Origin of the sequence: Hymenobacter sp. (genome assembly GCF_031398885.1) — a bacterium.
Taxonomy (GTDB): Bacteria; Bacteroidota; Bacteroidia; order Cytophagales; family Hymenobacteraceae; genus Hymenobacter.
Genome location: NZ_JANNOD010000074.1, coordinates 1 through 54,935, shown reverse-complemented (window position 1 = coordinate 54,935; position 54,935 = coordinate 1). Strand labels below are relative to the sequence as shown.

General features: G+C 63.5%; 49 protein-coding genes and 1 pseudogene. 19 read left to right on the top strand and 31 right to left on the bottom strand.

From position 1 onward, the window contains the following. From RMO51_RS15160 to nuoK, 5 genes and pseudogenes are all read right to left on the bottom strand, one after another. Nucleotides 1-462: pseudogene (locus tag RMO51_RS15160) on the bottom strand (hypothetical protein); the annotation flags it as partial. 251 nt (nt 463-713) lie between these two features. Continuing rightward, nucleotides 714-1,094, bottom strand: a complete 381-nt coding sequence (locus RMO51_RS15155; protein ID WP_310395973.1) for a pirin family protein — start codon at nt 1,092-1,094, stop codon at nt 714-716. A 93-nt stretch (nt 1,095-1,187) separates the two neighbouring features. Beyond that, the gene (locus tag RMO51_RS15150) at nt 1,188-1,544 is read right to left on the bottom strand and encodes a superinfection immunity protein (protein ID WP_310395972.1); all 357 of its coding nucleotides are present in this window, start codon (nt 1,542-1,544) and stop codon (nt 1,188-1,190) included. A gap of 33 nt (nt 1,545-1,577) precedes the next feature. Further along, nucleotides 1,578-3,527, bottom strand: coding sequence for an NADH-quinone oxidoreductase subunit L (nuoL, locus tag RMO51_RS15145; protein ID WP_310395970.1), 1,950 nt, complete (start codon nt 3,525-3,527; stop codon nt 1,578-1,580). A 135-nt stretch (nt 3,528-3,662) separates the two neighbouring features. After that, nucleotides 3,663-3,995: an NADH-quinone oxidoreductase subunit NuoK gene (gene nuoK, locus RMO51_RS15140; protein ID WP_188562078.1), complete on the bottom strand. Its 333-nt coding sequence runs from the start codon at nt 3,993-3,995 to the stop codon at nt 3,663-3,665. Between the two features lie 244 nt (nt 3,996-4,239). On the opposite strand from nuoK, the gene RMO51_RS15135 reads away from it, so the two are divergent. From RMO51_RS15135 to RMO51_RS15110, 6 genes are all read left to right on the top strand, one after another. After that, nucleotides 4,240-4,809, top strand: coding sequence for a sigma-70 family RNA polymerase sigma factor (locus RMO51_RS15135; protein ID WP_310395967.1), 570 nt, complete (start codon nt 4,240-4,242; stop codon nt 4,807-4,809). A gap of 116 nt (nt 4,810-4,925) precedes the next feature. Beyond that, on the top strand, nt 4,926-5,312 hold the full coding sequence (locus RMO51_RS15130; protein WP_310395965.1) for a hypothetical protein: 387 nt from the start codon (nt 4,926-4,928) through the stop codon (nt 5,310-5,312). A gap of 83 nt (nt 5,313-5,395) precedes the next feature. Then, on the top strand, nt 5,396-5,674 hold the full coding sequence (locus tag RMO51_RS15125) for an autorepressor SdpR family transcription factor (RefSeq protein WP_310395963.1): 279 nt from the start codon (nt 5,396-5,398) through the stop codon (nt 5,672-5,674). Nucleotides 5,675-5,703: 29 nt separating this feature from the next. Continuing rightward, on the top strand, nt 5,704-6,369 hold the full coding sequence (locus RMO51_RS15120) for an SdpI family protein (protein ID WP_310395962.1): 666 nt from the start codon (nt 5,704-5,706) through the stop codon (nt 6,367-6,369). Nucleotides 6,370-6,561: 192 nt separating this feature from the next. Then, the gene (locus tag RMO51_RS15115) at nt 6,562-6,987 is read left to right on the top strand and encodes a hypothetical protein (RefSeq protein WP_310395960.1); all 426 of its coding nucleotides are present in this window, start codon (nt 6,562-6,564) and stop codon (nt 6,985-6,987) included. A 278-nt stretch (nt 6,988-7,265) separates the two neighbouring features. Next, a complete protein-coding gene (locus RMO51_RS15110; protein WP_310395959.1) occupies nt 7,266-7,778 on the top strand; it encodes a carboxypeptidase-like regulatory domain-containing protein in 513 nt (170 codons plus the stop codon). Nucleotides 7,779-7,939: 161 nt separating this feature from the next. On the opposite strand, the gene RMO51_RS15105 is transcribed toward RMO51_RS15110, so the two are convergent. After that, the gene (locus RMO51_RS15105) at nt 7,940-11,605 is read right to left on the bottom strand and encodes a M1 family aminopeptidase (RefSeq protein WP_310395956.1); all 3,666 of its coding nucleotides are present in this window, start codon (nt 11,603-11,605) and stop codon (nt 7,940-7,942) included. Nucleotides 11,606-11,670: 65 nt separating this feature from the next. Further along, nucleotides 11,671-12,573 carry an ABC transporter ATP-binding protein gene (locus tag RMO51_RS15100; RefSeq protein ID WP_310395955.1) on the bottom strand — a complete coding sequence of 301 codons (903 nt, stop codon included), beginning with the start codon at nt 12,571-12,573 and terminating at the stop codon, nt 11,671-11,673. A 289-nt stretch (nt 12,574-12,862) separates the two neighbouring features. On the opposite strand from RMO51_RS15100, the gene RMO51_RS15095 reads away from it, so the two are divergent. After that, nucleotides 12,863-13,894, top strand: coding sequence for a histidine kinase (locus RMO51_RS15095; protein ID WP_310395953.1), 1,032 nt, complete (start codon nt 12,863-12,865; stop codon nt 13,892-13,894). A 306-nt stretch (nt 13,895-14,200) separates the two neighbouring features. Next, nucleotides 14,201-14,938, top strand: a complete 738-nt coding sequence (locus RMO51_RS15090) for a LytTR family DNA-binding domain-containing protein (protein ID WP_310395951.1) — start codon at nt 14,201-14,203, stop codon at nt 14,936-14,938. Nucleotides 14,939-15,261: 323 nt separating this feature from the next. On the opposite strand, the gene RMO51_RS15085 is transcribed toward RMO51_RS15090, so the two are convergent. Further along, a complete protein-coding gene (locus RMO51_RS15085) occupies nt 15,262-17,757 on the bottom strand; it encodes a TonB-dependent receptor domain-containing protein (protein ID WP_310395950.1) in 2,496 nt (831 codons plus the stop codon). Nucleotides 17,758-18,478: 721 nt separating this feature from the next. Here RMO51_RS15085 and RMO51_RS15080 point away from each other — a divergent pair. Together RMO51_RS15080 and RMO51_RS15075 are read left to right on the top strand one after the other, a co-directional pair. Further along, a complete protein-coding gene (locus tag RMO51_RS15080) occupies nt 18,479-19,276 on the top strand; it encodes a 3'-5' exonuclease (RefSeq protein WP_310395948.1) in 798 nt (265 codons plus the stop codon). A 185-nt stretch (nt 19,277-19,461) separates the two neighbouring features. Next, nucleotides 19,462-19,839, top strand: a complete 378-nt coding sequence (locus RMO51_RS15075) for a hypothetical protein (protein ID WP_310395946.1) — start codon at nt 19,462-19,464, stop codon at nt 19,837-19,839. A gap of 76 nt (nt 19,840-19,915) precedes the next feature. On the opposite strand, the gene RMO51_RS15070 is transcribed toward RMO51_RS15075, so the two are convergent. The 3 genes from RMO51_RS15070 to RMO51_RS15060 form a co-directional block, all read right to left on the bottom strand. Next, nucleotides 19,916-20,968: an NAD(P)-dependent alcohol dehydrogenase gene (locus RMO51_RS15070; protein WP_310395945.1), complete on the bottom strand. Its 1,053-nt coding sequence runs from the start codon at nt 20,966-20,968 to the stop codon at nt 19,916-19,918. Between the two features lie 263 nt (nt 20,969-21,231). Further along, nucleotides 21,232-21,552 carry a DUF1990 family protein gene (locus RMO51_RS15065; protein WP_310395943.1) on the bottom strand — a complete coding sequence of 107 codons (321 nt, stop codon included), beginning with the start codon at nt 21,550-21,552 and terminating at the stop codon, nt 21,232-21,234. Nucleotides 21,553-21,554: 2 nt separating this feature from the next. Then, nucleotides 21,555-21,716, bottom strand: a complete 162-nt coding sequence (locus RMO51_RS15060; RefSeq protein ID WP_310395942.1) for a hypothetical protein — start codon at nt 21,714-21,716, stop codon at nt 21,555-21,557. 156 nt (nt 21,717-21,872) lie between these two features. Between RMO51_RS15060 and nfi the strand changes: the two genes are divergently transcribed. Next, nucleotides 21,873-22,562 carry a deoxyribonuclease V gene (gene nfi / locus RMO51_RS15055; RefSeq protein ID WP_310395941.1) on the top strand — a complete coding sequence of 230 codons (690 nt, stop codon included), beginning with the start codon at nt 21,873-21,875 and terminating at the stop codon, nt 22,560-22,562. 127 nt (nt 22,563-22,689) lie between these two features. On the opposite strand, the gene RMO51_RS15050 is transcribed toward nfi, so the two are convergent. Next, nucleotides 22,690-23,640 carry a glutamate--tRNA ligase family protein gene (locus RMO51_RS15050; protein ID WP_310395940.1) on the bottom strand — a complete coding sequence of 317 codons (951 nt, stop codon included), beginning with the start codon at nt 23,638-23,640 and terminating at the stop codon, nt 22,690-22,692. A gap of 27 nt (nt 23,641-23,667) precedes the next feature. After that, entirely contained in the window at nt 23,668-24,057 is a 390-nt protein-coding gene (locus RMO51_RS15045) for a VOC family protein (protein WP_310395939.1), read from the bottom strand. Between the two features lie 217 nt (nt 24,058-24,274). Here RMO51_RS15045 and RMO51_RS15040 point away from each other — a divergent pair, with 217 nt between their 5' ends. From RMO51_RS15040 to RMO51_RS15030, 3 genes are all read left to right on the top strand, one after another. Further along, the gene (locus RMO51_RS15040) at nt 24,275-25,741 is read left to right on the top strand and encodes an NADH-quinone oxidoreductase subunit M (protein WP_310395937.1); all 1,467 of its coding nucleotides are present in this window, start codon (nt 24,275-24,277) and stop codon (nt 25,739-25,741) included. A 147-nt stretch (nt 25,742-25,888) separates the two neighbouring features. After that, nucleotides 25,889-27,289, top strand: a complete 1,401-nt coding sequence (locus tag RMO51_RS15035; protein ID WP_310395936.1) for an NADH-quinone oxidoreductase subunit N — start codon at nt 25,889-25,891, stop codon at nt 27,287-27,289. Between the two features lie 361 nt (nt 27,290-27,650). Beyond that, entirely contained in the window at nt 27,651-28,193 is a 543-nt protein-coding gene (locus RMO51_RS15030; protein ID WP_310395977.1) for a M15 family metallopeptidase, read from the top strand. Nucleotides 28,194-28,250: 57 nt separating this feature from the next. On the opposite strand, the gene RMO51_RS15025 is transcribed toward RMO51_RS15030, so the two are convergent. The 9 genes from RMO51_RS15025 to purH form a co-directional block, all read right to left on the bottom strand. Further along, the gene (locus RMO51_RS15025; protein WP_310395934.1) at nt 28,251-28,607 is read right to left on the bottom strand and encodes a DUF86 domain-containing protein; all 357 of its coding nucleotides are present in this window, start codon (nt 28,605-28,607) and stop codon (nt 28,251-28,253) included. 9 nt (nt 28,608-28,616) lie between these two features. After that, nucleotides 28,617-28,910 (bottom strand): nucleotidyltransferase family protein, encoded by a 294-nt coding sequence (locus tag RMO51_RS15020; RefSeq protein ID WP_310395933.1) that lies wholly within the window; start codon nt 28,908-28,910, stop codon nt 28,617-28,619. A gap of 54 nt (nt 28,911-28,964) precedes the next feature. Continuing rightward, a complete protein-coding gene (locus RMO51_RS15015; RefSeq protein WP_310395932.1) occupies nt 28,965-29,681 on the bottom strand; it encodes a 3-ketoacyl-ACP reductase in 717 nt (238 codons plus the stop codon). A 218-nt stretch (nt 29,682-29,899) separates the two neighbouring features. After that, nucleotides 29,900-31,741 (bottom strand): penicillin-binding protein 2, encoded by a 1,842-nt coding sequence (gene mrdA / locus RMO51_RS15010; protein ID WP_310395930.1) that lies wholly within the window; start codon nt 31,739-31,741, stop codon nt 29,900-29,902. A gap of 142 nt (nt 31,742-31,883) precedes the next feature. Then, the gene (locus tag RMO51_RS15005; protein WP_310395975.1) at nt 31,884-32,039 is read right to left on the bottom strand and encodes a four helix bundle protein; all 156 of its coding nucleotides are present in this window, start codon (nt 32,037-32,039) and stop codon (nt 31,884-31,886) included. A gap of 143 nt (nt 32,040-32,182) precedes the next feature. After that, complete coding sequence (locus tag RMO51_RS15000) at nt 32,183-32,710, bottom strand: hypothetical protein (protein ID WP_310395929.1); 528 nt, start codon at nt 32,708-32,710, stop codon at nt 32,183-32,185. Further along, on the bottom strand, nt 32,707-33,645 hold the full coding sequence (gene mreC, locus RMO51_RS14995) for a rod shape-determining protein MreC (protein WP_310395927.1): 939 nt from the start codon (nt 33,643-33,645) through the stop codon (nt 32,707-32,709). Before mreC ends, RMO51_RS15000 begins: the two co-directional genes overlap by 4 nt. 100 nt (nt 33,646-33,745) lie before the next feature. Next, nucleotides 33,746-34,771 carry a rod shape-determining protein gene (locus RMO51_RS14990; protein ID WP_310395926.1) on the bottom strand — a complete coding sequence of 342 codons (1,026 nt, stop codon included), beginning with the start codon at nt 34,769-34,771 and terminating at the stop codon, nt 33,746-33,748. A 449-nt stretch (nt 34,772-35,220) separates the two neighbouring features. Next, the gene (gene purH / locus RMO51_RS14985) at nt 35,221-36,789 is read right to left on the bottom strand and encodes a bifunctional phosphoribosylaminoimidazolecarboxamide formyltransferase/IMP cyclohydrolase (protein ID WP_310395924.1); all 1,569 of its coding nucleotides are present in this window, start codon (nt 36,787-36,789) and stop codon (nt 35,221-35,223) included. 184 nt (nt 36,790-36,973) lie between these two features. On the opposite strand from purH, the gene RMO51_RS14980 reads away from it, so the two are divergent. The 3 genes from RMO51_RS14980 (at nt 36,974) to RMO51_RS14970 (ending at nt 39,793) form a co-directional block, all read left to right on the top strand. Continuing rightward, nucleotides 36,974-38,188, top strand: a complete 1,215-nt coding sequence (locus RMO51_RS14980; RefSeq protein ID WP_310395923.1) for an acyl-CoA dehydrogenase family protein — start codon at nt 36,974-36,976, stop codon at nt 38,186-38,188. A 296-nt stretch (nt 38,189-38,484) separates the two neighbouring features. After that, complete coding sequence (locus tag RMO51_RS14975) at nt 38,485-39,216, top strand: PIG-L family deacetylase (RefSeq protein ID WP_310395921.1); 732 nt, start codon at nt 38,485-38,487, stop codon at nt 39,214-39,216. Continuing rightward, on the top strand, nt 39,197-39,793 hold the full coding sequence (locus tag RMO51_RS14970; protein ID WP_310395919.1) for an SAM-dependent methyltransferase: 597 nt from the start codon (nt 39,197-39,199) through the stop codon (nt 39,791-39,793). Before RMO51_RS14975 ends, RMO51_RS14970 begins: the two co-directional genes overlap by 20 nt. A 122-nt stretch (nt 39,794-39,915) precedes the next feature. Here the strand turns inward: RMO51_RS14970 and RMO51_RS14965 are convergent, their stop codons facing one another. From RMO51_RS14965 to RMO51_RS14945, 5 genes are all read right to left on the bottom strand, one after another. Then, a complete protein-coding gene (locus tag RMO51_RS14965; RefSeq protein ID WP_310395917.1) occupies nt 39,916-41,196 on the bottom strand; it encodes a glycosyltransferase in 1,281 nt (426 codons plus the stop codon). Between the two features lie 155 nt (nt 41,197-41,351). After that, on the bottom strand, nt 41,352-42,482 hold the full coding sequence (locus RMO51_RS14960) for a BamA/TamA family outer membrane protein (protein ID WP_310395915.1): 1,131 nt from the start codon (nt 42,480-42,482) through the stop codon (nt 41,352-41,354). Nucleotides 42,483-42,631: 149 nt separating this feature from the next. Then, nucleotides 42,632-43,858 carry a BamA/TamA family outer membrane protein gene (locus RMO51_RS14955; protein WP_310395914.1) on the bottom strand — a complete coding sequence of 409 codons (1,227 nt, stop codon included), beginning with the start codon at nt 43,856-43,858 and terminating at the stop codon, nt 42,632-42,634. 114 nt (nt 43,859-43,972) lie between these two features. Continuing rightward, nucleotides 43,973-44,293, bottom strand: coding sequence for a (2Fe-2S) ferredoxin domain-containing protein (locus tag RMO51_RS14950; RefSeq protein WP_310395912.1), 321 nt, complete (start codon nt 44,291-44,293; stop codon nt 43,973-43,975). Nucleotides 44,294-44,327: 34 nt separating this feature from the next. Next, nucleotides 44,328-44,717, bottom strand: coding sequence for a metalloregulator ArsR/SmtB family transcription factor (locus tag RMO51_RS14945; protein ID WP_310395911.1), 390 nt, complete (start codon nt 44,715-44,717; stop codon nt 44,328-44,330). Between the two features lie 102 nt (nt 44,718-44,819). Here RMO51_RS14945 and RMO51_RS14940 point away from each other — a divergent pair, with 102 nt between their 5' ends. Together RMO51_RS14940 and RMO51_RS14935 are read left to right on the top strand one after the other, a co-directional pair. Then, complete coding sequence (locus tag RMO51_RS14940; protein WP_310395909.1) at nt 44,820-45,509, top strand: carboxypeptidase-like regulatory domain-containing protein; 690 nt, start codon at nt 44,820-44,822, stop codon at nt 45,507-45,509. Nucleotides 45,510-45,722: 213 nt separating this feature from the next. Next, the gene (locus RMO51_RS14935) at nt 45,723-47,102 is read left to right on the top strand and encodes an NAD(P)/FAD-dependent oxidoreductase (protein ID WP_310395907.1); all 1,380 of its coding nucleotides are present in this window, start codon (nt 45,723-45,725) and stop codon (nt 47,100-47,102) included. 122 nt (nt 47,103-47,224) lie between these two features. Here the strand turns inward: RMO51_RS14935 and RMO51_RS14930 are convergent, their stop codons facing one another. From RMO51_RS14930 to RMO51_RS14915, 4 genes are all read right to left on the bottom strand, one after another. After that, nucleotides 47,225-48,523, bottom strand: a complete 1,299-nt coding sequence (locus RMO51_RS14930; RefSeq protein ID WP_310395905.1) for a pitrilysin family protein — start codon at nt 48,521-48,523, stop codon at nt 47,225-47,227. Between the two features lie 97 nt (nt 48,524-48,620). Beyond that, the gene (gene porV / locus RMO51_RS14925; RefSeq protein ID WP_310395902.1) at nt 48,621-49,844 is read right to left on the bottom strand and encodes a type IX secretion system outer membrane channel protein PorV; all 1,224 of its coding nucleotides are present in this window, start codon (nt 49,842-49,844) and stop codon (nt 48,621-48,623) included. Between the two features lie 49 nt (nt 49,845-49,893). Further along, nucleotides 49,894-53,904 carry a type IX secretion system sortase PorU gene (porU, locus tag RMO51_RS14920; RefSeq protein WP_310395901.1) on the bottom strand — a complete coding sequence of 1,337 codons (4,011 nt, stop codon included), beginning with the start codon at nt 53,902-53,904 and terminating at the stop codon, nt 49,894-49,896. Between the two features lie 141 nt (nt 53,905-54,045). Further along, nucleotides 54,046-54,765: a CDP-alcohol phosphatidyltransferase family protein gene (locus RMO51_RS14915; RefSeq protein WP_310395899.1), complete on the bottom strand. Its 720-nt coding sequence runs from the start codon at nt 54,763-54,765 to the stop codon at nt 54,046-54,048. Between the last annotated feature and the right edge of the window lie 170 nt (nt 54,766-54,935).

Genomic DNA, 54,935 nt, shown 5'->3' with positions numbered 1-54,935 from the left:
AACGTTGGTGTCGTTGCCCTCGATGTTGGCGTCCTGGAACGTGCCTTCCCGGCTCAGGTAGGTCACGCCCGGGGCCACGAGCAGGTAGGGCTGGATGAGGGCGTCTTCCTTCAGCGCCCAGCCGTTGTTGAGCTTGAGCTTGAGGGCCAGGTTGGCAATGGCCAGGTTGGTGCTGAACGTGTTGGCCGGATTGGCGGGCTGGCTGCCTTTCAGCTCCACGTAGGCCAGGTGCAGGCCCAGGTCCAGGCCCGGGGCGAGGTAGCGGTTCACGTTGAAGCCCGGGCCGTAGTTGTTCTCGCTCCAGTCCCAGAAGTTGGAGCCGTAGTTGCCCTTGTACTGGAAAGCGCTGCCGGAAAGGCCAATGGCCGTTTTCTTGTCGGCACTTTGGGCGTGCGAGGGAGAAGTGGCCGTGCCAAGCAAGGTTGCTCCCAACGCGAGGCTAAGCAGGAGTTTAGGTTTCAAGACCATAACATTATTTGGGTGTGAGAATAAAGGCGTTACGCCGCAACGGCCCGGGCGGGTCGCTTCGGATGTGCTGCTATACCCTTTTCCTCTAAAAAAGTTGTTCTTTCCGTCGCCCCTGCGCCTGATAGTATCTGGTAAACAGCTTGATATTTAGCTATTGCAGCCAAAGAATCGTTCTGCATCGCGCTATTGCCACCCGATTAGCGCCTCCATCAGCAGCAGGCGGGCGGCCGCATCGGCTTTCATGCTCAGCATATCCACAACCCGAAGCCGGCGCGCCGGTGCCGGGCCTGCCCGTTGATGGTCACTTCGCCTTCCAGCACAAAGGCATACGTGCCGTTGCCGGCCCGCTTCAGGGCATAGTCGAGGCCCACGCCGCGCTGATTGGGAAACACCCGGGTTTGCAGGAACTTCACTTCCTGCCGGGACTGTGATTTTTCTCGCGGTAGGCCAGGCCGGTGCCGGCGCTCATCACCCGCACGGATGACGGCCTGCCGGCCCGTGGCATCCTGGTGCTCCAGGTCGCCGACCCGCGGAATGGAAATGCTTGCCATGTTGTCGTGCGGGTGCTGGCCGAAGTCCCTGCCCCCGGCCACGGTGCCGACGTTGGTTAACGCTTGGCTTATCATGTTCGACCGCCCTGCAGTGGGTACTGCCCCAGTCGAACAACCCTTTTTGCAGGCTTGAAAGTGGGGCGCCGTCCAGTTTCCTCAAACCCGGGCTTACCCGAGCAGCGTGTTCTTTTGACGCTCAAATTCCTGCGCCGTGAGCACGCCCTGGTCCCGCAGGTTGCGCAGCTTAATCAGCTCATCCGCAACGAAGGAAGCCGGATTGCCCGAAGCCGCCGCAGTTGCGGGCAGGTAAACCAAGGGTCTTCGAAGGGCCAGGTACAAGGCGACCAACCAGCCGATGACGGTCCAGCCCGCAAGGATGTTCACGAGGAAAATGACGAGAAAGTCCGAACGTTTGCGGGCAATGAACGACGGGATGAAGTTGACGATGAACAGCATTGGCAGCAGCATCAGGAGCATCAGCTCACTGCCGCCGATGTCGCCCAAGAATAACAAGCACGTACTCATTGCCAGTCGAATCAGGTGTTCGCCGATTTCAAATTAAAACCGCGCGTAATTCAGCCCCAGAATCAGCACGATGCCGACGACCATCAGAATCAGGTACGTTTCGACGGCGCCGGTTTGCACGTAGCGGAGCAGTTGGCCGCCGCCGTTCACCACCCGGCCAAAACCGCCCACGACGGGGTTGATGAGGCCGTTTTCCACGAATTTAAACAAGCCGTTGGACAGCGCCATGACCGGGCGGGTGAACAGCGCGTCGTACAGCTCGTCGACGTAGTATTTATGGTACACCAGGCTTTCGGGGGCCGAGCGCGGGGCGCCGTCCGCGGCCGGGCGCTGGGCGCGGACCACGTAGAACACGTAAGCCAGAGCTATGCCCAGCACGCCGGCGGCCACCGACAAGCCGATGAGCATCAGTTCCGTGTTGTGGTCGGGCTCGGCGGCGAAGGCGGCCGGCACGAGGCGCTGCGAGTAGGTGAAGATGGGCGCCAGATACTCGGCCAGGTAGTGGCGCCCGCCGGTGAACATGGGCGCGCCCAGAAAGCCGCCCCCCGCCGCCAGCACGGCCAGCACGACGAGCGGCAGCGTCATCGACGCGGGCGACTCGTGCAGGTGGTGCTTTTGCTCGGCCGTGCCGCGGAACTCGCCGAAGAAGGCCAGGAACAGCAGGCGAAACATGTAGAACGCCGTGAGGAAGGCCGTGAGCAAGCTCATGGCCCACAGCACTTTGTTGTGCTCGTAGGCGTGGCTCAGGATTTCATCCTTGGAGAAGAAGCCCGAGAACGGCGGAATGCCCGAGATGGCCAGGCAGCCAACGAGGAAGGTGACGAACGTAATGGGCAGCGCCTTGCGCAGGCCGCCCATGCGGCGCAGGTCCTGCTCGTTGCTCATGGCGTGGATGACCGAGCCGGCCCCGAGGAACATCAGCGCCTTGAAAAACGCGTGGGTCAGCACGTGAAACAGCGAGGTGCTGTAGCCCATCACGCCCAGCGCCAGAAACATATACCCGAGCTGCGACACCGTGGAGTAAGCCAGCACCTTCTTGATGTCGTTCTGGGCCAGGCCGATGGTGGCGGCAAACAACGCCGTGGCCGCGCCCACGATGGCCACCACTTGCAGCGTGTCGGGCGCCAGGGTGAACAGCACGTTGGCCCGCAGCACCATGTAGATGCCCGCCGTGACCATGGTAGCGGCGTGAATCAAGGCCGAAACCGGCGTGGGGCCGGCCATGGCGTCGGGCAGCCAGGTGTAGAGCGGCAGCTGGGCCGACTTGCCCATGGCCCCCACGAACAGCAGCAGCGTAATGGCCGTGCAGATGCCCGCGCCGTAGGTACCGAACTGGCCCAGGCTGGCCATCTGGAACACCTCGGCGTACTGCACCGAGTTGAAGGTGAGGTAAATCAGAAAGATGCCGAGCAGGAAGCCCAGGTCCCCGATGCGGTTGATGATGAAGGCTTTCTTGGCGGCGTTGTTGTAGACGGTGTTCTGGTTCCAGAAGCCGATGAGCAGGTAGGAGCACAGGCCCACGCCTTCCCAGCCAATGAACAGGATGACGAAGTTGGACCCCAGCACCAGCACCAGCATGCTGAAAATGAACAGGTTCAGGAAGCTGAAGAACTTGCCCACGTTCTCGTCGTGGGCCATGTAGCCGATGCTGTACACGTGAATCAGGAAGCCCACGCCCGTCACCAGCAGCAGCATCACGAGGCTGAGCTGGTCAATCTGGTAGCTGAAGGGAATTTGCAGCGAGCCCACCGTAATCCAGTCGAACAGCTGCACGGTGTACTGGTACTCAAAGTTGAGGAACAGCATCACCGAAATCAGGAACGAGCCCAGCACGGTGGCGCTGCCGATGAGCCCGGCCACGGTGCCGGAGAGCTTACGGTTCAGCAGCCCGTTCAGCAGGAAGCCCAGGAAGGGCAGCAGCGGAATCAGGACGTAGAGCAGCGTGGAATACGGGGCGTTGGCGCCGGGAAGAACGGTTTCCATGTGGAGACTCGGTGTCTTGGGGATTTGGCTGAGGGAAGGCGGGATTGGAGCGGTTTGGGAGAGGAGGCGCGGCTGGTCGTTCGCGAAACCGAACAATCACCAAGTCCCCAAGACCCTAAGCCCCCAAGTCCCCAACTACCACTTCAACCGACTCAATAAGTTAACGTCGGTGGTCTGGAAGTTGCGGTAAATCATGACGATGATGCCCAGGCCCACCGAGACTTCGGCGGCGGCCACGGCCATGATGAAGAACACGAAAATCTGCCCGTTGGGGTCGGCGCGGTAGGCCGAGAAGGCCGTCAGCAGGATGTTCACGGCGTTGAGCATCAGCTCGACGCACATGAAGATGATGATGGCGTTGCGCCGCACCAGCACGCCCGTGACACCGATAGCGAACAGCGCCGAGGCGAAGAAGACGTAGTACTGCAGCGGAACGGTGCGGATGACTTCGGGAATCGTTTGGTCCATTCTTTCACAAAGCCGGCGAATGAGCGGTAAAGCCGGCCGGCGGGCAAAGGTACCCGGAAAAACGAAAAAAGCGGGCCGATTTTGCGCATTGTCTTGCGTCCAGCACGTCCTGCCGAGCGCTGTCGAAGCAGGACGTTCGTAGAAATTACTGGAGCAACAAAAGTTAAAGTAATTTCGGAAGGCCGGCGTCTGCGTGGGCACAATGAAAACCTTGGCACTTTCGCTCCCCTCCTCCCTGCCCCCAATGACGGCCTCGCAGCAAGACCGCCAGATTGCCGAAGCCGTGCGCCAGCAGCGGCCCCGGCTGCTGCAGTTCATCCGCCGCCGCATCCCCGACGAAGCCGAGGCCGAAGACCTCCTGCAGGACGTCTTCGCCGAGCTCGTGGAAAGCTACCGCATGCTCAAGCCCGTGGAGCAGGCCGCGGCCTGGCTCTTCCGGGTGGCCCGCAACCGCATCACCGACCTCTACCGCCGCAAACGACCGGTGAGCCTGGAAGCGGCCTTCGGCGCGGCCGAAGCCTCCGACGACGGCGAGGGCCTGCTGCTGGCCGACCTGCTGCCCGCGCCCGACGACTCGCCCGAAAACCGCCTGCTGCGCGAAACCCTCATGGAAGTTCTCACCGACGCGCTGGCCGAGCTGCCCGCCGCCCAGCGCCAGGTGTTTGTGTGGCACGAGCTGGAAGACAAAACCTTCCGCGAAATGGAAGCCGAAACCGGCGTACCGCTCAAAACCCTGATTTCGCGCAAACACTACGCCGTGCTGCACCTGCGCAAGCGGCTGCAAAAATTGTACACCGAGTTGTTTACGGATTGATTTGCTGATTCTTTGATTTGCTGGTGTGCTTTTCAACATCACCTATCGCACCCCGCCCTTTCCCACCAGCAGCACATCAGCACATTTCTCCCATCAACACATCACCCCAACTTATCATGGACCGTAAATTCTGGCTGCTTCGCGGCCTCCGCTTTGTTCTCTTCGCGGCGCTGTTTGTTACCGCGGCGCTCTTCGTCACCCAATACCTCTGGAACTGGCTGGTGCCCGAGCTGTTCAACGGCCCGGCCATCAGCCTGGGGCAAACCCTGGGCCTGCTCGTGCTGAGCCGCATTTTGTTCGGGGGCTTCCGGGGCGGGCGGCCCGGCGGCTGGGCCCAGCGGCGCAAGGCCTGGCAGCAGCGCATGGCCGGCCGCATGGAGCACCTTAGCCCCGACGAGCGCGAAAAATTCCGCCAGCAAATGCAAACCCGCTGCGGCATGGGCTGGATGCGCCGGCCCGAAACCGCTGCTACGGCGGAAACTACCGCCCGGCAGCCGGCTTAAGCGCCGCCTCCTTCAACAGTGTTTGATGCGCGCGGCCCCGTTTGGCGGGGTCGCGCTTTTTTATATAAATTTTATTTAGACATTTGTCTAATTATAAAAGCATCGCCGTGAACGCGCTTTTCAAAGCCCTGAACGACCCCACACGCCGCGCCATCCTGGAGCGCCTGCGGGCCGGGCCCCAAACGGCCGGGGCCATCGCCGAGCAGTTTCAGTTTTCCGCCCCCACCATCAGCCACCACCTGGACCTGCTGCGGCAGGCCGACCTGGTGACCAGTCAGAAACACGGCCAATTCGTGGTCTATACCCTCAACATGACGGTGTTTGACGAGCTGTTGGGCTGGCTGCACCAGTTCAAATCTTAGTCCCGCCAACCTGCTTTAATTTTTCTGCCGTGAAAAACAACCTGCTTCCCTGGCAACTTCTGACCCTCGTGGCCCTCGTGGTGCCGTCGCTGTACCTGCTCTACGCGTGGCCGGCCCTGCCCGCGCAGGTGCCCACGCACTTTGACCCGAGCGGCGAACCCAACAGCTACACCAGCCGCGAGCACCTGTGGCTGCTCACGCTGGCCCTGCCGCTCGGCGGGGCCGGGCTGTTCGCGGTGCTGCCCCGCCTCGACCCCAAACGCCGGCTCGATGGCCGCAGCGCCAACTACCAGAAGCTCGGCCTGGCCGTGGTGGGCCTGCTCAGCGGCCTGGCCTGCTACGTGCTCTACCTGGCCCTGCACCCCGGTACGGCACCCGGCCGGGGCATTGCGGTGCTGGTGGGCGTGTTTTTCGCCCTGCTGGGCAACTACCTCACCACCGTGCAGCCCAACTATTTCGTGGGCATCCGCACGCCCTGGACGCTGGAAAGCCCCACGGTGTGGGCCCGCACGCACCGCGTGGGCGGCATCCTGTTCTGCGTGTCGGGCCTGCTGCTGGCCGGGCTGGCCTTGGTGCTGCCAGCGGCCTGGGCGCTGCCGACGCTGCTGGTGCTGGTGCTCGGCACCGCGGGGTTCTGCTACGCCTATTCGTACGCGGCTTTTCAGCAGGAAGAACGCCTCAGGAAAACGCTTTAGCCACAGGCCGGCCGGGCGGGCGCGCGGCCGCCCAACCATCACCGGACCTGCGTGGGAAGCCAGCGCTTGCTGACGTATACTTCCGACGCGTCGCTCCTCGAATCCGAGGGTGATGAAATTTAATTCAAGAATAGTTTGCATAATGTCAATATAATATAGTATGTTTGCATCGTTAAATTAATTATTACTTCAGTGCAACTCGTCAAGGACTCTTGCTTTCTCCCCGCCGTGGTGGCTGTCAGCCTGCTGTTTGTGGGGGTGCCCGGGCGGGCACAATACGCCTTCAACCACGTGGCGGTGCCCGGGTCCGTGAGCCGGAATGTGGAGGAGCCCCCCAAGGCCGGCGCATACCGGATGGTGCACGGCGTGGTGCAAGGCGAAGCCGGCGCCCTGCCCGGCGCAACGGTGTGGCTGTGGGGCAGCCGGACCATCGCCGTAACCAATTCCGAAGGCGAATTTGAGTTGCGCGTGCCTGCCGACGCCAAGCTGATAAAAATAGTTTGCGGCTACGGCGGCCTGCAGGAGGAAGCGCTGACTCTGGCTCCGGTGCAGGCGCTGGGTTCGGTTTACCTCCTCCGCACCAAAAGCGTCGCCGCTGAGGCGTTGAGAACTAAGTAGCTTCTTAGCCAACCCCGATTTTTTCCTCATCACCCTACTACCGCACCTTCTTTCTGCAAGACTGCCTTCGGGCGAAAAAAATCCTGTCCCCTTGGGGCAGGATTTTTTCGTGTATCCGGCAACTGGCTAGGCTCAACCCCGTTTCCTCCGCAGGCCCCGGCCGTCGTTGGCCGACAATTAGCCGGTGTTGGGCGAAGGCCGGCCCCACCGGATAGGAACAATTCTTCTTTGCATCATTCAACCACGTATCTATTATCCATCCTTAACCGCTTCTAATTATGCGCCGCTTCTCGCTTCTGATTACTGCTTCGTTTCTGACCTGCGCCCTGGCCCTTGCTCCCGCCGCCGCCCAACAAGCCCCGGCGGATTTCGTCGGCAGCACCGCGCCCGTTGCGGGTGTCGTGGCCGGCCGTTTCCTGCCGGCCGCGGGGCCAGCCGATGCGGAAGACGACGTGGTGCTTTCGGGCAAAATCACCAACCCCGCCGGGCCGTTGCCCGGGGCTGTCATCATCCTGAAAGCCACCAAGCAAATGGCTGTGACCAACGCCGAAGGAGAATTCCAGTTTGTGGTGCCCGCCACCGCCGGTGCTCTGGATGCCGTGGTGACCTACGCGGGCTACGCCGACGAAGCCATGACGCTGAACGCCGCCGCCAGCGAGTCGACCGTGAACCTGACCGATGCCCGGGTCATCGTGGTTTCGCGCAAGCAGCAGCTCAAAACCTTCCTCAAAACCGCCCGCAAGCAAGTGAAGCACGACCTGAGGGAAGTACGCAGGTCGCAGGAAGATTAACCGCTCGCTGCTGGAACGCAAAAAGCCCCGACCATTCTGGACGGGGCCTTTTTTGTTTGGCGCCTTAAGCAGTCGTCCAAAAGCAAACGAGTTGTTCGTCAAGTGTCTACCAAGGAGCTAACAACTGACAACTGATGCCTGACAACTTAATGACCAGCGGGCTACAAGTCCTTGGTATTGTCGTCGAGCTGCCGGTCGATGATGAGGTGGTAGGGGTCGACGGCCACGGAGGCGGGCTTTTTGGCCACTACAAAGCGCAACTGATTGTCGCCGGCGCGCAGGCGGCGCTTCGCGAGCAGCAGGGGGGCGGCGGGCTTTTGATTCTTGCCGGTTTCTGGAAAGATGGCCACCGGCAGCACGTCGCGGCTCTGGTCGGCGGGCTTTTGGTTGCCCAGGCTGTCGGCGTAGAACTTGGCCGACTTCACCGTGAAGTCGACCTGGTATTGGCCGTTGGGCAGCTTCTTGCTGGTGGCGGCCGTCACGCGGTTGTCGTACAAGGTGATGCGGTCGAACACGTCGGTCAGGAAGGGCTGCAGCGAGTCGGGCGCGGCCCGGCGCAGGTAGCCGATGAACTCCGGCGAGTTGGTGTAGGGCGGGCCCTGGAAGGCCACGGCTTTCACGTACTGCTGCAGGGCGGCGTTCAACCGGGCCTCGCCCAGGTAGTCTTGCAGGGCGTACATCACCACCGAGCCTTTGGCGTAGTGGATGTACTGCTGGTTTTCGACCAGCCCCAGGGGCACTTCCTTCTTGCTCTCGAAGGCCCGGCCCGACAGGTAGCGGTTCATGTCGAATTTGAGAAAGCGCTGCATGGTGCTGGGGCCGTTGTGGTGGCTGAGCACCATCAGGGCCGAGTACTCGGCCATGGCCTCGGCCATGAGGGTGCAGCCCTGCACGTTGCCGCCGATGACTTGGTGGGCCCACCACTGGTGCGCCACCTCGTGGGCCGTCACGTAGTAGGGGTAGTTCAGGTCTTCGGGGTTGGCCGTGTCCACCTGGGCCACGAAGCCGATGCTTTCGGAAAACGGCACCGTGTTGGCGAAGCTCTGGGCGAAGCCCTGGTAGCGCGGGAATTCGAGGATGCGCAGCTGCCGGTGCTGGTAGGGCGAGAAGTTGCGCGAGCAGTAGGCCAGCGCGTCCTGGGCGCCTTCGGCCATGCGCTTGAGGTTGAACTCGTGGCCGGGCTGGTAGTAGATGGTGATGGGAATGGTGCGGCGCCCGGCCGTGTCGACCCACTCGGCCTTGTACTCCTTGTACCGGGCCGAGAGGAAGGTGTAGAAGTTGAGCATGGGCCGGTCCATGACGTAGGTGAAGTAGCGGCGGCCGTCCCGCACCCACTCCTTCTGCAGGTAGCCGGGGGCAATGGCCGTCTGGTCGGCCTCGGTGCTGACCGTAGTCTGGAAGCGAATCCAGTCGGCGTCGGCGCTGATGTAGGTGTTCTGGCGGGCCTTCAGGTCGTGGACGTTGGCCATGCGGGGCTTGGGCTTCAGGCCGTAGTTTTTGCGGTCCTGGTCGCCGGCCAGCTCGGTGTCTTCGCGGTAGCCGAGGCCGGGCAAGTAGTTATTGCTCACGAAGGTGCCGTTGTACACCAGGTCGGTGTTGGAGCCCGCGTTCGGGAAGCCCCGCTCCTGGTAGAACAGGTCCAGGGTGAGGGCCAGCGAGTCGCCGGGGGCCAGCGGGCGGGCCAGGCGGTAGATGCGCAGGCCGAAGGTGGTGTCGTTCAGCGCCAAGGTGGCCTGGCCGGGAGTACCCACGGCCAGGGCCCGCACGCGCGGGTGCTGCTCGACCGGAATGTTCACGATGACCGAGTCGAGGGCCCGGGCGTGCTTGTTGACCAGCGTGAACTGCCCGCGGAACCGCACGGCGCGGGCGCTGGGAAACAGCTCGGTGGTCAGGTCCACGGCCGTGATGCGGGGCTGGGCCACGCCTTTGAAGCGGCGGTACTGCCGCTCGTAGGCCACCAGCTGCTTTTCGCCCGCCTTGGTGGTGCGGTATTGGTTCAGCACGTTGGTGTTGTAGAAAATGTACCCGCCCGCACCCAGGCTGATGAGCAGGCCCAGGGCCAAGGCGGCGGTGCTGCCGGCGTTCCAGCGGCGGCGGGCTTCGGGCAGGCGGCCGGTGGTGTCGGTGCCGCGCACCCAGAGCAGGTTGGCGGCCAGCACCAGCAGCACGGCCACGCCGGCCCAGAGCAGCTTGGTCCACCAGAAGGCGGGCAGGAAGTGGCCGTAGCCGTTCATGGCCGAGTACCGGCCCGGCGACGCCGACCCGGCAAAGCTGAGCAGCCGGTGCGTGAGCCCGGCCTGGCCCTGAAACAGGCTGGCCACGTAGTAGAGCACCACCACGAAAAAGCCCAGGTACTTGTTGTTCACCACCACCTGCGTCACCATGGCCAGCACGCACCAGAGCAGCAGAAACGGCAGCTGGTACAGAAACAACGCCTCCAGGTACAGGCCGATTTCGTAGTGGAAATACCCTTTGAACGTCTGGAGCAGCAGGCCGGCCACCAGCACCACCCCCAGCAGCACCACCTGCACCAGGCCCAGGGCGGCCAGCTTGCTCAGGAAGGGCACCCAGCTGGGCACGGGCACGGCGTCGGCAATCTGGGCCACGCCGGCCTGGCGCTCGCGCCACACCAGCTCGCCGCTGTAGAAGATGATGATGGCCAGGAAGAAAAAGAAGAACGAGCCCAGCGACACCCCCAGCACCTCGTAGGTGACCGGGTAGGTGGTGGTGTCGAAGGTTTTACCCACCTGCGTGGCCCCGACGACCAGCAGAAAAATCACCCCCGCCCCGGCAATGGCCGCGAAGTAGCGGCTGCGCACGATGCCCCGAAACTCCAGCTTGGTAAGGCTCCACCACTGCCGCCGGCTCATGCCGCCCGAAAACACCTGCGCCACGCGGGGCAGGCGCAGGCCGCCGGGCAGCGGGACGGCGCCCTGCTCGTCGTCGGCCGCCGGGGCCTGGGCCGCCGCTTTGCGGCTCTTTTTGGCGGGCTTGTCGGAGGCGAAGGCCGCGAAGCGGAACCGGGCGTAGCACAGCGCCAGCAGGCCCAGCCCCACGCCCAGCCACACGGCCCGGTTCAGCACCACGTAGCCCGAGAGGGGCAGCAGCAGGCTGTTTTTCTCCATCGCCGTCCAGTAGCGGGTGGTCAGGAACTGCGCGCCGAGGCCGAAGGCATCTAGGGCCGAAGCGAGGTATTCGTTTTTGATGTCCTGGGTGAAATTGCTGGAGATGAGGTAGCCCAGCAGCAGCACCACGGCCCCGATGTAGGTGCTCAGGATGTTGCGCGTGAGCGTGGCCATGGTGAAAAAGATGGCGCCCGTGAACAGCAGGTTGGGCAGCACCATCACCAGGTAGGGCTGCAGGTAGGTGCCGGCCGGCGTGCTGGCCAGGAACCGGTCAGCTTCCACCCAGGGCATCAGCCCGGCCAGCGCCGCGCCCAGCCCCAGGCCGCTGAACACCAGCACCGCCACCAGGTAGGAACCCAGGAAGCGCCCGCCCAGGTAGCCCAGCTTGCTAATGGGCGTGGTGTAGAACAGCGGGTGCGTGCGGTACTCAAAGTCGCGGTACACTGGGTTGCCCATCAGCGAGGAGGCGATGATGACGCCAAACACGCTCAGGATGGTGACGGTGATGTTGACGGAGAAGGGCGAGTTGATTTTTACCGCCTGCCCGTCGCCGCCCAGCGCGATGTTGACGCCCGTGCCGAAGCCCCCACCGGCAGCCGTGACGAGCAGAAAGGCCATGAGCAATAGGAGCCCGAAATAAATCCAGGTAGCCGGCCGCTTGAGGCGGTACTTTAATTCGAAAAGAAGAATGGGGAGAAACATTGGAATTAAAAATTATGAATTAAGAATTAAAAATGAGGCGGACGAAAACTGCCCAAATGAGCCGTTCAGGCCACTAGGGCACCATTTTTAATTTTTAATTCATAATTTTTAATTTCCAAAAAGTACACGTCTTCCAAATCCGGGTTCACGGCTTCAAACCCGCTGTCCGGGGCAGTGTCGGCCACGACGTGCACCACGGTTTTGCCGGCGAACAGGCGCGAGCTGATGACCTGCGTGGCGGCTTGCAGGGCCGGCAGCTCGGCTTTCTCGATGAGCTTACGCCAGATTTTGCCGCGCAGGTTGTTCATCACCGTGAGCGGGTCACCGGTGAGCAGCACCTCGCCCCGGTTGATGATGGCCATGTGGCGGCACAAGTCCGAGACATCGGACACGATGTGGGTGCTGAGGATGACGATGATGTTCTCGCCAATCTCGCTGAGCAGGTTGTGGAAGCGGTTGCGCTCGGCGGGGTCGAGGCCGGCGGTGGGCTCATCCACGATGATGAGGCGGGGGTTGCCGAGCAGGGCCTGGGCAATGCCGAAGCGCTGCTTCATACCGCCCGAGTAGCCGCCCACGTACTTCTTGCGCACGTCGTAGAGGTTGGTCTGGTGCAGCAGGGCGCCCACCATCTCCTTGCGCTCCCGGGCGCTGGCGATGCCCTTGAGGGTGGCAAAGTGGTCGAGCAGCTCCTCGGCGCTCACGCTCGGGTACACGCCGAACTCCTGCGGCAAATAGCCCAGCACCCGACGCACGGCTTCTTTGTCGCGCAGTACGTCGGTGCCGTCGAGGCTGATGCTGCCCGTGTCGGCGTCCTGCAGCGTGGCGATGGTGCGCATCAGGCTGGACTTGCCCGCGCCGTTGGGCCCGAGCAGGCCGAACATGCCGGTGGGGATTTCCAGGCTGACGTTTTTCAGCGCCTGCGTCCCGTTGGGGTAGGTTTTGGAAAGGTTGGTAATGGAAAGGGCCATGATTGCAGGTGATGAGGTGATGAGGTGATGGGGGTGTAGTCACAAATTCCGGGGGTAAATCGCCGGCTTAGCACAAGCATTACCGGGCCTGAGCCCTGGATGCCAAATGACCGGGCGAAGTTGCCCGCTTGCGGTGGATTGCTGACTCAAAGGTGCGGCGGCCGGGCGGGCGGCCCCATTTCTTTGTGACCAATGCGGCAGAAAAGTGACCAACGCCCGGCCAGCGCGGACGAACGCCGTTCATCACATTGATTTGAAAGACCTTGGGGCCGCCCGGTAGCTTTGCGCCATGAAGAACGCGCGATTCTGGCGAAGCCGGGCCCTGCGGCACGGCGTGGTGTGGCTCCTGGTGGTCATCGTGTGTGGCTTGCTCGGGCGGCAAGGCAACCTGCGCACGATGGGCCTGCCCTACACGGCCCTGCTGCTGGGAGTGCAGGCGGCGGCCATCTACATCCACTTCTGGCTGTTGACGCACTTGCTCGAACGCCGCCGCTACGCGTGGTACGCGCTGGCCACGCTGGCGCTGGTGGTGGCCGGCGCCGCCGGGCTCGACCGGGTGGAGCAGGTGGAACGGCTCAGCATTGTGAAGATGCAGCTGGAAGCCGGCGGCGGCCCACCCACCGGCGCCGCCCTGCGGTTTGCGCAGAACGCGGCCAACCTGGTGTTCGCCCTGGGGCTGGCCACCGTGGCGCGCTACGTGCGGCGCGGCGTGGTGGGCCACCTGCAGGTGCAGCAGCTGCGGGCCCTGCAGCTCGAAACTGAGCTGAGCCTGCTCAAGGCCCAGGTGAACCAGCACTTCCTGTTCAACACCCTCAACAACCTCTACGGCCTGAGCCTGGCCGCGCCCGAGCAGATGCCCGAGGCCCTGCTGCAACTGGCCGGCCTGATGCGCTACCAGCTCGACAGCTCCCGCCAAAGCACCGTGACCGTGGGCACCGAAGCCGAGTACCTGGCCAACTACATCGGGCTGGAAAAGCTGCGCCTGCGCCACAACACGCGGGTCGAGTTCCGCGTGAACCTGCCCCACCCCGACCAGCCGCTGGCCCCGCTGTTGCTGCTGCCGCTGGTCGAGAACTGCTTCAAGCACGCCATCGGCCCCAGCGGCGAAAACACCATCCGCATCGAGCTGACCCAAACCGACGTGGGCCTGACCCTACACACCGGCAACAGTATTCCGCCGCATTTCCGGGCCACGCCCTCGGGCCTGGGGCTGCCTACCTTGCGGGCCCGGCTGGCGCAGTACTACCCCGGCCCGCGCCACCGGCTGTCCGTGGAAGCCACCGCCACGTTTTACGCCGCCAGCCTGCAACTGGTGCTTTGACGCCTGAGTGCCCACCGAAAGTGGGGCGGCGGTATTGCAGCGGCTTTGCACCTTTGACCCGCTTCAAGTACGCCGGCGCTGTACAAGAATTTTCGGAAAACAAAAAATACTTGTGCAGATTCTTCGTCGGCATTGTACAAGAATTTTCATAAATCCTAAAATACTTGTACAGATTCCTCGCTGGCTTTGTACGAGTATTCTCCTGAAATGAAATCTATTCGTACAGCCTGCGCCGCGGGTTTGTACGAATACTTTTGCAAAACTGAATTCTTTCGTACAAGCCCGCCCGCTAGCAACTCTCCGCCCATGTCCGCTCCCCTCCGCTGCCTGCTGGTCGATGATGAGCCGCTGGCCCACACGGTGATGCGCGCCTACCTCGACCGCCTGCCCGGGCTGGCCACCTGGGCCGGCAGCTGCTACGGCGCCGTGGAAGCCCTCACCGCGCTGCGGACGGCGCCGGTCGACGTGCTGTTTCTGGACGTGGACATGCCCGGCCTCACCGGCCTGGAGCTGCTGCGCGCCCTGCCCCAGCCGCCGGCCGTGGTGCTGTGCACGGCCCACGCCGCCCACGCCCTCGACGCCTTCGACCTGGGCGTGGCCGACTACCTGCTCAAGCCCATCCGGTTCGAGCGGTTTGTCAAAACCGTCAACCGCCTGCACGAGCTGGGCAAGCCGCTGGCAGGCGGGTCCGGTTTTCCGCCGCTGCCACCCTCGCCTGCTGCCCCAGTCGCCGACTCGGTGTTCCTGAAAACCGACGCCGGCACCGAGCGGGTGCGCTTTGCCGACCTGCACTTCGTGGAGGGCTACGGCAACTTCGTGAAGTGCCACCTCGCCTCGGGCCGGGTGCTGCTCACGGCCGAAACCCTGAAACTGATGGAAAGCCAACTGCCCGCCGCCCAGTTCATCCGCATCCACAAATCCTACCTCGTGAACCTGACGGCCGTGGAGCGGCTCAGCGGCAACGTGCTGCTGGTAGGTACCCGCGAGCTGCCCGTGGGCAGCACTTACCGCCAGGACGTGCTGCGCCAGTTGCACCTGCGCTGAGGCCGGCGGGCCGGGCCGTGGTCGGAGCTGAACGGCTATTTGAGTCGAAATTGGAAGCCCCCGCAACGCGGTAGAAACGCAACAGTTGGAGTCTCGTCATTGCACAATACCGAACCAATGCAGGTGCACGGCGCGGACGACAAGACGCAAAATATTACGCCTCGTCGTCCGGTTACCGGTTTAGCCGCCCGCGGCTAGCTCAGTCAGTTTCTCCGGTTTCGTAAGCCACAGAGCCGGTCGCCCGGAAAAAACGGATTGCCACGGCGGCGCAAGGACCGTTCTTCATTCCTCATTCTTTATTAAGCGCAGCGTCTCGCGCAGCGTCACTGTCCGCCTTGTTTGCTGCCGCCACCTTTCTTGTCGTCGTTCGAGATGGACTTGCGCTGTTTGCCCTGCTGCTCTTGGCCGAAGCGGTAGCTGAAGCTGAGGCGGAAGGAGCGCTGGAACGACCGGTTCTCGCTGGTTTCGCGGAAGCTGGGCGTGGTGGTGGTGCTGCGGTAGGGCCAGTAGTTGTTGAAGGGCGAGCCGAAGTTGAGCACGACGTCGGCCTTGTCTTTGAGGATGGTTTTTTTCGCCCCCATCTGGTAGTAGAGGTTGGCCGCGCCGCGGCCTTGCAGCTCGGGCGTGGGCAGCGAGCTGTAGAGAAAGCCCTGCACCGTGAATTTTTTGGGCAGCTTGTAGGAAGTGTTGAAGTTGAGGCCGGCCGTGAAGCCGCTCCGCTCGATGCCGAGCGCGGGGCTGCGGCGCACGATGTACTGCACGTCGGGGCCGCCGCTGATGTCCCAGCCCTTGGCGGGCTTGGCCGAGCCGTAGAAATTGAGCTGGTAAAAGGAGTTGGCCGCCACGTTGGCGAAGGTCTGGACCGTGACGCCGGCCGTATCGGTGGGCTGGCGTATCGACTCGATGGCGTTGCCCGTGCGCCGCACCGAGCCCGTGATGTTCAGCGAGCCAGCCTTGCCATTGGTGTTGAAGCTCAACTCGTACGAGTCGGTCAGCTCGGGGTCGAGGTTGGGGTTGCCGAAGGAAATGTTCTGCCGGTCGCTGCGGTCCACAAACGGGTTGAGGTAGTCGATGAAGGGCCGGGTGATGCGCTTGCTGTAGGCCAGGCGCAGGCTGTTGCTTTCGCTGAGGGTGTACTGGGCGTTGCCGTTGGGCAGCACCGAGGTGTAGCTGCGCTCGAAGCCCGAATCAGTGGTGCGGAAGTCGGCGGTGAGGGCGGTGCGCTCCACCCGGCTGCCCAGGCTGAAGGTCAGCTTCTTGCCAGCGGCAAACGAGTAGGTGGCGTAGGCGGCCTGCACGTTCTGGTCGTAGGTGAAGTTGGTGGCCCGCTCGGGCAGGCGCACAAAGTCGGCCGACTGGCCCCGGGTCAGACCGTCGACGTCGGCCACCGAGGCGGTGCTGCGCCAGATGGCCTTGAGGCCGGTTTCCAGGGTTTGCTTCTCGCCGAAGGGCTGCGTGAAATCGGTCTGGGCCGTGTACTCGTCGCCCGGCGTGCGGCCCCGGCTACGCTCGCGGTAGTCGGCCCGGCCGGTTTCCAGGGCCGTGGCCGAGTTGCGGTACTCGTCGAAGTCGTAGCCGAACGTGCCGTCGTTGCGGGCGTACTGGCCCAGCACGCTCCACTCGCGGCGGGCCTGGGCAAAGGTGCGGGTGTAAGTGCCCGTCAGCTCGCCGCTGAAGCCGCTGAACAGGCTGTTGGTAGCGCGGGTGAACAAGTCATTTTTCGTGGCGTCGGGCGACACGAACTGGTTGAGTAGGTCGCTTTGATTGTTGCCGCGGTAGCCGTTCGCGGAGCCGGCCAGCGACAGGCTCTGCCGCTCGCTTAGGTCGTAGTCCAGGCCCAGCGTGCCGTAGTACCAGCCGCCGCCGTAGCGCCCGGTGCTGCTCTGATTGAGCTGGTCGGTGCCCAAATCCGTAAAGCCCACCCGCTCGCGCGCAAACCCGCTCGGCGCGTACCAGCGCCCGGTGCTGAGCGACGATGTGAACCCGGTTTTGCCCTTCTTGAAGTTGAGCGAGGAATTGAGGTTCGAGTTGCGGTTGCCGGCCGAGGCGCCCACCCGGCCGTTGAGGCCGCGGTCCACCCCTTTTTTCAGCACGATGTTGATGATGCCGGCCGTGCCCTCGCCATCGTACTTGGCCGGGGGCGTGGTGATGATTTCCACGCTCTTAATCTGGTCGGCCGGAATGCCTTTCAGGGCTTCGGCCAGGTTGTTGGCCAGCGTGGGCGAGGGTTTGTTGTTCACCAGCACCTTAAAGTTGCCGGAGCCGCGCATCTTCACGTTGCCGTCGCCGTCCACGGCCAGCAGCGGGGCCTTGCGCAGCACGTCGGCGGCGGTGCCGCCGGCGTTGGTCACGTCCTGGTCGGCGTTGTACACGATGCGGTCGGGCCGCACTTCCACCACCGGCTTGGTGCCCACCACCACGGCTTCGGCCAGGGCGGTGCCGGCCACCGGCAGCCGGAACGCCGCCACTTCGGTGGCGCCGGCCGTCACGGTCACGGCCCGCGTCTGGGGGCCGTAGCCCACGTAGCTCACCCGGACCCGGGCCGGGCCGGGCGCCAGCTTGGTCAGGCTGAACCGGCCGTTGTCGTCGGCCGCGATGCCGGTGATGGGCTTGTCGTTGGGCGCGGGCGGCAACAGCACCACCGTGGCGTAGGGCACGGGCTTGCCACCCAGCGAGTCGAGCACGGTGCCGGTGAGCGAGCCGGTGCCGGGGGGCGGTGCGGGGGCGGCGGGCAGCGCGGCGGGCTGTTGGGCCCGCACCGGGCAAATGGCGGGGGCGGCTAGCAACAAAGCCAGCAGCAGGCGGTAGCGAAACGTCATGGGCAGAACGGGTTTTGGCAAAGCGAGAAATATGAGAACAGAAACCGAAAGCAGTGCGGGCGTTGCAGGCAGGCGCGTTAAAAAACAATTAAGTAGTCTTCCAGAAGGAAACGAGTTGTCAGTTGCTTGTTGTCCGTTGTTAGTCAGTTATTTATCCAAAGAGCTAACAACTGACAACTAATGCCCGACAACTTACTAGGACCCGGTACCGCCCGGCACCCGGTTCCGTTACGGGGCGTCGTCATTTTTTCAGGTTGAAGGTCACGTCAAGCGGGGTTTGCGCAACGCTGGCCGTGGCGAATACGGCCGCAAGCAACGAGGGCAGCAGGGCCGTTTTCAGCAGAGGTTTCATGAGCAGGAAATGAGGTGAGGCGAGGGTCCAAAAGTCCGGCTCCGCTGGCTCGCCGACGCTCCAGTTTATGGCTTGAGCCGTCCCAGCTCATAAGTTGAGCCGTGTATAATTGGCCGGGCCGAGCCACGCAAACCTCGCCCCCCGCCCCCTTTCCGAAAGAGAGGAGGAGCCTGACTGAGACTGTCCGTTTTTTTACAGCATGCGGGTAATGGGCGGGTGGGACGAGAAGCATCCATTGCGGGGGCTATCCGGGCAAGAAACCGACCGAGCATAGCGCAATACAGAAGCTTGCCCCGCACCCAACCAACGCGCCAAGGGCCGGTTAGTGTATCTTCGAATGCTTTAATACTGGCCTTTGCCGCCCCTGCCATGCAGCACCTCCACCGCACGCCGCTCGACCAGCTCTTCGTGCTTGACATCGAAACCGTGCCCTGCGTGGACTGCCACGGCAGCCTCGACGAGATGCTGCGCCACCTCTGGGAGCACAAGAGCGAGAGCCTACGCCGCCAGCAGGGCTACACCGGCCGCGCCCCGGCCCCCGAGCCCCTGCCCGACCACCTCACCGCCGCCAGCCTGTTCGAGCAGGCCGGCATCTACGCCGAATTTGGCAAGGTGGTGTGCGTGTCGGTGGGCTATTTCGTGTTCGACAAGCAGGAAGAGCTGTGGCGCTTCCGGGTGAAAAGCTACGCCGACCACGACGAGAAGCTCCTGCTGCGCGACTTCGCCCACCTGCTCCGGCTGCGCCCCCACTTCGCCCTGTGCGCCCACAACGGCAAGGAGTTCGACTTCCCTTACCTGGGCCGCCGCCTGCTCATCAACGGCCTGCCGCTGCCGCCGCAACTCGACCTGGCCGGCAAGAAGCCCTGGGAAGTGCCCCACCACGACACCATGGAGCTCTGGAAATTCGGCGACCGCAAGTCCTACACCTCCCTCAACCTACTGGCCGCCATTTTCGGCATCCCCACGCCCAAGGACGACATCACCGGCGCCGACGTGGCCCGCGTGTACTGGGAAGAAAACGACCTGCCGCGCATCGCCGCCTACTGCCAGAAGGACATCATCACCACGGCCCGCGTCCTGCAAAAATTTCGGGGCGAAGAGCCCTTCCGCGACGAGCACGTGGTGTACGCCGACGCCGTGGGCGTGCCCATGCGAAGGGTGGTATAATATGGTTCGACTTTCTCTACTATTCAATTGTGATGAGCCGTTATTGTAGACAGAGGGGGTTGGCTGGGATGCTGACCGCCGGTGCAGTGGCCTTGATGGGCTGCTCAAGAGCTTGCCAAGAGCCTAACCCGTTTCCGCCGTCATTAGCGCTGGCATTCAGTGCCGATACGCTGACGAGTAGCGGCGTGGGGTTTCGCCTGAGCGAAATTCGCTCAGCTTACATGGTGCGCTACGCCTCGGCCGACTTTCAGCAGCCACTAGACACGCTGCGGCGGCCGGTTCCCAATGTGGGCGCGCGGCAGTCTTTGCAAATTGAATACAGCTACCAGCGCCCTCCTCAGTTTGAGGTCCCAGTCAATGTGGGCCAAAACGTGGTGGCGCGCAGCTTCCGCCTGGAGGTGCCGGCTGCCAACCGTCGCTACGACATCACCGACGTGGTGCTGGAAACAGAAACCCTATATGCTGACCAACCCTGTCCCAACTACCGCCTCGTCCTGCGCAACGCGCTTGTTAACGGGCAGCGCCGCGACGGAATTAGCCAAGCGCCCGAACTAACGAAGTAGGCAGAAAAAGAAGAGGCCCTGTCACTGACAAGGGCCTCTTTTTAATGTGGCAGAAAGCCGGCGGTATGTTTGCTGCTTAGTTCTGCAGCGTGGCCAGGTCAATCACGAAGCGGTACTTCACATCGCCTTTCAGCATGCGCTCGTAGGCCTCGTTGATGTCCTTGATGTCGATGAGCTCGATGTCGGACATGATGTTGTGCTCGGCGCAGAAGTCCAGCATTTCCTGGGTCTCGGCGATGCCGCCGATGAGCGAGCCGGCAATGCGTCGGCGGCCGCCAATGAGGGCGAAGGCGTGCAGCTGCGGCGCTTCGGGCGGCACGCCCAGCAGTATCATGGTGCCGTCGCGGCGCAGCAGGTTCACGTACAGGCCCAGGTCGAGCGGGGCCGACACGGTGTTGAGGATGAAGTCGAAGTAGTTGCCCACGCTCTTCAACTGGTCGGCGTCCTTGGTCACCACGAACTTGTGGGCGCCCAGCGCTTCGGCGTCGGCTTCCTTGCCCGGCGAGGTGCTGAGCACGGTCACTTCGGCGCCCAAGGCGGCGGCCAGCTTCACGGCCATGTGGCCCAGGCCACCGAGGCCCATCACGCCCACGCGGTGGCCGGCGCCCACCTGCCACTGCTTCAGGGGCGAGTAGGTGGTGATGCCGGCGCAGAGCAACGGGGCCACCCGGGCCGGGTCGAGCTTGTCGGATACTTTCAGGGTAAACTTCTCGTCCACCACAATCTGGCTGGAGTAGCCGCCGTAGGTGGGCGCGCCGGTTTCTTTTTCGCGGCCGTTGTAGGTGCCCACGAAGCCGGTGGTTTCGCAGTACTGCTCCAGGTCGTCCTGGCAGCTGGGGCAGGTGCGGCAGGAGTCGACCATGCAGCCCACACCGGCCAGGTCGCCCACTTTAAAATTCTTGACATGGTCGCCCACCTGGGTCACGCGGCCCACGATTTCGTGGCCGGGCACCATCGGGAAAATGGAGCCGCCCCACTCGTCGCGCACCTGGTGCAGGTCGGAGTGGCACACGCCGCAGAACTGAATGTCAATGCGCACGTCGTGGGCGCCAACCTCGCGGCGCTCGATGGAAAAAGGGGCCAAGGGCACACTGGCGGCCGGGGCCGCGTAAGCTTTGGTGGGGAGCATTTGGGAAGTTTTGAAGGTGGTTTGTTTGTAAGACTGTTGGGAACGTGAACGTCGTGCAGCGCATCAAGCAGAGCTAAAGCATCTCGCGGGGTAGCCGCTCCGTCACCTGTCCTGCCGACGAGGGAAACGTCCTGTCACGCTGCCGCGATGCGTTCAACCGTGACTCGTTCAGCGGCGAAAAGAAGCTTCTCCTTGCCAGCAGGACGGGCGACTTGCCCGGGATGTTGCACTGCACGACAAACTAAACTACGTACTGAAGTGCGCTAACCAGCCGGCACCAGCAAGGTTTGGGCAGCCAACGGGCCGGCCGCCACCATTCCCCGCATGCGCCGCAACGACTCGCGGGCAAAATTGCGCCGGAGCTGCCGCCCAAACAGCTTGAACCCCAACCAGTAGAACGGACTGCGGATGTGACCCGGCTGCAACCCGGCGTGGATTTGAAACTGCACCGCGCCCGAGGTGATGTTTTTGTGAACCGTGAAATCAATCTGGCCGCGCTCGAAGGGGCCTTCCAGGGTGCGGTAGCCGTAGCCCCACCCCCGCTTGGGGCCGGCGGGGGTGGCGCAGGCAGCCTCGCCGGTCACCTTCACCCCAAAATAAAAAACTTAAAGAACAAAAACTGCGCCCGTAGCACCATAACGCGGTTTTCGAGCGGCGCGTCGGGCGCGAAGATGCCGGTGATGAGGTCGGGCGGCGGGAAGGCGTAGCGGCGTAGCACGTCCTGCGCCGCGGCAGGCGGGCCAGTCATGATTTCAATTAACGGTGAACAGTGAGCAATTAACAGGGAACAGCAAGCAGAGAGTGACTCGTCCGCGTATACGCCCTTCGTCCGTGCAAGGTGCTGCCCGTTGTGCATTTTTCATTTCATCGCAGAATTGCTCACTGTTCACCGTTAATTGAAATCATGGCTTACTACCGCCCGCCCGGCCCGGCCCCCGACCCGGCCCTCGTGCAGCGCCTCACCCAGCAGCAGCAGGAAATGCGCCAGCGGGTGCGCGCCGAACCGCTGGCCCGGGAGCCGCGCCTCATCGGCGGCTGCGACTCGTCCTTTCCCACGCCCGACACCATTCTGTCGGTGTTCGTGGTGCTGAAGTTTCCCTCGCTGGAGCTGGTGGAAAAAGTGTACAACCACGGGCCCGTGGACCTGCCCTACGTGCCGGGCTTCCTCTCCTTCCGCGAGGCGCCCAACGTCATTCACGCCTTCGCCAAGCTCCAAAACAAGCCCGACGTCGTCATGGTCGACGGCCACGGCATTGCGCACCCGCGCCGCATGGGCATTGCCGCGCACCTTGGCGTGCTGCTGGATTTGCCCACCTTCGGCGTGGCCAAGCAGAAGCTGACCGGCGTGTTTCAGGAGCCTGGCCCGGAGCGCGGCAGCATCACGCTCCTCACTGATGGCCGCACCGGCGAACTGCTGGGCGAAGTCCTCCGCAGCAAGGACAAGGTGCTGCCGCTGTTCGTGAGCCCCGGCCACCGCTGCGACCAGGCCACGGCCACCCGCCTCACCCTGGCTTGCCTGCGCGGCTACAAGCTGCCCGAGCCCACGCGCCTGGCCGACTACTGGGCGGAGGAGTTCAAGAAGGAAGTGCGGTAGGGGTTTTGTGGCGAGGCACCTCACCCCCGGCCCCTCTCCCGCGGAGAGGGGAGCCACGGCAACTCGGGCGGTAGTGAAAAGTTGAGAGTCAAAATAAAGGACACAGCAGGGTTCTCACTTTTACCTTTCAACCTTTAGAAATCGTCTGGCTCCCCTCTCCTGTGGAGGGGGGCCGCCCCGCAGGGGTCTCGTGAGGTTTCCCCAACGCTACTTCCCGCAACGTTTCGAGCGTTTCGACAGCCGCGACGGGCAGGTGCAGCAGCTCGGCCACCGCCCGGAACACGGCCTGCTTTCCCTGCTGCTGGCTTAACACGCCCGCATCCAGCGGCAGCTGCTGCGACTTGGAGAGTTTCTGGCCGGCCGCATTGGTCAGCAGTGGATGGTGGAAGAATTGGATGCGCGCGGCGCTGAACGCGGCCGTTTCGGACAACTGCCCGGCCAGCCAGAGCTGCGCGGCCGTGCTGGGCTGCAGGTCGAGGCCGCGCACGATGAGCGTGGTGCCGAGGCGCAAATCATCCACAACCGAGGCGACTTGATAAGCCGCCACGCCGTCTTTCCTGCGGATGACGAAGTCGGGCATCAGCGCGCCCAGCGGCACCGTGATTTCGTTCTGCCAGCCATCCGCTAAGCAAACCGTGGTGCCGGCCGGGACCTGCACCCGCCAGGCCGCGCCGGGCGTTTCGAGCGCCACGGGGGCAGCGGGGCCGCCGGTGCGGGTGCGCCGGCTGGCCTGCACCAAACCCGGCCGCTGGGCCAGGCGGCGCAGCACGGCGTTGTATTCGGGCAGGTGCCGCAGCTGCGAGTAATGGCGCAGGAAGTCGTCGGGGCCGGTGGGGCCGTGGTCGTAGTCGAGGCCCAGCCAGTCGAGGACGCGGAAGATGTTGTCCAGGTACGCCGGGCGCAGGCGGGCGCGGTCCAGGTCGTCGATGCGCAGGTGTAAAACGCCGCCGGCCTGCCGCGTGCGCAGCCAGGTGAGCACGAAGTTCACGGCATTGCCCAGGTGCAGGTAGCCGCTGGGCGTGGGCGCCAGGCGCGAAACGACGGGCCGCGCCGCGGGCATTTCGAGCGGCTTAGGCATCTTCGGCGGCATGGGTTCCTCCCTTCCTTACCGGCTCCATTCGGCGTGTTGCAGCACCACGCGGTAGCCGTCGGGGTCCTCGAAAGTAAGGCCGTGCTGGTCCCAGTAAGGGTTGTGGGCCGGCACGGGCGCCAAGCCGGCGGCGGCCATGCGTTGCACGGCGGCTTGCCAAGCGTCCGCATCGGGCAGGTAGAACACGAGCAAGTGGTCTGCCGAGGGCGCGCGGCCCACGGCGCGGCCGGGCTCGTGGGTGAATTCCAGGTGGTACGGCTCGCCGGCCGGCCCCAGCATCACGCCGTCGAAGCCGTTGTGAGCGGTGAAAGCGCCGAGTTGCGCCAGTCCCAGGCCTTCGCAGTAGAATCGGAGCAAGGCCGGCAGGTTGTCGGTGGGCCGGGCCACGCGCAAGGTTGGAGTCATGACCAGGACCGTTGGAAGGGGCACAAACTTAACCGATGACCGCCGAAGCCGCGCCCGCAACTGGTGGCAGCGGCGGGGCGCGCCCTGCCGGCCCGGAAGGGGCCCGCCCGCAGAGAACTTCCGGTAAAACCGTGCGGCCTTGCGGGGCAATGCGTAAGTTTGCGGTCAATTTGCGGGTGTGTTCCTTCACGCCGCAACGCGCCCAACCCGCTTGCTGATGCTGACTGCTGTTTTGCTTTTCCTCCCTTTGGCCGCCGCCATCCTGCTGCTGCTCACCAAGGGAGCCACCGCCCGGACCCTGGCGTTGGGCGCCTCGCTTCTCGAATTTGGCCTGGCCGCCTACGTTGCCTTCGCTATCAAAACCACCGGTTCGGCCAGCTTCACCCTCAACTACGCCTGGATTCCCTCGGCCGGCCTCAACTTCCACCTCGGCCTCGACGGCCTGAGCTTGCTGCTGGTGCTGCTCACCACCTTTCTGGTGCCGCTCATCCTGCTGGCCGCGTTTAAGCACGACTACGACAACCCGTCCGCTTTCTACGCCCTGGTGCTGTTCATGCAAACCGGCCTGATTGGGGTGTTCGTCTCGCTCGATGCCTTCCTGTTTTATTTCTTCTGGGAAGTGGCCCTCATCCCGATTTACTTCCTGGCCGGGGCCTGGGGCGGGGCGCGGCGGGTGGCCGTCACGCTCAAGTTCTTCCTCTACACCGTGGTGGGCTCGCTGCTCATGCTGGCCGGCTTCGTGTATCTGTACCTGCAAACCGGCCCCGCCGCCGGCTCGCTGGCCGCCCACTCCTCGGAGCTGTCGGCCTTCTACGACCTGGACCTGAGCGCGGCCGAGCAGTCGTGGCTGTTCTGGCTGATTTTCGCGGCCTTCGCCGTGAAGATGCCCATCTTCCCCTTCCACACCTGGCAGCCCGACACGTACACCGAGTCGCCCGCCCCGGCCACCATGCTGCTCTCGGGCATCATGCTGAAAATGGGCATTTACGGCTGCCTGCGCTGGCTGCTGCCCATCGTGCCGCTGGGCGTGAGCCAGTGGGGCTTTCTGGTGGTCATCCTCGCCGTTGTCGGCATCATCTACGGAGCCATCATCGCCATCCGGCAGCGCGACGTGAAGCGCCTCATCGCCTATTCGTCGCTCTCCCACGTGGGGCTGATGGCGGCGGGCGTGTTCTCGCTCACGCAAATCGGCCTGCAGGGCGCCGTGTTCCAAATGCTGGCCCACGGCGTGAACGTGGTGGGCATGTTCTTCCTGGCCGACGCCATTGAGCGCCGCACCGGCACCCGCCACATCCCCGACTTGGGCGGCCTCACCCGGCGCACGCCCATCCTCTCGGTCTGCTTTCTGGTGCTGCTGCTCAGCACGGTGGCCCTGCCGCTCACCGGCGGGTTCGTGGGCGAGTTCCTGCTGCTGGCCGGCGTGTTTGAGTACAACGCCTGGGTGGGCGCCGTGGCCGGCCTCACCATCATTTTCTCGGCCGTGTACCTGCTGCGCATGTTCCAGCGCGTCATGCTCGGGCCCGACTCCGCGCACTCCGCCACCATCACCGACCTCACCGGCGGCGAGCTGCTGGTGCTGGCGCCGCTCATGGCGCTGGTGTTCTGGCTGGGCCTGTTTCCGGGCACGTTCCTGCAATTCTCGGAGCCGGCCGTGACGGGCCTGCTGGCGCTGGTGGGGCGCTGATACCAGCCACTGGCTAGTAGCTGATGGCTAGTAGCTTTTTCCAATGGCCCCGGCAAGCCAAGTGCCTCGTGCCGTAGTCCCCGGCTTTGTACAATGTTGTCGGCAAAAGAGCTAACAGCCAACAGCTACTAGCTAACAGCTAAAAATATGACATCCATCATTCTTCTCTCCGTCTTCGGCATTCTCAACCTGTTCCTGGGCTTTTTGCGCTCGAACAAGGTGCTGCTGCCCGGGGCCATGCTGCTGCTGCTGGCCGTGTTCGGGGCCAACCTGGCTGACTGGAACGTGGTACACGCGCCCTACTTCAACAACATGCTGGTGGTCGACAACTACACGGTGGCCTTCACGGGCATCGTGCTGCTCACCACCATCGTGCTGCTGCCCTTCTCGCGCAGCTACGTGGTGGCCGGCGAAACCAACCTGGCCGAGTACTACGCCCTGCTGCTGTTCTCGCTGGTGGGCGCCATCATGATGGTCGGCTACGACCACCTGCTGATGCTCTTCGTGGGCATCGAAATCCTGAGCATTTGCATGTACGTGCTGGCCGGCTCCCAAAAGCGCGACTCGCGCAGCAACGAAGCGGCGCTGAAGTACTTCCTCATGGGGGCCTTTGCCACCGGCATCCTGCTCTTCGGCATCGCGCTGCTCTACGGCGCCACCGGCACCTTCGCCCTCTCGCAGCTGGCCCCCGCCGTGGCCGCGCCCGCCAACGCCTCCTTGCAGCCCATGCTCTACATCGGCATTCTGATGATGATTATCGGCATCGGCTTCAAGGTGTCGGCCGCGCCGTTTCACTTCTGGACGCCCGACGTATACGAGGGCACGCCCACCTTCTTCACCGCCTTCATGAGCACGGTGGTGAAGACGGCTGGTTTCGCCGCTTTTCTCAAGCTGCTGGCCGTGGCCCTGCCCGCCGCCCAGGGCTTCTGGATGCCCACCATTCAGGCCATGTGCGCCCTCACGCTGCTGCTCGGCAACGTGGGCGCAGCGGCCCAAACCAGCGCCAAGCGCATGCTGGCCTACTCCAGCGTGAGCCACGCCGGCTACCTGCTCATCGGCCTTGTGGCCAGCCAGGGCCGCCTCACCGGCGACGCCGCCAACGGCATTTTCTTCTACTCCCTGGCCTATTCCATCGCCACCGTGGCCGCGTTCGGCGTGCTGAAGCTGGTGGCCGACCACCGGCAAACGGACGACTACGCCGGCCTCCACGGCCTGGGCAAAACCAACCCGCTGCTGGCCTTCACCATGACGGTGGCCATGCTTTCGCTGGCCGGCATTCCGCTCACGGGCGGCTTCTTCGGCAAGTTTTTCCTGCTGGCCGCCGCCGCGGGCCAGGGCAACATTGGCCTCGTGGTGTTTGCCGTCATCATGAGCATGGTGGGCCTCTACTACTACCTGCGGCCCCTCATTGCCATGTACATGCGCCCGGCCGAGGCCGAGGCCACGCCCGTGCCGGTCGACGGCATCCAGTCGGCCACGCTGGCGCTGCTGGCGCTGCTCACCATAGTGCTGGGCGTGGTGCCAGGCTTCCTGAGCGGGATTCTGTAGGTATGATTTCCTCCAACAAAAAAGCCTCCGTTGCGGAGGCTTTTTTGTTGGCTGTTACCGCCTTTGCGGGCTTCGTAACATCCGATTCAGAGCAGTTCTCCAGTTGGTGTACCAATCGTTCGGCTCCCCTCTCCGCAGGAGAGGGGCCGGGGGTGAGGTTTTCCGGCCACGCCGTGTACGTGAGCCGAAGAATCGCTTTAGCGTTTATATTTAGCCGCATTTCAACCGTTGTTTCATGCGTCCTTTCGAGACGAAACACGTTCCGCTTCCGAAGCTATGGGCGCTTTGCGGGCTGGTTGTCATCAGCAGCTGTGCCGCGAAGCCCCCGCAGGAAACTGGCAGTTTCAATCCGCCCGATTTGGTGGAACTGCAGCGGCTCGACCCGACTATTCAGTTAGACATTCGGTACGCGACCACCAAAAACTTCGCCGGCCGGGCCGTCTATTCGCAAGCCCGCGCCTTTCTGCAGCGCCCAGCCGCTCAGGCCCTGGTACGGGTGAACCAGGAATTGGCGCCCCTCGGCTACCGGCTCCTGGTGTTCGACGGCTACCGCCCGTGGAGCGTAACCAAGCTGTTTTGGGACGTCACGCCCCGGGACAAGAAGGAATTCGTGGCCAACCCCAAAAAAGGCTCGCGCCACAACCGCGGCTGCGCCGTTGATTTGAGCCTTTACGAAATTGCCACCGGCCGGGAAGTGGCGATGACCGGCGCCTACGACGAGATGACCCCGCGCTCGGCCGCCACCTACGCCGGCGGCACCCCGGAGCAACGGGCGCTGCGGGACTTACTCCGCCACAAAATGGAGCAGAATGGCTTCACCGTGCTCGAAGCCGAATGGTGGCACTTTGATTTTCGGGACTGGAAGGCGTACCGCATCCAGAACGTGCCGTTTGAGAAACTGTAGTGAGTGGTGAGAAAGGTGCAGTCGTTGGATTCTTCGCGCATCCGTTGTGGCTGCGGCCTACTCACCCAGCCGCCTGCGCTCGGCGGCAATAACAAGTAATAATTCCTGGTAATTCAGCGGCAGATGCTCGGTAGCAACCCGCCATACCGTGGCGTAATCCAGCCCAAAATATTCGTGGGAAATGCGATTTCGCATTCGGTACATCTGCGACCAAGGTAGCTGCGGGTGTTCCTGCTGCACTTGCAAGGGCACTTTTTTGGCAGCTTCGCCGATGACTTCCATGTTCCGCACCACGCCGTCAACCACCAGTTCGCTGGCGCAGAAGGCGACGAAGTCCAGCCCCGCGCAATAGCGGCCAATGCGCTCCATCGAAAGTTGCATGTCTTCCAGAAACAGCAAATAAGAGCGTGGCATGAAACAGGGTCAAACGTAACGCACCTGCGCCAATATCTGGCTACGCAACTGCGCTTTAAGCGCGTCCACTGTAACCAAGTCAACCCGTCGTTGCAACGCGTTTTCCAGCAGCTCCTCTAACTCGAAAAACTCCCAACCCAGCGGCTGCGAGAATTCCACCAGCACATCAACGTCGCTTTCCGAGTGGGCCAGTCCGGTAGCAAAAGAGCCAAACACCCCTAGCCGCTGTACGTGAAACCGCTCGGCCAGCATGGGCCGCAGGGGGCGGAGGGCATTTTCCACTTCGTCAACAGTCGTTACCATTGGACTAAGTTAATGCACTGCCGTACATGGCGGCCCCGCGAGTGGTTTGCTCACCTACGGATTCGTGGACCACATGCCGGCTTCCTTGATGAAGATGCGGCGGTTCAATTTCAGTTGCGCCACGATGAACTCGGCCAGGTCCTCGGGCTGCATCACCTTGTCAGGGTTGCCGTCGGTGAGGCCGTTGTTCAGGGCCAGGGGCGTGGCCACGGTGCTGGGCGTGAGGGCCGACACGCGGATGTTGTGCTTGCGCACCTCCTGCATCAGCGCCTCGGTGAGGCCCATAACGGCAAACTTAGAGGCGCTGTAGGCGCTGCTGCCGGCGGCGGCCCGCAGCCCCGAGGTAGAAGAAATATTGATGATGTCGCCGGTCTGCCGCGCTATCATGCCCGGCAGCGCGGCGCGGGTCACGTAGTAGGTGCCCAGCAGGTTCACCTGGATGATGTGCTCCCAATCGGCCGGCTCCATCTCCAGAAACTTGGCGAAGCGGCCGATGCCAGCGTTGTTAATCAGGATGTCGACGGGGCCCAGCTCCTGCTGCACCTGGGCCACGGCGGCCTCCACGGCGGCGCGGTCGGCCACGTCGGCCACTATTGAAGCTGTTTTCACGCCGTGGGTGGCTATTTCGGCGGCAAGGGACTTGAGGTCCGCATCGGTGCGGGCCAGCAGGCCCACGTGCACGCCTTCGGCGGCCAGGGCCAGGGCCACGGCGCGGCCGATGCCTTTGCCCGCGCCCGTTACCAGGGCAATTTTACCGGTTAATGATTCCATGAAATGGTGGTTGGGAGAAAGCAATGAGGGGCTACAACCGCCGGTAGCGGGCAAAAGTTGGGCGAGACGGGCGCGCGTCGGTGGCGCGCTGCCCGCTGGCTTCGCATCTCCGACGCGGCCGTGGAACGGTGGGCGAACGGCGCGAACGACGGCGTTTGGAAACGCCGGGCCAGTCGGCAGCGCGTCTCAAGACGCGCGCCAGCGGGGGCGGCCGGCTGCTACAGCGCGTTTAGCTTTTTGGTAAAGTTTCCGTACATAATCCAATCCTCCCAGCGGCCGCGGTAGGGGGCCACTTTGCCGCGCAGATATTTTTCAATCATCAGGCCGGCGGCCGGAGCAGCGCTGGTGCCCCCAAAACCGCTGTTTTCGATGAACACGGCAATGGCAATTTTGGGGTCGTGGGCCGGGGCAAAGGCGGCGAAAGTAGCGTGGTCATAGCCGTGGGGGTTTTGCACGGTGCCGGTTTTGCCGGCCACCGAAATGCCGTACTGAGCCAGCGAAGCCAGCTCGCCGGTGCCGCCGCGGCCGTCCACCACCTGCACCATGCCGGGGATGATGTACTTGAACAGCGCCGTGTCGACGGCCGTGTAGTGCTTCTGCTGGAACTGCGGCAGCGGGCCGCCGCTGCCGATACCGCGCACGAAATGCGGCGTGTAGTACCAGCCGCGGTTGGCAATGGTGGCCAGCACGTTGGCCATTTGCAGACCCGTGATGCCAATTTCGCCCTGCCCGATACTGAGCGAATACACGGTTTTGAAATTCCAGCGGTGGTGGCCGAGGCGCTGGTCGTAGTAGTCGGGCGAGGGGATGAGGCCGCGCTTTTCCTGGGCCATGTCCACGCCTAGCTTTTCGCCGAGGCCGAAGGATTTCACCATCTTCTGCCACTGCCCCAGGCCCAGGCGGGCGTCCTCGAAGCGGTTGGGCGACTGCCCGCGCAGCACCGCCGAGCGCATCACCTGGTAGAAATACGGGTTGCAGCTCTGCTTGATGGCAATATCCACGTTGCGCGGGTACTCGTGGCGGTGGGTGCAGCGCACCAGCCGCTGGTTGCAGTCGAAGGCCGTGCCGGGCGTCACCACTTTCAGTTGCAGCGCCACCAGCTCGTTCACCAGCTTGAACACCGAGCCGGGCGGGTAAGTGGCCATCAGCGGCCGGTCGAACAGCGGCCGGTCGGGGTTGTTGAGCAGGGCCATGTAGCGGTTGCCGGAGCCCTTGCCCGTGAGCAGGTTGGGGTCGTAGTTCGGCACCGACACAAAGGCCAGGATTTCGCCCGTCCGGGGGTCGAGGGCCACGATGGAGCCGCGCCGGCCGGCCAGCAGCTTCTCGCCGTAGGCCTGCAGCTCGGCGTCGATGCTCAGGTGCAGGTCCTGCCCGGCCACCGACAGCGTGTCGAACTCGCCGCCCCGGAACTTGCCCTTTTCAATGCCGCGCACGTTCACCATTTTGTACTGCACGCCCCGCCGGCCCATCAGCGTCGTTTCGTAAAACGCTTCCAGCCCCGAAATGCCCACGTTCTCGCCGGGCCGGTACTTGGCGTACTTCGGCTTTTCGAGAAACGCCGGCGTAATGGCGCCCACGTAGCCCAGGGCGTGGGCCAGGTTGGGCGTGCGGTAGGCCCGGGCCATGCGCGCCTGAATGCGGAAGCCCGGAAAATCCATCAACTGGTCCTGAATGGCCGCCAGGTCCGGCGTGGTCAGGTTCTGAACGATGGGCGAGGGCTTATTGCGGGAGTATTTTTGGGCCGCCAGCAGGCTGGCGCGCAGGTCGGCCAACGGGATTTGCAGCAGCTCGCAGAAGCGCAGGGAGTCCAGCTGCTTCACCTCGCGGGGCACCACCATGAGGTCGTACACCGGGGTGTTTTGCACCAGCAGCTTGTCCTTGCGGTCGTAAATCAGCCCCCGGTACGGAATCTGCACCAGGCGCTGGAGGGTGTTCTTGTCGGCCGCCAGCTTGTACGTGCCGTCCAGCACCTGCATGAAAAACAGGCGGACGAGGAAAATCAGCGCCACCACCAGGAAGATGCCTTGCACAACGTATTTGCGGCCCTCCAGGTACTGCATTTATAGTGGTTAACTGTCAGTGGTTAGTGATTAATTTTTAGGCACTCTTGATGTTGGTCTTCGCCGTTTTGATGGTGCTCGTCAACATTTTCAGGAGTTCGGTGGCATCGGCACGCAGGCTGTCATGTTCTTCGTTTGTGAGCTAATCAGTCGCGGCTAGCAGTTCCAACCAATACCGCGTCTCGTTAATTTCTTTCTGAGCTACAGCCCTTTTATGAACAAAATCAGCTTTGTTCTCGGCATGTTCAGCTTCTCGAATCATGCTGCCCACCGATGTACCCGATGTACTGCAACGCAACAACTGCTTCGCTAATACATATTCTTGCTTGTTCTTGCTTGACGGTTTGCAGGTATTGAAATAATCGAACAATTCGAATTGCAAATTCAAACGACTTTTTCTTCAGCATCCCTCACTTACCGCCAACCATTAATCGTTAACCATTAATTACGGCCGCGCCGCACCGGAAAAAACAGCAGCTGCACAATCAACAGCGCCAGCCCGGTGAAGAGGGCGCTGGCCCCCATTTTAACCATCGTGAGCCCGAAATTACGAAAGCTGCCCAGCTCCAGCAGAAAAAATGCGGCGTGGTGCAGCACCACCAGCAGCGTGAGGTACACCCCAAACCACTGCCAGCCCATCTGGTGCACGTTCACGGCGTCGCCGCTGTCGTAGCCGTCGCGCGGGGTGAGCAGGCGCAGCACCCACGGCCGCAGGAAGCCCAGCAGCACCGCCGCCGCCGCGTGCAGCCCGCCGGTGTCGTAAAAAATATCCATCGTTAGCCCCATCCCGAACGCCAGCAGCAACTGCACCACGATGGGCGTGGCCAGCGGCAGAAACAGCAAAAAGCCCAGGTACAGAAAGCACCAGCCCCGGTCGAAGAGCACCAGCCGGCTAATCAGCAGCACGTGCACCCCCGCAAACAGCCCAAAGCGCAGGAGCTGCACCACCACCAACCGCAGGCCGCTCACGGACGCTGCCCCCCTTCCAGCGGCACGCCGGCGCGGGCCTCCACGGTGTCGCGCTCGGCCCGGGGCCGGCTGGTCACCACGTACACGTAGGTCAAATTAGCGAAGTTGATGCCCAGCCGCACCCGCACCGTCCAGAAATTCTTGTCGGGCTCCTTCACGAACGAATCCACGGTGCCGATAAAGATGCCCTCGGGAAACACCGCGTTGTAGCCCGACGTCACCACGGTGTCGCCCCGCACCAGCCGCGTTTCGCGCAGCACGTTGTCGAGCAGGGCGTGGGTGGGGTCGTCGCCCAGCCACCGAATGGTCCCGAACGTACCGTCCCGCTTGATTTTGGACGAAATGCTGGTTTTGGAATGCAGCAGGCTGGTGACGGTGGCGTAATGCTCGCTCACCACTTTCACCCGGCCTACCACGCCGCCGTCGGCCACCACCCCCAGGCCGGGCCGCACGCCGCTGGCGCTGCCCACGTTCAGGGTGAGGTAGTTATCCACATTTCGCAGCATATTGTTGATAACTCGGGCCGGAATAAGTGGATAACTCGGGTCGCGGGCCGGCAGGCGCTGCTGCCCCAGCAGCAAAGTGTCGGGGCGCTCGGCGGGCCGCTGGTAGCGCACGCGCCGCAGCGAATCGGTACGGGCCGGGGGCAGGGCCACCGAATCGGCCTCGCGGCGCACCGTATCGGCGGGGTACAACTGCTGGCGCAGCGCCGTGTTTTCGGCCACCAACTGTTGGTTCACCTCGGCCAGCTTGAAATAGTCGGTCACCTGCGTGCGGCGGTCCAGCACCACGCCGGCGTAGGCATTGGCCGAATTAAAAAACGCTGCCCGTTGGTAGGAGTTGTTGGTGATAAATAAATACAAGCTAATTATTTCCAACAAGCCAAATACCAGCGCCCCCCGAAAGCGAAACAGAAAGAGAAACAGGTTTCTCATTTGAATTAAAAATTAGGAATTAAAAATTAAAAATGGTCTTACACCGCGCCTCGGGACTGACTTCGGGTCTCATTTTTAATTCTTAATTTTTCATTTTTAATTAAGTCAAAAGTACGCCTTTGAACGCCTGAATGTCCTTAATGGCCTTGCCCGTGCCGCGCACCACGGCGCGCAGCGGGTCCTCGGCAATGTGAATGGGTAGCTTGGTTTTGGCGGCTAGGCGCTTGTCCAGGCCGCGCAACAGCGCGCCACCGCCGGTGAGGTGAATGCCGTTTTCGTAAATATCGGCCGACAGTTCGGGCGGTGAAATTTCGAGGGCTTTCAGCACGGCTTCTTCGATTTTGGCCACCGATTTATCGAGCGCAATGGCGATTTCCGAGAACGTTACTTTAATGACTTTCGGAATACCCGTCATCAGGTCGCGGCCGCGCACTTCGTGGTCGGGCGGGGGCATGTCGAGTTCGGTGAGGGCGGCGCCTACCTCAATTTTGATGCGCTCGGCCGAGCGCTCGCCGATGAGCAGGTTGTGCTGCCGGCGCATGTAGTCGAGGATGTCCTGGTTGAAAACGTCGCCGGCCGTCTTAATGGATTGGTCGCACACGATGCCCGACAGGGCAATGACTGCGATTTCGGTGGTGCCGCCCCCGATGTCGATAATCATCGAGCCCACGGGCTGCTCCACGTCGATGCCGATGCCGATGGCGGCGGCCATGGGCTCCTGAATCATCCAGACCTCCTTGGCCCCGGCGTGCTCGGCGGAGTCGCGCACGGCGCGTTTCTCCACTTCCGTGATGCCCGACGGGATGCAGATGACCATGCGGTGCGAGGGCTGAAACAGCCGGTTGCGCGTGTCAATCATCTTAATCATGCCCTTAATCATTTCCTCGGCGGCGTGGAAATCGGCAATGACCCCGTCCTTGAGCGGGCGAATGGTGCGGATGTTGTCGTGGGTTTTCTCGTGCATCTGCTGGGCCTGGCGGCCCACGGCGATGACTTTGTTGGTGGTGCGGTCTTTGGCGATGATGCTCGGCTCGTCCACCACGATTTTGTCGTTGTGAATGATGAGCGTATTGGCCGTGCCCAGGTCGATGGCAATATCGCTGGTCAGGAAATTAAAGAAACCCATTGAGTTAGCTGCAATAAGGCGGGGCCCAAATAGTAATCCGGGCAACATAATGGGTAAAGGTACGGAAGGTTTGGGCCGGGGTGATGAACGGCATTATGGCATTTACAGAAATGCCATCCCGCGTCATTGCGAGCGCAGCGCGGCCAGCCGTCCCGTCTTCGGTAACTGGCCTCGGGGTGTGATAGGCCCAGGCAGCAGACCCAAAAAACCCCGGCTCTAGGCAGAGCCGGGGCTTGGTTGCATCGCCGGGCACGGAACAGGCCGCGCTGCGCTCGCAATGACAAGCTTGCGTCCGCCGCCTTAGAGCCTATCGGAATAGGCGGTCATGCAGAGCGGAGCGAAGCATCTCGCGTGCTGCAGTAATCTACTTTTTCAACGATTCCCGCGGGATGCTTCGCTCCGCTCTGCATGACGTTCTGTTCGCTTTAACTGCCTATTCGGATGGGCTCTTAATGCTTGAAGTGCCGCACGCCCGTGAGCACCATGGCCATGCCCAGCTCGTCGCAGGCCCGGGTGCTGTCGGCATCCTTGACGGAACCGCCGGGCTGCACCACGGCCCGGATGCCGGCGGCACCGGCAATTTCCACGCAATCGGGGAAAGGAAAAAAAGCGTCGGAAGCCATCACGGCGCCGCGCAGGTCGAAGCCAAAGGCGCGGGCTTTCTCGATGGCCTGGCGCAGGGCGTCGACGCGCGAGGTTTGGCCGACGCCAGAGGCCAGCAGCTGGCCGGCGCGGGCCAGCACGATGGTGTTGCTCTTGGTGTGCTTGCAGATTTTGCCGGCAAACACCAGGGCCGCCGTCTCTTCGGCCGTGGGGGCCGACTGGGTCACGGTGCGGAAGTCGGCGGCGGTTTCGGTCTGGCGGTCGGCGTCCTGCTCGATGATGCCGTTGAGCAGGGTTTTGATTTGCCTGGCCGGAAACTGCACCGGCTTTTGCAGCAGCAGAATGCGGTTCTTCTTGCTCTGCAGCACCGGCAGCGCCTCGGCCGCGAAGCCGGGCGCAATCAGCACCTCGAAAAACAGCTGGTTCAGCTCCGAAGCAGTGGCGGCATCCACTTCTTTGTTCACGATAATGACGCCGCCAAAAGCCGAGACTGGGTCGCAGCTCAGGGCATTTAAATAGGCTTCGCGCAGCGTGGCGGCCTGGGCCACGCCGCAGGCGTTGGTGTGCTTGAGGATGGCGCAGGCCGGCTCGCCGTCGGCAAACTCCGCCATGAGGGCCACGGCCGCGTCCACGTCCACCAGGTTGTTGTAGCTGAGCTGCTTGCCGTGCAGCTGGTCAAACAGCGCGGTGAGGTCGCCGTGAAAAACAGCCGCCTGGTGCGGGTTTTCGCCGTAGCGCAGGGGCGTTGACGCTGCGCTTAATGAGGAATGAGGAATGAGGAATGAGGAATTATCGGTCAATAATTTCTCGTTGGTGAAGCTGGTGCCTTGGCGGAGGTAGCCGAAGATTTCGGTGTCGTAGTGGCTCGTGACTTGGAACGCCGCCGCCGCATAATGCCGGCGGTCTTCCAGGTCGGTGGCGCCGTTTTTAGCGGTCAGCAGTTCGGTCACGGCCGCGTACTGGTCGCGGCTGCTCACCACGAGCACGTCGCGGTAGTTTTTGGCGGCGGCGCGTAGCAGCGCAATGCCGCCGATGTCAATCTTCTCGATGACGTCCTGCTCTTCGGCACCGCTGGCCACGGTTTCTTCGAAGGGGTACAGGTCCACCACCACCAGGTCGATGGGCGGAATGCCGTGCTGCTTGGCCTGGGCCAGGTCGCCTTCGTCGTGCCGGCGGTGCAGAATACCCCCAAATACTTTAGGGTGCAGCGTTTTTACGCGGCCGCCAAATACTTCTGGGAAGCCGGTCAGGTCCTCCACGGCCGTTACCTCGGCCCCTTCCTCTTCCAGGAACTTCTGGGTGCCGCCCGTGGAATACAACGTGACGCCGTGCTGCCGCAGCACCTGCACCAGGGGCGCCAATCGGTCTTTGTGATACACGGAAAGCAACGCGGCGCGGATGGGACGAGACGACATAAAACGGACAGAAAAGCACGGCACAATTGCCGCCGCGAAGGTACGGCCTGGGTCCGGCGGGGCGGGGCCGCTCGTGTTACCGAATTATTATCCCAGCCAAGGATGGCCTACTGCCCAGCCAAAGCCCAACCACGAGCCAGCTTCCAAAGTATAGCTTGTTCCTCCCGTCCCAATTTCCAAGCGCATGTCATCTGACTTTCACCTAGTGCCGGCCGCCGAGCCGGCCACTGCCACGGCCGAGACGGTCGTATCCGCCCGGGCGGTGTCTCCCGCCCTGACCAGCCCCGCCCAGGCCGAAGCTGCTGCTGCCGAAATGGCCCCGCGCCTGTTTGCCCAAGCGGCCGAAACCGATGTGGTGGGCGCGTTTCCGCAGCAAGAGTTCAGGTGGCTGCGCGCTACGGGCCTGCTGACCGCCACGCTGTCCACCGCGCTGGGCGGGGCCGGGCTCGATTTGGCCGCGGCCACGCTGCCTTTGCTGCGGATGCTCCAGCACATCGGGCGGGGCAACCTGGCGGTGGGCCGGATTTACGAAGGCCACTTAAATGCGCTGCTGCTTATTCAGCAGTTCGGCCGCGCCGCGCAGGTGGCGCGCTACGCCGCCGATGCCCGCGCCGGCCGCTTGTTCGGAGTGTGGAACACCGAGGACCCGGCCGCGGGCGTGCAGTTGGAGGCGTTGGCCAACGGCCGCTACCGCTTGCGCGGGGCCAAGACTTTTGCCTCGGGCGCCGGCCACCTGGCCCGGCCCCTCATCAGTGGCGCGCTGCCCGACGGGCAGGGCTGGCAGTTGTTTGTGCTGCCGGCCGACGCCCAGCCGCCGGCGCTGGACCGCTCCTTCTGGCGGCCGCTGGGCATGCGGGCCACGGCCAGCTTCCGGGCCGATTTGACGGGGTTAGAAATTGGGCCGGAAGACCTCATCGGCCCACCAAACGCCTATTACCAGCAGCCGGCGTTCAGCGGCGGGGCCATTCGGTTTGCCGCCGTGCAGCTGGGCGGCGCCGAAGCCGTGTTTGAAGAGACCCGCGGCTTCCTGCGGGGCCTGGGCCGCACCGACGACCCCTACCAGCGCCAGCGCCTGGGCGAAATGGCCATTGCCCTGGAAAGCGGCCGCCAGTGGCTGCGCGGCGCGGCCGAGCACGCCGCCCGCCCCGGCGCGGCCGCACCCGAAGCGGCCGAGGCCACCGTGGCCTACGCCAACATGACGCGCACGGCCATCGAAAGAATCTGTCTCGACATGCTGCAATGGGCCGAGCGCAGCGTGGGCGCCCGCGGCCTGCTCCAGCCCCTGCCCTTCGAGCGCCTGCACCGCGACCTCACGCACTACCTGCGCCAGCCCGCGCCGGATGGCTCGTTGGCCGACGTCGGACGGTTCGTGCTCGAAGGCAAGAATTTCACGGATTAGTCGCGGGGTTAGTTGCTCGTTATTAGTTGTCAGTTGTTCGTTGTCAGTTGTTAGGTCATGCTGATGGCTGGTGAGCCGTGTTTTCGGGGGGCCCTGCCAGTTTTCAACCATCCCCCGGAATTCACTGGTTCAGCCCTCCTACGCCGACCAATGAGCCTTGCACGCCGCCGGTTTTGCGCATCATCGCGCCGATCCGACCCCGAGAACAGAATCCCGCCGGGAAGACTTCTGCCCTGAAAACTGACAACGAACAACTGACAACTAACCTTCAAGTGGCTCCTTTTTTCTCTTACCCGGTGCGTCACGCCAGCTTTGCGGCCGGCCTGGGCCCCGCGGTGGTGGTGGCGCCCCACCCGGACGACGAGGCACTGGGCTGCGGTGGACTACTGGCGTTATTGAGCCAAGCCGGCCAGCCGGCCGCCGCGGTGCTGGTGAGCGACGGCACCCTGTCGCATCCGGCGTCGGAGCTGTTTTCGGCCCCGGCCCGGCGGGCCGTGCGCGAAACGGAGTTTCGCCGCGCCCTCGCCATTCTAGGGGTTTCTGGTAGCGCGCCGCTTTTTCTCGGGCTACCCGACGGCCGGGTTCCTGATGCGGCCGGTGCGCCCGGCTTTGCTGAAGCGGTGGTTCGATTGCAGCGGTTTTTGGAAGCCCATTCGGCGGCCACGGTGCTGGTGCCCTGGCGGCGCGACCCGCACCCCGACCACCGCGCCACCAGCCAGCTGGTGCAAGCGGCTTTGGCAGGTATGCCGCGCCCGCCCCGCCGCCTCGAATACGTGGTGTGGGCCTGGGAACGGGCCTCGGCCGCCGACTTGCCCACCGCCGCGGATGGGGTCATTGGCTTTCGGCTGAATATTGGCGCCGTGGTGGCGCAGAAGCAGCGGGCCATTCGGGCGCACCGCTCGCAGGTGGCGCCCGGCGTGTTCACGGATGACCCCGGCGGTTTTTTGCTGTCCGAAGAAATGCTCGCGCATTTTGCGGGGCCGTACGAAGTTTTTTTTGAAGCCACCCATGAATCAGCACCAGCCTAATACGTTGCCCCCGGAGTATTTCGACCACGTTTACCAGGCCAACCGGGACCCGTGGAATTTTGAAACCAGCCCTTACGAGCGGGAGAAGTACGCGGCGACCCTCGCCGCCCTGCCGCGCCCGCACTACGCCCAGGCGTTCGAAGTCGGCTGCTCGCTGGGCGTGCTGACGGCGCAGCTAGCTTCCCGCTGCGGCCACCTGCTGGCCGTGGACGTGAGCGCGGCCGCCCTGGCGCAGGCGCGGGCGCGTTGCGCGGCCTTACCCCAGGTAGAGTTGCGACTAATGCGGGTGCCCGAGGAATTCCCTGACCAGCTGTTCGATTTGATTCTGGTGTCGGAAGTGGGCTACTACTGGTCGGCGGCCGACCTGGCCCGAGCGGCCGGCCAGCTGGTGGCCGCGTTGCGGCCCGGCGGCCAACTGCTGCTGGTGCACTGGACGCCGCCCGTGCACGACTACCCCCTCACGGGCGACGACGTGCACGAGTTTTTCCTGGCCAAAACCACCGCCGACGGCCCATTGCGCCACCTTGCGGGGCAGCGCCACGAAAACTACCGCCTCGATTTATTGGACAAGCGCTGAGGCGCGAGCGGACGGCCAAGAAGCAAAGCCACGCCAATAGCCTCAGCCGCTGAAGCTAGCGGTGAAATATCTTAAAATACGGCCCGCTCACTGCCCTGCGCTGGGGGTCTGTACCAACGCTTCTATGCCCGGACCTGGCCCGGGACTTTTGATGCGTTTGCCAGCGCTGCCGGCCACGCTGCCGGGCCGGCTTCGTACTGTTTTATCAGCCGCGGCAACTCCCGCAACGCCAGCGACAGCGGCAACTGCGCCACGGCCGTGCCCCGGCCGTTTTTCAGCACCCATTCCCAAAGCTCGCCGAACGCGGCGGCGCACTGCACGCGGGCCAGCAGCATGGCGGCGGGCAGGCCCAGTTGGGTGGCCAAAGGGCGGTGCGGCTGCGCGGGGCGGCTGGCCCAGTAGGTCCGCAGCTGCTGGCGCGCCCGCCACAGCCGGGCCAGCTGGGCGGGGCTTTCCACGTGGGGCTCGCGCTGCTGCCGGCTCAGGTGCAGCCACTCGCGCAGCTGCCAGGACAGGCCCACTTCGGCCCGGCCCTGCCGGCGGGCCGAGGTCAGCACTTGCACCTCGGGGCTGTGGCGCAGCTTGAAATCGTGCCGGCGCAGGGCCTGGCACAGGGCTTCGTCCTCCAGAAACCGGACTTCGGGCAGGCCGCCCACCCGGCGGTAGGCCCGGGCAGTCAGGGCCAGGCTGGCGCCGAAGTGCTGGTGGTGGCGGGGCCAGGGGTCGGCGGGGGCCGGGTCGAGCAGGCCTTCGAGGCGGGCGCACAGCTGCCGATACGCCGCGTCGCGCACCTGCAGGCGGCGCAGGGGTTGCAGGGCCGCACCGGTAATATTTGTCAAGATGCGCCCGCCCACGGCGTCGGCCCCGGCGGCAATTTCGGCCCGGGTGGCAGCCAGCCAGGTGGGCGCCACCCGGGTGTCGGCGTCGGTACTGGCGATGACGCCGGCGGGCGACGCCACGCGTTCCAGACGGGCGCAGGCCTCGTCCATGAGCAGGCGGCGGGCGCGGCCCACGTGGGCTTTGGCCGCGGGCAGGCACAACTCGGCGGCGTGCAGCACCAAGTGCGGGAAGCGCCGGGCCTGCTGGCGCACCACGGCGGCCGTGGCATCGGTGCAGTTGTTGGCCAGCACAATCACCTCGAAGCTGCCCGGGGGCAAGGGCCGGCCCTGCCAGTCGACTTGGACAGCCAGCGCGGCCAGCGTAGCGGGCAGGCTGGCTACTTCGTTTTTGGCCGGGATGATGACGCTGATTTGCAGCTCGGCGCGGGGCGGGGGTAGCTGCCGGTGCAGCCGCAGGGCGCAGCCGCGGCGGCGCGGCGCGGGCAGCAAGGCGGGAGAGAAAGCGGGGGCGGGAGCGGTGGCCTCGTGGGCGGCGAGGAAGCGGGCGGGCGTAGCGTGGTCCATCGAACCGGTGTACGCCGGCTTCCGCGAAAGGATAAGGCCCAGCTTACGGCAAAGAGCGGGGCACTTTCTCTTGCGGCTAATTCCAGCCGCTGCTCAGCAGCTGATTGTCAAAAGGTTTGGCGGCGGCTTACGGACGGCAGCCGGAGCGGCGCAGGCTAAAAGGCTTCGCCAATGCTGAAGTACACGCCCGACGAGCCGCCGCGGCCCACGCCGTAGTCGAGGCGCGCGTTGAGCCGGTCGCGCCGGTTGAATTGGAAGCGCAGGCCCGCGCCGCCGGCCACTTTCAGCCCGCCTTCGCCGAGTTCATCCAACCCGTCGCCCACTTGCCCCACGCCCCCGAACACGGCCCCGTTGAGGCGCCAGAACAGGTGGTGGCGCACCTCGGCCTGCGCGGCCAGCAATTGCCGGTCGCGGAACCGGCCCTCGAAATAGCCCCGCAGCTGGCTGGCCCCGCCCAGGTTGGCCAGCTCCCGAAACGGCACGTAGCCGCTGTGCAGCTGGGCCAGCACCTGCACCGCCAGGATGGTTCGGGTGGACGAGAACAGGGGCTGGAAATACCGCGCATCGAGCTGGTAACGGCTGAAGGTGTTGTCGCTGCCCAAAGCCCGCCCGTTGAACAGTGCGCTTACCTCCAGGTAGTTGCCGCGAAACGCGCTGAGGATGTTGTCGCGGTTATCGAAGAGCAGCGCGGGCCCCAGCCCGGAGCTGACGGTGGAACCGGTGTACTCGCGCGCGGGCCGGCTCAGCAGCGGACTGGGGCGGCCGTCGTCGGTACCTTCGCGCACTAGCACGTTGCTCAGGTTGGTGAGGCGGTACTGCAGGCCGGCAAACAGATGCGGCACCAGCCGCCGCAGCCCCCGCTGGTTGAAAATGAGCACCCGGTACTGAATCAGGGACTTATCGGCCAGCTCGGTGCGGGGGCCGAACCCGTAGTAGTTAATCGGGAAATCGTAGTAGTAGCTCAGCTCGCCCGATACCAGGAACCGCTCGCCTGGCGTGAAGACGTTGTGCGTGAGCTGCACGGCCGACTGCCCCTTGGTGGTGCGGTAAAGCAGCAGCCGCGCGTTGGACGGCCGGGTGAGCGTGTCGGCCCCGAACCGGTACACGGGCAGCACCGCCAGGCCGTAGCCGACGCCGGTTTCGGGCTGCGAAAACAGAATGGGGAAAGGGATGAAGCTCGGCTTGTTGGGCCGGGCGGGCGGGGCCGGGCGGGCGGAGTCCGGGGTTTGGGCACCGGCAGCCACGCGCACCAGCATCAACACAAGCAACGAGAGAAGAAAGCGCATGGGGAAAAGAAGGCCCGCGGCTGATGCCACGGCGCGGCACAAGATACGGGCCCGCGCCACGGCGCAGATTGCGACCGGGCCGCGACGCAAAAATCCCCTCCTGCAAGCAGAAGGGGATTCATTGAGAAGAACCGCGAAGGCAGGAGCGGCTAGAAAGCTTCGCCGATGGCGAAGTAGATACCCGCCGTGCTGCCCGTGCCCCCGGCGTAGTCGAGGCGCAGGTTCAGCCGGTCGCGCCGGATGAAATTGAAGCGGATGCCCGCGCCGCCGGCCACCTTGGTGTTGTCGAGGCTGAACTTGTCGATGTACTGGCTCACGTTGCCTACGCCCCCAAACACGGCCCCGTCGATGCGCCAGAACAGCTTCTGGCGCAGCTCGGCCTGGAAGGTTATCATCTGCCGGTCGCGGAAGCGCTGCTCGTAGATGCCCCGCAGCAGGTTGGCGTTGTTGTAGAGCGTGCCGCCGAGGTTGGCCCCCAGGCCGGCCAGCTCCCGAAAGGGCACGTCGCCGGTGTGGAACTGCCCCAGGAACTGCATGGCCAGGATGGTGCGCTCCGAGAACACGGGCTGGAAGTGGCGGGCGTCGAGCTGGTAGCGCACAAAGCGGTAGTCGGAGCCCAGCCCGGTGCCGTTGAACATCACGCTGGCATCGAGCAGGTTGCCCCGAAAAGCGGCCGAGGGCACGTCGCGGGTGTCGAACGTGAGCACCGGGCCCAGGCCCGACACGCGGGTGCCGCGCCGCTCCCGGTCGGTGAGGCGCGGGTCGCGCAGAAACACGTTCGGCCGGTCGTCGTTGGTGGTGTTCGGCGTGATGTCAAACTGGCTGATGTCGGTGAGCCGGTACTGCGCGCCAAAGAACAGCTTCGGCGCAATTTGCTTCTGCACCCGCTGGTTGATGATGAAGAGCTTATAGGCCGTCTCCGACTCGTCGTCGCTCGACGTTTCGGGGCCCACGCCGTAGTAATACAGCAGAATGTCGTAGGCGCTAATCTCGCCGTTCAGGTAAAACTTCTCGCCCGGCGTGTACACCGTGTGCACCAACTGGAGCAGCGACTGGTTTTCCTGGGTTTGCCAGTACTGCACCCGCACGTTGGAGGGCCGGGTGAGGGTGTCTTCCGAGAAGCGGCCGCTGAGCAGGCCGCCCAGGCCGTAGCCCAGGCCGGTTTCGGCCTGGTAAAACAGCACCGGAATGGGCAGCACGGTGAGCTGGTTGTTCTTGCCGAACTTGCCGAACTCCCGCGGCCCCCGCGTCAGGTTGGTGGGGGGCTTCACGGCGGCGGGAGTGGGCACGACGACCGAATCGGGGGGCGCGGCCGGCTGGGCAACGGCGGCGAAAGTCAGCCCGGTGAAGGCCAGGGCTGCGAGGGGGAAACGCATGGAGCAGGGGAAAAAACTGTAGAATTGAAGTTCTAACGGATTCCCTCCGCTTACGGTTAGCCTGCGCTGCCCCGCCGGGGCATTTGCTCCACGCCGGTGGGGCCCGCGGCCGGCCTATTTATCCACGCGCAACCGCTTCAGCACGTGGCCGCGGCCCAGGTGCTCGGCCACCAGCTCGGCGGCGTCGGCGGGCTGCACGTTGCCGTACGCCGTGCCCTCGGGATACACCACCAAGGCCGCGCCCGGGCCTTTCTTGCAGTCGTGGCACAGGTCCAGGCAGTTGCAGGTCTGCACCTGGGTGCGCTGCTTGTGGCCGTCCACCAGCAGCTTACCCAGTCCCTGGCTTTTCAGTTCTTTTTTCAAGGCCTTGGCCACGTCCTCCCCCACCCCGGATTTTTGGCGGGTACACACAAAAAAGCGGCGGGTGTTGCTCATTAAAACTTGCGGAAAATAGCCAGCACGGCCAACCCTACGGTGGTCCGTGCCAATGGCGGTTTTGCAGCTTATACGCGGCCAGCTCGCGGTTCGACCACAGGGTCTGGTACACGTGTTGGTCGCGGAGGAGCTGCGGGTCTTTTTCCATAAAGCCAAGCAGCTGCTGCATCAGTTCCCGCGCTTCTTCTTTCAGCCCGTAGTACATCCAATTGTCGAGCCGGCGCACGCTCACCAGGCCGGCGTTCTTGAGGTAGGCGAGTTGCCGGCTGGTTTTGGTTTGGGTGAAGTCGAGCACCTGCTCCAGGTCGGCCACCACCATTTCCTGGTTGCGCCACAGCAGGTGCAGGATGCGCACCCGGCTTTCGTCGCCCAACGATTTAAAAAGTTGCTGCCCAAAAGCAACCGTGAAATGTTTCAAGCGCATCTGCTGTCTGGGAAGGGGCCCGCGCCCCGCCGTGGCGTTCCGTCCAAAGGTACCATCGGCCCCGGACCCCGCGCCGTATATTTGTTTTTCTGCCCCCCGAACATGCCTGATTTCTTGAGTTTTCGCCGCTTTTCCTTGTTTTTCGCCCTGGTGCTGCTCGGCGGGCTGCTGCTGGCGGCCCCCGCGGCCCGGGCCCAGGGCAAGCGCCGCGTCATCCAGTTCACGGGCATCGTGGCCAGCGGCGACAGCCTGCTGGGCATCCCGGGCGCCACCATTTACGTGCCCAAGGCCGGGCGCGGCACGGCTTCCAACGCCTACGGCTACTTCTCCCTGGCCGTGCTGGCCGGCGACAGCATCACCATCCGCTCGCTGGGCTACACCAACCAGACCATCGTCATCCCGCCCGATTTTCAGCGGCAGAGCTATTCGGTCATCGTGCAGATGCAGGAAGACGCCACCATGCTGGGCGAGGTGCGCGTGTTCCCGTACACCACCGAGCGCGACTTCAAGAAGGCTTTTTTGGCCCTGCGCCTGCCCACCGAGCGCGGCAGCAGCGCCGCCGCCAACCTGAATGAGCAGCTCATGCGCCGCATCTTCAACACCCAGCCGATGGGCGCCACGGCCAACTTCCGTCAAACCCAGGAGCTGCAGCAGCTCAACCTGGACCGCCGCAATGGCATTGCGCCCAACCAGTATTCCAACAATCCCCTGCTCAACCCCTTCAGCTGGCTACAGCTCATTCAGCAGGTGAAAAAAGGCGAGTTCAAGCGCAAGGACAGCGACGACGACTAACCGCAGATAGAACGGATGTTGGCGGATTAAACGAATTATTCGTGGTTCCGGGGGAGTATCGCAGGGCGTTTTGGGGGGTTGCTTGTTATAATCTCGAACGGGGGATTAACGGCCTAGCCACGAGCTACCGGCCGCAACTTGGCGCGCCAGATATGGCCGGTGCCCACAGAAAATCCGTTTAATCCGCTAACATCCGTTCCATCTGCGGTCCCTATGGATACCAACCTTCCTTTTTCGCCCCACCCGCGCGTGGTCATCATCGGCTGCGGCTTCGGGGGCCTGCGCCTGGCCAAGGCCCTGCGCGACGCGCCCGTGCAAGTTGTGGTGGTCGACCGCAACAATTACCACAACTTCCAGCCCCTGCTCTACCAGGTAGCCACCGGAGCCCTGGAGGCGGACAGCATTGCCTACCCCATCCGCAAGATTTTCGCGGGCCAGCGCAACTTCTACTACCGCATGGCCGACGTGCAGCGCATCGATTCGGCCCGTAACGCGGTGGCCACCAGCGTGGGCGAGATTCGCTACGACTACCTGGTGCTGGCCACCGGCTCGCTCACCAACTTTTTCGGTTTGGAAAGCATCGAGCGCAACGCCATGCAAATCAAGAGCATTCCGAACGCGCTGAACCTGCGAAGCTTCATTTTCCAGAACTTCGAGAAAGCCCTGCTCACCAGCGACCCCGCCGCCAAGCAGGCGTTGCTCAACATTGTGGTGGTGGGCGGCGGCCCCACCGGCGTGGAAATCAGCGGCTCGCTGGCCGAGATGCGCAAGCACGTGCTGCCCAAGGACTACCCCGAACTGGACTTGCGGGCCATGCAGATTTTCCTGGTCGAAGCCACGTCGGAGTTGCTTGGGCCCATGTCGGCCGCCTCGCAGGCCGACGCCAAGCGCTACCTGGAGGAGCTGGGCGTGTTGGTGCGGCTGAACACGTCAATCAAGAAATTCGAGAACTGCCGGGCCTATTTTTCCGACACCGAGTTCATACCCACCGAAAACCTGGTGTGGGCCGCCGGCGTGAACGGCGCCGAAGTGCCCGGCCTGCCCGCCGAGGTGGTGGCCCGCAACAAGCGCATTGCCGTGAACCGCTGGAACCAGGTGCAGGGCCAAACCAACATCTTCGCCATCGGCGACCTGGCCAATATGGTGACCGACGAGATGCCCCGCGGCCTGCCCATGCTCGCGCCCGTGGCCCAGCAGCAGGCCGACCACCTGGCCGCCAACCTCCAGCGCCTGCTGCGGGGCGAGGCGCCCAAGGACTTCAAGTACCTCAACAAGGGCGCCATGGCCATCGTGAGCCGCAACAAGGCCGTGGTGGACCTGCCCGGCAACGTGCACTTCAATGGCATTTTTGGGTGGGCCACCTGGCTCTTCGTGCACCTGATGACGCTGGTGGGCTTCCGCAACAAGGTGGTGGCCTTCGTGGACTGGGCGTTCAGCTACTTCAGCTCCGACCAGGCCTTGCGCCTCATCATCCGCCCCTTCAGCCGCCGCGACGTCAAGGACGACCAGGGCAAGAAAAGCGCCGAGCACCGCACCGCCACGCCCGAATACAACCCCACGCCCCCGGCCATCCAAACGCCAGTGGCGAGCTAAAGGAAGCCAGCACTAATTCACCAGAACGTCATGTCGAGCTTGCCGAGACATCTCGCCCGCTTCGTTAGACAATGCGAGCGAGATGTCTTGGCAAGCTCGACATGACGTTCTGGTGAAACTGTTTATTCTTTCGCTGGCCCCGCAATTACCGTTTGCATGCTTGCCGGGGTGAGGTACTGCCGGGCCAGCTCCCGCAGAGCTTCGGCGGTTGCCGTTTCGGTTTGGTGCACGAACTCGGGGTAGTAATCGGCGGGCAGGCCCAGAAATATCATGTTTTTGTACTTGTCGCACTGCTCGAAAACGGTGGACAGTTCGTTCGCAAACTTGCCCAGCAAGTAGTTCTTGACCGTCGTCAACTCTTCGGCCGGAATCAGTTCTTCCTGCAGACGGCGCAGCTCCATTTCGATTTCGCTCACTGCCAGGTCCGCGCTTTCGCCTTTCACGTCGGTGCCAATGACGAGCGAGCCGCCCCGTTCGCGCGGGGCCACGCTGGCGTAGATGCCGTACGTCAGCCCTTTGTCCTCGCGGATGTTGCGCATCAGGCGCGAGCCAAAATAGCCGCCCAGCACGTTCACCAGCAGCTTGAGGCGGTGCGTGTCGGGGTGGGTGGACGCCGGCCACTCCCGGCCCATGCGCACCGACGCCTGCAGGCTGCCCGCCACGGCCATCCGGCTGGCGGAAGCCGCCACGAAGGAATAGTCGGTCCCCGTCGCGAGGTCAGCCGCGGTTGCGCCGGCTTGTCCGGCGCTGGCCGGAGCGATGCCGAAAGCCGCGGCCACCGCTGCCCGCTCGGCCACCACGTCGCCGCACAGGAATATTTCAGCATTGTTAAACGAGTACGCCGCGTGGTGGAAAGCCTGCGCCTCCGCGGCCGTCAGGGCCTGGTAGGTGGCGCTGTCGAACGGCCGGCCGTACGGCGTTTCGGCGCCAAACAACAACTCGTTGAACCGCTCCGAAGCCAAAAAGCTGGTCTTTTGGCGCTCTACGCGCACGTTCTGTACCGTGCGGGTCTTGAGTTGCTCCAGCTCGGCGGCGGGGAAGGAAGGGTTGGCGAGCACGTCCAGCACCAGGGGCAAGAGCGTGGTCAAGTGCCGGGTCAGGCAGTAAAGCGTGAGCGTGGCGCGGTCGAAGCCCGCGTCGCATTCCAGCGAAGCGCCGTAGAAGGCCAATTCGTCGGCAATCTGGCGAGCAGTGCGGGTGGTAGTGCCCTCCAGCAACATGCGCGCCGTGAGGGAGGCCAGGCCGGGGCGGGGCTCGGCCAGCTTGCCGGCCCGGAACACGGCTTGCAGGCGCACCACGGGCTGGGCGTCGTTGGCCAGCACGTGCAGGCGGGCGCCGCTGGGGAGGGAAAGCACATCGGCCGCAGGCAGGGCCACGCGGGCCAGCGGCTGAACGGGGGGAGCGACGGTACGGTCGAGCATTTAGGAAAACAGAATAGCGTAAAATGTTAAAAAAGAACGTCATGCTGAGATTAGCTCAGCATGACGTTCTCAACAAAGGCAGCAACCGGTCGGCGGCTTAGTTCTCCGGCGTGCTGCCACTGGTGCCGCCGGCGCCGTTTTCGTCAAACGCGTCCGACAGCTTGTTCAGGTTGAAATGCAGCGAGAGGCGAATGGTTTGGGCCAACGGGTTGTTCTTGGAGCCGTCGCCGGTGGGCACCAGGTAAGTGCCGTCGATGCCGAACACCTGGTAGCGCACGCCCAGGCCCAGGCTCACGTACTGGCGGTCGCCCTTGTCGGGAGCTTCGTAAAAATAGCCGCCCCGGGCGTAGAGCAGGTCGTTGTAATTGTACTCTAAACCCGTCGAGAGGTTGATTTCCCGCAGTTCTTCCTTGAACCCGCCGGGAGCATCGCTGAAAGAATTAAACAGGGCGCTAACGATGGATTGGTCGTTGCGCTCCTTATTTTTGGCAATAATAATCGGGTTATTGGAGGTCAAGCCTGCTTCGTAGTAGGGCGAGGGCACCAACATCTTAGAGGCATCGAACACGAAGGTGAATTTGTTATACTGGTCAACCTCGCGGGTGATGGCCGTACCCAACTTGAGCGTGGTGGGCAGAAAGCTCGGGTTGGTGGGGTCGGTGTAGGTAATCTTGTTGCCGATGTTGGTCACCGAGGCCCCGAAAGCCAGGTTATATAGGCCGGTGCCAATGGTGGCGTCCTTGGCGTAGTAGGCCCCCAAATCGACGGCGGCGGCGTTGCCGGGCTGGGCGTCGTTGCCGTTGATGGCCCCCACCAGGTTGGAGCGAATGTAGCGGGCCGAGGCGCCCACCCCAAAGTTATCCGTCAACTGCAGGCCGTAGGAAACCGCCAGCGCGTATTCCTTTGGGCTGAAAAACGCATATTGCGTATTGTTGATATCACGGTAGTCAATGGTCCCCAAATCAAAATACAGCAGCGAGGCGCCAAAAGCCGAACGCTGCCCCACCTTGCCGTAGCCCGAGAGATAGGAGATGCTCATGTCGTCGGTGATGTTGCGCAGCCACGGCGAGTAAGAAACCGACGCAGCGTACTGGAACGGCACGAACCCCAGCTTGCCCGGGTTGTAGTACGACGAATTGGCATCGGGCGAGATGGCCACCCCGGCGTCGCCCATGGACGACGAGCGCGCGTCCGGTGCGAGCGTGAGGATGGGCACGGCCGTGGTGATGGTTTTTTGGTTTTGTTGAGCCTGGGCCGTGGCCGCCGCAGCCACCAAGCCGGCGGCTAGCGCCCAACGCGAACGGGAAAAGAGAGACTGCATAAAGAGGGGAAAAAGGGCCCTACGCGACCCGGGCGCAAGTGAAAGCAGATTAGTTGAGGATGACGAGTTTTTCGTATTTCGAAGCCATGGTGCCTTTGCCCTGCGAGCGCACGCTCAAGCGGTACACGTACACGCCGCGGGCCAGTTGGTCGTTGTACTCGTCGCGGCCGTTCCAGGTAATGCTCTTTTGGTGGGCTTCGGTGGTGGACACGGTGGCGGTGAGGGTGCGCACCAGATGGCCGGCCACGGTGAAAATCTGAACCTGCACGTCCAGGTTGTCGGGCTCGGACCCGGCCTGGTTGTGGTCGAAGAAGAACGTAGTGGACTTGGCAAACGGATTGGGGTAGTTCAGCACGTGGTCCAGGGCCAGCTTTTCGTCGCGGGCCACCACAAACTCGACTTCCCGTTCCGCGGAGTTGTTGTACGCGTCCCAGGCCTTCAAACTCAGGGTGTGCGGCCCGGTGGCCAGGTCCTTGAACAAGTTGTTGACGCGGCCGGCGCGAAAATCGCCCACGTTGGCCACGTAGCTCTCGTTCAGCACAATGGTCTTGGTGGGGTCGCGGTCCAGCACCGCCGTGATGTCGTGGCCAATGCCCGCCCCGGTGGTGTTGATGCCGCTGGAGTCGCTCAGTTGCGCCAGCAGCGTGGTGGTGGGCCCGGTGAGGCCGCCAAAGGCGAACGATTCGCTGTCCATGAACAGCTTGATATCCGGCGGAATGGTATCCTGGGGCGCGTTGCGGGCAGCCCCGCCCACCGGCTTCATCTGGTAGCCCTGCGCGTCGATGCGGTTCGTGCCATCAAACGCGTACAGGCTGATTTTCCCCACCCCGGGGTTGTAGTTGATGTCCTTGGGTACGACGAAAGTCAGGCTAAACTGTCCGTTTACCACCGCGGCCTGCCCGCCATAAATCACGTTCTCCTGAATAACCACCGGCCGCGGTGCGTCCGGCGAAGTGGGGTCTCCCCCGGCTTCGTTGCCCAGCGTCATCACGGTCGTGGGCTTGTCGTAAATCGTGACCTGGGCCCGGCCCGTAAACGCGTTGTTTACGATGCCGTTGTTGAGCAGGCGGCCGTGCAGCCGCACCCGGGCCAGGGCCTGCAAGGTGTCGGCCCGCTCCCAGGCACCGTTTGCTCCTCGCTTGCTCACGCTGTCCAGCGCCACGGTTTGCCGGGGGTAGGCCAGCGTCATGCTGGGGTCGCCCAGTAGCACGTAGTTGCGGTTGTTGATGACGCCCGCGAACCCAAGACCGGGATAATCGTTCTTGCTCAGCCTAACCACGGTGCTGATGTTGGGCATCTGACCGTTGATGGGTCGCAGTACCCGGTTGAAGTAGGCCTGGTTCAGCCGGGCGTTAGAGCCGGCTTCCACCACACGGGTAGTGGTAAACAAGCCGATGGCGCCGCCGGTGGGGTTGTCAACCAGCGACTGCTCCCCGGCCGAATTAAAGCCCGGGTTGTCGTAGGTGCTAAAATCACAGGTGCCCGTGGTAAAAAACGTGAAGTTGTTAGAATTGCGCAGAGCCAATACCGATTCGTTGGTTACGATTTGCTCTTGCGCCAGGCCCTTCGGACCGCCGTGGCCCAGGTAGTTTACAATCAATGAGCCCTGCTCTATCGACTGGTCAACGGCGCGGTTGGCTTCGAGCGAACGCTGCCCCGCTGCCCCGGACTGTTGCGGGTACAGGTCCAGGTAGACCTTGTGCAAGTTATAAACCGGATGATTGGCCTGGAGGGAACTCGCCATCAATTCCGAGCCTTGCCCCACAAACAGGTCGTTATCGCCGTCGTCCGACACCAGCGTAATGCGGTTGCGCCACTTGCCGAAGGATGGCACTGCGTCGTAGGCGATGAGTTTATCGACTACTTGCCGGGCCTGCTCGGCATTGGTAAGCTGGCCCTTGGGAGTGTGCACGGGCAGACGACCCACCCCGATGTCGAGCAGCTCGGTACCGGGCACCAACTCATTCCACTCGCCTTCGTCGTCGTCGAGCAAGGCGTAATAATCGTCCGATGAGTAACTGGCGCCGCCGTAGAACGGTGCCAGTGACTCCCGCGACTCGTAAGTGGGCACGTAGTTTTGATTGAACGCGTCAAAGTCCGCGTCTTCTTTAAACGGCACCCGCTCGCGCCACCACGTGGGCTCAAAGGCCTTGTCGTTGTACGGGTCGGACTTGTAGTCGAACGACGCGTCGCCGAACAGCAGCAACTGCATCGTTTTGCCGGCCGGGGCCCGGTCGTAGAGCTGCTTCATCAGGTCGCGGATGGCCGTGACGTCCTGGCCACCCGACCCGTACTCGTTGTACACTTCGGTGGTCGTGACCACGGCCACGCGCAGGTTGTCGTGGCTGGTGCGGTGGCTAGCCAGCCGCAGGGCCTGCGCCTTAAAGAGCGGATAGGTCACGATAACCAAATCAAGCAGCGCGCCGGGCGTAGCGTTGAGGGCGTGCAGGTCCTGGTTGGCTACTTTGCCGAAAGGCCGCGGGGTGCTGAAGCTACCGCCGGGCTGCAGAGCCACGTACTCGCGCAGGGTGTCGGCGGGCGCCACGAAGCTGCCGTTGCCGTCCAGCGGGCGGGCCACGGGCCGGCGGGGGTTCGTGACGTCCCACACGGCGGCGCCGGTGGCGTTGGCCAGCACGAAACGGTTGCGCGCCTGCGGCCCGGTGGGCGTCAGGGCGCGGAATTCCAACTGGGGGCCACTCATCTGCAGCTGGCGCTCGGCATTGATTTCGAGGTAGTCGAGGTAGCCGCTGGCGCCGGGGTCGCTGCTTTCGTAGCTGATGCCCACCCGCAGCTCGGTTCCCGGACTGGGCAAGGCCCGCTGCGTGGTGATGGTGCTCACGGTGGCAATGGGCTGATACTCACCATTTGGCTTGGGGCCCAGGACCTGATTGCCCAAGGTGGCGCCGTTCAACGTGAGCTGGAAGGAGCTGGCCGCGGTGGAACTGGCCACCATCGACGAGGTAACGCGCACTGGCACGTTGGGCACCAAGTCGGGGATGTTGGCAAACACGAATTCTTTCTGCTGGCCGGTTCTGCTGCTAAACCCCTCGCCTACCCAGTTACGGCCCGAAAGCAACAGGTTCGCCAGGTCGTGCTCGTGAAAAGCGCGGTGGTTGAAGGTGGTGACGGTGGCCGTGACGGCCGTAGCCGCCAGGGGCGCCGCCGTGGGCACCCGGCTCCCGGGCGTGCCGTTCACCGTCACGAAATAATACGTGGTATCGGTGTAGATATTATTGCGGTGCTTGAACAGGCCGCCCTGGGCCTCCCAGGTATGGGCGCCGGGCGAGTAGAACAAGAAGTACTCGTTGTCGTCGAGCACGTTGTCGTTGTTGCTGCTCACAAACAGCACGTTGTTCTCGGCGAGGTCGTCGGGGCGCGGGGCGGTGTTGGCCTGGGGCAAAATGCCCATGGCGTTGCCGTACACGTGGAGGTTGTTGGGGTTGAGCCCCTGGGTGCTGAGCCCCATTTTAGTCAGCGTGGCCTTGTCGAGCTTATAGATGCCGCTTTCGGCCACGCCCATTTTAAACCAGTCGCCGGTGGCCAGCACCGAGTGCGCGGCGTGGGTGCGGTTGGTGGCCGTACCGCGGGCGGCCGCGTTGCCGGTGCGGGGCGCGTAGTTGTAGTCGAACGAAACCAGGCGTTCCGGCTGGCCGGTTTGGGGGTTGCGGCGCACGGGGCGCAGGCTTAGGTGGGTGACCACCTGCTTCATCTCCGTGCCGGACGTGAGCCGGGGCTCCGGGCCGGCCGGCAGCTTGCCCGCATCGAAGAGCTTGGCGTCGGCCGCGGAGAAGGGCTCGTACACCATGTTGATGAGCTGGCCGGAGGCCGCGGCGCCGCCCAGCCGCATACTGAACCAGCCCACCTGGTCGTCCATGGCCTGGCGGGCTTCGCTAAAAGTGGGCACCTTCTGCTTGCGGGTTTTCAGGGTTGGCACCTCGGCGTAACCGCCCCAACGGATGGTGCCGTGGGCGGTGGCCGCGCCGTCCGACTGCGCGCTAACCGGCGCAGCCGCCCCGACCAATAATCCTACAAAAGCAACGAAGAGAAAAAAAGGACGCATACACGCTATGTTTTGGCACTTGTTACCTAAACTATTTCGCCACGGGTGGCACCGCAACAGTCCCGCCAGTCGCCAGGTTCATCCGATGGCAGCTTCTTAACAACCAAATAACCTAATTATTGTAGCCGCGGACCGGGCCGATTACCGGGCCGCTGTTTTCGGCACCGAGAGCAGCACGTAAAGCAGCACCACCAGGGGTACGGCAGCGGCCCAGAGCCCCAGCAATAATCCTGCCGCCAGCAGCAGAAACAGGAACCGGCGCCGGTTGTCGGCCCAGCGCAGGTTCTTAAACTTGAGGGCAAACAGCGGCAGCTCGGCCACCAGCAGCCCCGAGAGCAACGCCGTGAGGCCCAGCAGCAGCCCCGGGTGCAGGATGACCGGGGCCAGCCCGAACCGGTCGTGGGCCAGGATGAGGGGCAGCGACGCCACCACCAGCGTGCACGCCGGCGTGGGCAGGCCGATAAAGGACGTGGTCTGCCGGGTGTCGTTGTTGAACTTGGCCAGCCGCAGCGCCGAGAAGATGGTGACCACAAAGCCCGAATACGCTACCCACTGCCAGGTCCCGGCTGGGGCGGCATAACCAATAAAGTGGGGCTGTGCGGCTCTATTCAGCAGTTGAAACAAAATGGCCCCCGGCACCACCCCAAACGACACCATGTCGGCCAGCGAGTCCAGGTCTTTGCCGATGGCCGACGACACCCGCAGCGCCCGGGCCAGCAGGCCATCGGCAAAGTCGGCGGCGGCGGCGGCGGCCACGAAGTAGGCTCCCAGCTCCAGCCGCCCCGCAAAAATGCTCGTCAGCGCCAAGCAGCCGAACAACAAATTGAGGCAGGTGACGGCGTTGGGCAGGTGTTTTTTCAATGAGGCGCGAAGAATGAGGAAGAATGATAAATGACCAGGGTGCGGGGAGCAAACAGAACGTCATGTCGAACCTGCAAAACGTCGTGTCGAGCTTTCCGAGAAAAAACGCGCGGGGGGGTGGAACCAAAGTTTAACGAAGAGTGCGGGATGTGTCGGGCACCTCGACATGT

Excerpts from the sequence above, each read along its gene's own strand:
- RMO51_RS15155 (WP_310395973.1), bottom strand. The coding sequence starts at position 1,094 with ATGATAAGCCAAGCGTTAACCAACGTCGGCACCGTGGCCGGGGGCAGG.
- RMO51_RS15150 (WP_310395972.1), bottom strand. The coding sequence starts at position 1,544 with ATGAGTACGTGCTTGTTATTCTTGGGCGACATCGGCGGCAGTGAGCTG.
- nuoL (WP_310395970.1), bottom strand. The coding sequence starts at position 3,527 with ATGGAAACCGTTCTTCCCGGCGCCAACGCCCCGTATTCCACGCTGCTC.
- nuoK (WP_188562078.1), bottom strand. The coding sequence starts at position 3,995 with ATGGACCAAACGATTCCCGAAGTCATCCGCACCGTTCCGCTGCAGTAC.
- RMO51_RS15135 (WP_310395967.1), top strand. The coding sequence starts at position 4,240 with ATGACGGCCTCGCAGCAAGACCGCCAGATTGCCGAAGCCGTGCGCCAG.
- RMO51_RS15130 (WP_310395965.1), top strand. The coding sequence starts at position 4,926 with ATGGACCGTAAATTCTGGCTGCTTCGCGGCCTCCGCTTTGTTCTCTTC.
- RMO51_RS15110 (WP_310395959.1), top strand. The coding sequence starts at position 7,266 with ATGCGCCGCTTCTCGCTTCTGATTACTGCTTCGTTTCTGACCTGCGCC.
- RMO51_RS15105 (WP_310395956.1), bottom strand. The coding sequence starts at position 11,605 with ATGTTTCTCCCCATTCTTCTTTTCGAATTAAAGTACCGCCTCAAGCGG.
- RMO51_RS15100 (WP_310395955.1), bottom strand. The coding sequence starts at position 12,573 with ATGGCCCTTTCCATTACCAACCTTTCCAAAACCTACCCCAACGGGACG.
- RMO51_RS15095 (WP_310395953.1), top strand. The coding sequence starts at position 12,863 with ATGAAGAACGCGCGATTCTGGCGAAGCCGGGCCCTGCGGCACGGCGTG.
- RMO51_RS15090 (WP_310395951.1), top strand. The coding sequence starts at position 14,201 with ATGTCCGCTCCCCTCCGCTGCCTGCTGGTCGATGATGAGCCGCTGGCC.
- RMO51_RS15085 (WP_310395950.1), bottom strand. The coding sequence starts at position 17,757 with ATGACGTTTCGCTACCGCCTGCTGCTGGCTTTGTTGCTAGCCGCCCCC.
- RMO51_RS15080 (WP_310395948.1), top strand. The coding sequence starts at position 18,479 with ATGCAGCACCTCCACCGCACGCCGCTCGACCAGCTCTTCGTGCTTGAC.
- RMO51_RS15070 (WP_310395945.1), bottom strand. The coding sequence starts at position 20,968 with ATGCTCCCCACCAAAGCTTACGCGGCCCCGGCCGCCAGTGTGCCCTTG.
- RMO51_RS15060 (WP_310395942.1), bottom strand. The coding sequence starts at position 21,716 with ATGACTGGCCCGCCTGCCGCGGCGCAGGACGTGCTACGCCGCTACGCC.
- nfi (WP_310395941.1), top strand. The coding sequence starts at position 21,873 with ATGGCTTACTACCGCCCGCCCGGCCCGGCCCCCGACCCGGCCCTCGTG.
- RMO51_RS15050 (WP_310395940.1), bottom strand. The coding sequence starts at position 23,640 with ATGCCTAAGCCGCTCGAAATGCCCGCGGCGCGGCCCGTCGTTTCGCGC.
- RMO51_RS15045 (WP_310395939.1), bottom strand. The coding sequence starts at position 24,057 with ATGACTCCAACCTTGCGCGTGGCCCGGCCCACCGACAACCTGCCGGCC.
- RMO51_RS15040 (WP_310395937.1), top strand. The coding sequence starts at position 24,275 with ATGCTGACTGCTGTTTTGCTTTTCCTCCCTTTGGCCGCCGCCATCCTG.
- RMO51_RS15035 (WP_310395936.1), top strand. The coding sequence starts at position 25,889 with ATGACATCCATCATTCTTCTCTCCGTCTTCGGCATTCTCAACCTGTTC.
- RMO51_RS15025 (WP_310395934.1), bottom strand. The coding sequence starts at position 28,607 with ATGCCACGCTCTTATTTGCTGTTTCTGGAAGACATGCAACTTTCGATG.
- RMO51_RS15020 (WP_310395933.1), bottom strand. The coding sequence starts at position 28,910 with ATGGTAACGACTGTTGACGAAGTGGAAAATGCCCTCCGCCCCCTGCGG.
- RMO51_RS15015 (WP_310395932.1), bottom strand. The coding sequence starts at position 29,681 with ATGGAATCATTAACCGGTAAAATTGCCCTGGTAACGGGCGCGGGCAAA.
- mrdA (WP_310395930.1), bottom strand. The coding sequence starts at position 31,741 with ATGCAGTACCTGGAGGGCCGCAAATACGTTGTGCAAGGCATCTTCCTG.
- mreC (WP_310395927.1), bottom strand. The coding sequence starts at position 33,645 with ATGAGAAACCTGTTTCTCTTTCTGTTTCGCTTTCGGGGGGCGCTGGTA.
- RMO51_RS14990 (WP_310395926.1), bottom strand. The coding sequence starts at position 34,771 with ATGGGTTTCTTTAATTTCCTGACCAGCGATATTGCCATCGACCTGGGC.
- purH (WP_310395924.1), bottom strand. The coding sequence starts at position 36,789 with ATGTCGTCTCGTCCCATCCGCGCCGCGTTGCTTTCCGTGTATCACAAA.
- RMO51_RS14980 (WP_310395923.1), top strand. The coding sequence starts at position 36,974 with ATGTCATCTGACTTTCACCTAGTGCCGGCCGCCGAGCCGGCCACTGCC.
- RMO51_RS14970 (WP_310395919.1), top strand. The coding sequence starts at position 39,197 with ATGAATCAGCACCAGCCTAATACGTTGCCCCCGGAGTATTTCGACCAC.
- RMO51_RS14965 (WP_310395917.1), bottom strand. The coding sequence starts at position 41,196 with ATGGACCACGCTACGCCCGCCCGCTTCCTCGCCGCCCACGAGGCCACC.
- RMO51_RS14960 (WP_310395915.1), bottom strand. The coding sequence starts at position 42,482 with ATGCGCTTTCTTCTCTCGTTGCTTGTGTTGATGCTGGTGCGCGTGGCT.
- RMO51_RS14955 (WP_310395914.1), bottom strand. The coding sequence starts at position 43,858 with ATGCGTTTCCCCCTCGCAGCCCTGGCCTTCACCGGGCTGACTTTCGCC.
- RMO51_RS14950 (WP_310395912.1), bottom strand. The coding sequence starts at position 44,293 with ATGAGCAACACCCGCCGCTTTTTTGTGTGTACCCGCCAAAAATCCGGG.
- RMO51_RS14945 (WP_310395911.1), bottom strand. The coding sequence starts at position 44,717 with ATGCGCTTGAAACATTTCACGGTTGCTTTTGGGCAGCAACTTTTTAAA.
- RMO51_RS14940 (WP_310395909.1), top strand. The coding sequence starts at position 44,820 with ATGCCTGATTTCTTGAGTTTTCGCCGCTTTTCCTTGTTTTTCGCCCTG.
- RMO51_RS14935 (WP_310395907.1), top strand. The coding sequence starts at position 45,723 with ATGGATACCAACCTTCCTTTTTCGCCCCACCCGCGCGTGGTCATCATC.
- RMO51_RS14930 (WP_310395905.1), bottom strand. The coding sequence starts at position 48,523 with ATGCTCGACCGTACCGTCGCTCCCCCCGTTCAGCCGCTGGCCCGCGTG.
- porV (WP_310395902.1), bottom strand. The coding sequence starts at position 49,844 with ATGCAGTCTCTCTTTTCCCGTTCGCGTTGGGCGCTAGCCGCCGGCTTG.
- porU (WP_310395901.1), bottom strand. The coding sequence starts at position 53,904 with ATGCGTCCTTTTTTTCTCTTCGTTGCTTTTGTAGGATTATTGGTCGGG.